56 protein-coding genes and 1 riboswitch (1 of these 57 cut by a window edge) are annotated in these 57,671 nt (G+C 36.5%); of the genes, 42 read left to right on the top strand and 14 right to left on the bottom strand.

Annotated elements, in window-relative coordinates; translation table 11 throughout:
• The first annotated feature begins 70 nt into the window (after window positions 1-70).
• Complete coding sequence (gene tyrS / locus B3D94_RS08020) at window positions 71-1,339, top strand: tyrosine--tRNA ligase (protein WP_069482353.1); 1,269 nt, start codon at window positions 71-73, stop codon at window positions 1,337-1,339.
• A gap of 51 nt (window positions 1,340-1,390) precedes the next feature.
• On the opposite strand, the gene B3D94_RS08025 is transcribed toward tyrS, so the two are convergent.
• Both B3D94_RS08025 and B3D94_RS08030 read right to left on the bottom strand, forming a co-directional pair.
• On the bottom strand, window positions 1,391-2,197 hold the full coding sequence (locus B3D94_RS08025; protein ID WP_069482352.1) for a cobalamin-binding protein: 807 nt from the start codon (window positions 2,195-2,197) through the stop codon (window positions 1,391-1,393).
• 144 nt (window positions 2,198-2,341) lie between these two features.
• Window positions 2,342-3,547 (bottom strand): iron-containing alcohol dehydrogenase, encoded by a 1,206-nt coding sequence (locus B3D94_RS08030; RefSeq protein ID WP_069482351.1) that lies wholly within the window; start codon window positions 3,545-3,547, stop codon window positions 2,342-2,344.
• Window positions 3,548-4,092: 545 nt separating this feature from the next.
• Here B3D94_RS08030 and B3D94_RS08035 point away from each other — a divergent pair.
• The 4 genes from B3D94_RS08035 to B3D94_RS08050 all read left to right on the top strand — a co-directional run bounded on the left by B3D94_RS08035 (window position 4,093) and on the right by B3D94_RS08050 (window position 7,782).
• On the top strand, window positions 4,093-4,641 hold the full coding sequence (locus B3D94_RS08035; protein WP_069482350.1) for a MarR family winged helix-turn-helix transcriptional regulator: 549 nt from the start codon (window positions 4,093-4,095) through the stop codon (window positions 4,639-4,641).
• A gap of 91 nt (window positions 4,642-4,732) precedes the next feature.
• Window positions 4,733-5,938, top strand: a complete 1,206-nt coding sequence (locus B3D94_RS08040; protein WP_291756408.1) for an MFS transporter — start codon at window positions 4,733-4,735, stop codon at window positions 5,936-5,938.
• 719 nt (window positions 5,939-6,657) lie between these two features.
• Entirely contained in the window at window positions 6,658-7,512 is an 855-nt protein-coding gene (locus tag B3D94_RS08045; RefSeq protein ID WP_069482348.1) for a malate synthase, read from the top strand.
• Between the two features lie 84 nt (window positions 7,513-7,596).
• The gene (locus B3D94_RS08050) at window positions 7,597-7,782 is read left to right on the top strand and encodes a hypothetical protein (RefSeq protein ID WP_069482347.1); all 186 of its coding nucleotides are present in this window, start codon (window positions 7,597-7,599) and stop codon (window positions 7,780-7,782) included.
• Window positions 7,783-8,080: 298 nt separating this feature from the next.
• On the opposite strand, the gene B3D94_RS08055 is transcribed toward B3D94_RS08050, so the two are convergent.
• The gene (locus tag B3D94_RS08055; RefSeq protein WP_069482346.1) at window positions 8,081-8,443 is read right to left on the bottom strand and encodes a tyrosine-type recombinase/integrase; all 363 of its coding nucleotides are present in this window, start codon (window positions 8,441-8,443) and stop codon (window positions 8,081-8,083) included.
• 177 nt (window positions 8,444-8,620) lie between these two features.
• Here B3D94_RS08055 and B3D94_RS08060 point away from each other — a divergent pair, with 177 nt between their 5' ends.
• Complete coding sequence (locus tag B3D94_RS08060; RefSeq protein WP_069482345.1) at window positions 8,621-8,956, top strand: DUF1827 family protein; 336 nt, start codon at window positions 8,621-8,623, stop codon at window positions 8,954-8,956.
• 13 nt (window positions 8,957-8,969) lie between these two features.
• On the top strand, window positions 8,970-9,278 hold the full coding sequence (locus B3D94_RS08065; protein ID WP_069482344.1) for a hypothetical protein: 309 nt from the start codon (window positions 8,970-8,972) through the stop codon (window positions 9,276-9,278).
• Between the two features lie 35 nt (window positions 9,279-9,313).
• On the opposite strand, the gene B3D94_RS08070 is transcribed toward B3D94_RS08065, so the two are convergent.
• The gene (locus B3D94_RS08070; protein WP_069482343.1) at window positions 9,314-9,940 is read right to left on the bottom strand and encodes a DUF4352 domain-containing protein; all 627 of its coding nucleotides are present in this window, start codon (window positions 9,938-9,940) and stop codon (window positions 9,314-9,316) included.
• 496 nt (window positions 9,941-10,436) lie between these two features.
• Window positions 10,437-11,039, bottom strand: coding sequence for a 30S ribosomal protein S4 (gene rpsD, locus B3D94_RS08075; RefSeq protein WP_008176787.1), 603 nt, complete (start codon window positions 11,037-11,039; stop codon window positions 10,437-10,439).
• Window positions 11,040-11,510: 471 nt separating this feature from the next.
• Between rpsD and B3D94_RS08080 the strand changes: the two genes are divergently transcribed.
• Window positions 11,511-13,394: a sensor domain-containing diguanylate cyclase gene (locus tag B3D94_RS08080; protein ID WP_069482342.1), complete on the top strand. Its 1,884-nt coding sequence runs from the start codon at window positions 11,511-11,513 to the stop codon at window positions 13,392-13,394.
• An 82-nt stretch (window positions 13,395-13,476) separates the two neighbouring features.
• Here the strand turns inward: B3D94_RS08080 and B3D94_RS08085 are convergent, their stop codons facing one another.
• Complete coding sequence (locus B3D94_RS08085; RefSeq protein ID WP_069482341.1) at window positions 13,477-13,956, bottom strand: GAF domain-containing protein; 480 nt, start codon at window positions 13,954-13,956, stop codon at window positions 13,477-13,479.
• Between the two features lie 24 nt (window positions 13,957-13,980).
• Window positions 13,981-14,775 carry a histidinol-phosphatase HisJ gene (hisJ, locus tag B3D94_RS08090; RefSeq protein ID WP_291756428.1) on the bottom strand — a complete coding sequence of 265 codons (795 nt, stop codon included), beginning with the start codon at window positions 14,773-14,775 and terminating at the stop codon, window positions 13,981-13,983.
• A gap of 162 nt (window positions 14,776-14,937) precedes the next feature.
• On the opposite strand from hisJ, the gene ezrA reads away from it, so the two are divergent.
• From ezrA to B3D94_RS08115, 5 genes are all read left to right on the top strand, one after another.
• Entirely contained in the window at window positions 14,938-16,641 is a 1,704-nt protein-coding gene (gene ezrA, locus B3D94_RS08095; RefSeq protein WP_291756430.1) for a septation ring formation regulator EzrA, read from the top strand.
• Window positions 16,642-16,724: 83 nt separating this feature from the next.
• Window positions 16,725-17,192 (top strand): GNAT family N-acetyltransferase, encoded by a 468-nt coding sequence (locus B3D94_RS08100; RefSeq protein WP_069482338.1) that lies wholly within the window; start codon window positions 16,725-16,727, stop codon window positions 17,190-17,192.
• A gap of 118 nt (window positions 17,193-17,310) precedes the next feature.
• On the top strand, window positions 17,311-18,465 hold the full coding sequence (locus B3D94_RS08105; RefSeq protein WP_069482337.1) for a cysteine desulfurase family protein: 1,155 nt from the start codon (window positions 17,311-17,313) through the stop codon (window positions 18,463-18,465).
• Window positions 18,465-19,679: a tRNA uracil 4-sulfurtransferase ThiI gene (gene thiI / locus B3D94_RS08110; RefSeq protein WP_291756435.1), complete on the top strand. Its 1,215-nt coding sequence runs from the start codon at window positions 18,465-18,467 to the stop codon at window positions 19,677-19,679. The genes B3D94_RS08105 and thiI overlap by 1 nt, the downstream gene beginning before the upstream one ends.
• Before the next feature lie 151 nt (window positions 19,680-19,830).
• The gene (locus B3D94_RS08115; RefSeq protein ID WP_008176803.1) at window positions 19,831-20,049 is read left to right on the top strand and encodes an alpha/beta-type small acid-soluble spore protein; all 219 of its coding nucleotides are present in this window, start codon (window positions 19,831-19,833) and stop codon (window positions 20,047-20,049) included.
• A 73-nt stretch (window positions 20,050-20,122) separates the two neighbouring features.
• Here B3D94_RS08115 and thiE read toward each other — a convergent pair whose 3' ends face one another.
• The 3 genes from thiE to thiM are packed head-to-tail and all read right to left on the bottom strand — an operon-like array spanning window position 20,123 to window position 22,333.
• Window positions 20,123-20,764: a thiamine phosphate synthase gene (gene thiE / locus B3D94_RS08120; protein WP_069482335.1), complete on the bottom strand. Its 642-nt coding sequence runs from the start codon at window positions 20,762-20,764 to the stop codon at window positions 20,123-20,125.
• The gene (gene thiD, locus B3D94_RS08125; RefSeq protein WP_069482334.1) at window positions 20,754-21,578 is read right to left on the bottom strand and encodes a bifunctional hydroxymethylpyrimidine kinase/phosphomethylpyrimidine kinase; all 825 of its coding nucleotides are present in this window, start codon (window positions 21,576-21,578) and stop codon (window positions 20,754-20,756) included. The genes thiE and thiD overlap by 11 nt, the downstream gene beginning before the upstream one ends.
• The gene (gene thiM, locus B3D94_RS08130; protein ID WP_291756441.1) at window positions 21,566-22,333 is read right to left on the bottom strand and encodes a hydroxyethylthiazole kinase; all 768 of its coding nucleotides are present in this window, start codon (window positions 22,331-22,333) and stop codon (window positions 21,566-21,568) included. The genes thiD and thiM overlap by 13 nt, the downstream gene beginning before the upstream one ends.
• 86 nt (window positions 22,334-22,419) lie before the next feature.
• Window positions 22,420-22,518: riboswitch (TPP riboswitch) on the bottom strand.
• A gap of 187 nt (window positions 22,519-22,705) precedes the next feature.
• On the opposite strand from thiM, the gene mbcS reads away from it, so the two are divergent.
• The 5 genes from mbcS (at window position 22,706) to B3D94_RS08155 (ending at window position 27,788) form a co-directional block, all read left to right on the top strand.
• Window positions 22,706-24,289: an acyl-CoA synthetase MbcS gene (mbcS, locus tag B3D94_RS08135; RefSeq protein ID WP_291756443.1), complete on the top strand. Its 1,584-nt coding sequence runs from the start codon at window positions 22,706-22,708 to the stop codon at window positions 24,287-24,289.
• Between the two features lie 184 nt (window positions 24,290-24,473).
• Entirely contained in the window at window positions 24,474-25,487 is a 1,014-nt protein-coding gene (sppA, locus tag B3D94_RS08140) for a signal peptide peptidase SppA (protein ID WP_291756445.1), read from the top strand.
• Window positions 25,488-25,499: 12 nt separating this feature from the next.
• Window positions 25,500-26,126: an RDD family protein gene (locus tag B3D94_RS08145; RefSeq protein ID WP_291756447.1), complete on the top strand. Its 627-nt coding sequence runs from the start codon at window positions 25,500-25,502 to the stop codon at window positions 26,124-26,126.
• 139 nt (window positions 26,127-26,265) lie between these two features.
• Window positions 26,266-26,769 (top strand): thiol peroxidase, encoded by a 504-nt coding sequence (gene tpx / locus B3D94_RS08150; RefSeq protein WP_069482329.1) that lies wholly within the window; start codon window positions 26,266-26,268, stop codon window positions 26,767-26,769.
• An 89-nt stretch (window positions 26,770-26,858) separates the two neighbouring features.
• Window positions 26,859-27,788, top strand: coding sequence for a class I SAM-dependent methyltransferase (locus B3D94_RS08155; protein ID WP_069482328.1), 930 nt, complete (start codon window positions 26,859-26,861; stop codon window positions 27,786-27,788).
• 58 nt (window positions 27,789-27,846) lie between these two features.
• Here the strand turns inward: B3D94_RS08155 and B3D94_RS08160 are convergent, their stop codons facing one another.
• Window positions 27,847-28,296: a universal stress protein gene (locus B3D94_RS08160; RefSeq protein WP_008176818.1), complete on the bottom strand. Its 450-nt coding sequence runs from the start codon at window positions 28,294-28,296 to the stop codon at window positions 27,847-27,849.
• 402 nt (window positions 28,297-28,698) lie between these two features.
• Between B3D94_RS08160 and ald the strand changes: the two genes are divergently transcribed.
• Window positions 28,699-29,814, top strand: coding sequence for an alanine dehydrogenase (ald, locus tag B3D94_RS08165; protein ID WP_008176820.1), 1,116 nt, complete (start codon window positions 28,699-28,701; stop codon window positions 29,812-29,814).
• A gap of 198 nt (window positions 29,815-30,012) precedes the next feature.
• Here ald and B3D94_RS08170 read toward each other — a convergent pair whose 3' ends face one another.
• Window positions 30,013-31,101 carry a M24 family metallopeptidase gene (locus B3D94_RS08170; protein ID WP_291756456.1) on the bottom strand — a complete coding sequence of 363 codons (1,089 nt, stop codon included), beginning with the start codon at window positions 31,099-31,101 and terminating at the stop codon, window positions 30,013-30,015.
• Window positions 31,102-31,333: 232 nt separating this feature from the next.
• Here B3D94_RS08170 and B3D94_RS08175 point away from each other — a divergent pair, with 232 nt between their 5' ends.
• Window positions 31,334-32,017, top strand: a complete 684-nt coding sequence (locus B3D94_RS08175) for a metal-dependent hydrolase (RefSeq protein ID WP_291756459.1) — start codon at window positions 31,334-31,336, stop codon at window positions 32,015-32,017.
• A 152-nt stretch (window positions 32,018-32,169) separates the two neighbouring features.
• A complete protein-coding gene (locus B3D94_RS08180) occupies window positions 32,170-33,477 on the top strand; it encodes a DRTGG domain-containing protein (protein WP_008176826.1) in 1,308 nt (435 codons plus the stop codon).
• Between the two features lie 52 nt (window positions 33,478-33,529).
• Here the strand turns inward: B3D94_RS08180 and B3D94_RS08185 are convergent, their stop codons facing one another.
• Window positions 33,530-33,835 (bottom strand): YtpI family protein, encoded by a 306-nt coding sequence (locus B3D94_RS08185; protein ID WP_069482323.1) that lies wholly within the window; start codon window positions 33,833-33,835, stop codon window positions 33,530-33,532.
• Between the two features lie 90 nt (window positions 33,836-33,925).
• Between B3D94_RS08185 and B3D94_RS08190 the strand changes: the two genes are divergently transcribed.
• From B3D94_RS08190 to B3D94_RS08225, 8 genes are all read left to right on the top strand, one after another.
• Window positions 33,926-34,870, top strand: coding sequence for a DHH family phosphoesterase (locus B3D94_RS08190; protein ID WP_083244729.1), 945 nt, complete (start codon window positions 33,926-33,928; stop codon window positions 34,868-34,870).
• A 21-nt stretch (window positions 34,871-34,891) separates the two neighbouring features.
• Window positions 34,892-37,975 carry a DNA polymerase III subunit alpha gene (gene dnaE / locus B3D94_RS08195; RefSeq protein ID WP_291756469.1) on the top strand — a complete coding sequence of 1,028 codons (3,084 nt, stop codon included), beginning with the start codon at window positions 34,892-34,894 and terminating at the stop codon, window positions 37,973-37,975.
• Window positions 37,976-38,108: 133 nt separating this feature from the next.
• Window positions 38,109-38,750 carry a FadR/GntR family transcriptional regulator gene (locus tag B3D94_RS08200; protein WP_193832853.1) on the top strand — a complete coding sequence of 214 codons (642 nt, stop codon included), beginning with the start codon at window positions 38,109-38,111 and terminating at the stop codon, window positions 38,748-38,750.
• 24 nt (window positions 38,751-38,774) lie between these two features.
• Complete coding sequence (gene accD / locus B3D94_RS08205) at window positions 38,775-39,632, top strand: acetyl-CoA carboxylase, carboxyltransferase subunit beta (RefSeq protein ID WP_291756472.1); 858 nt, start codon at window positions 38,775-38,777, stop codon at window positions 39,630-39,632.
• Window positions 39,625-40,581, top strand: coding sequence for an acetyl-CoA carboxylase carboxyltransferase subunit alpha (locus B3D94_RS08210; RefSeq protein WP_291756474.1), 957 nt, complete (start codon window positions 39,625-39,627; stop codon window positions 40,579-40,581). Before accD ends, B3D94_RS08210 begins: the two co-directional genes overlap by 8 nt.
• 311 nt (window positions 40,582-40,892) lie before the next feature.
• On the top strand, window positions 40,893-41,852 hold the full coding sequence (gene pfkA / locus B3D94_RS08215; RefSeq protein WP_008176840.1) for a 6-phosphofructokinase: 960 nt from the start codon (window positions 40,893-40,895) through the stop codon (window positions 41,850-41,852).
• Between the two features lie 26 nt (window positions 41,853-41,878).
• Window positions 41,879-43,639 (top strand): pyruvate kinase, encoded by a 1,761-nt coding sequence (gene pyk, locus B3D94_RS08220; RefSeq protein WP_291756477.1) that lies wholly within the window; start codon window positions 41,879-41,881, stop codon window positions 43,637-43,639.
• Between the two features lie 226 nt (window positions 43,640-43,865).
• Window positions 43,866-44,255 carry an FxsA family protein gene (locus tag B3D94_RS08225; RefSeq protein ID WP_193832850.1) on the top strand — a complete coding sequence of 130 codons (390 nt, stop codon included), beginning with the start codon at window positions 43,866-43,868 and terminating at the stop codon, window positions 44,253-44,255.
• Here B3D94_RS08225 and B3D94_RS08230 read toward each other — a convergent pair.
• A complete protein-coding gene (locus B3D94_RS08230; protein ID WP_069482315.1) occupies window positions 44,239-45,204 on the bottom strand; it encodes an AI-2E family transporter in 966 nt (321 codons plus the stop codon). The two genes, B3D94_RS08225 and B3D94_RS08230, sit on opposite strands and share 17 nt — an antisense overlap.
• A gap of 238 nt (window positions 45,205-45,442) precedes the next feature.
• Here B3D94_RS08230 and citZ point away from each other — a divergent pair, with 238 nt between their 5' ends.
• From citZ to polA, 13 genes are all read left to right on the top strand, one after another.
• Entirely contained in the window at window positions 45,443-46,558 is a 1,116-nt protein-coding gene (gene citZ / locus B3D94_RS08235; protein WP_025114482.1) for a citrate synthase, read from the top strand.
• A gap of 79 nt (window positions 46,559-46,637) precedes the next feature.
• Window positions 46,638-47,900 carry an NADP-dependent isocitrate dehydrogenase gene (gene icd, locus B3D94_RS08240; RefSeq protein WP_025114483.1) on the top strand — a complete coding sequence of 421 codons (1,263 nt, stop codon included), beginning with the start codon at window positions 46,638-46,640 and terminating at the stop codon, window positions 47,898-47,900.
• Between the two features lie 183 nt (window positions 47,901-48,083).
• Window positions 48,084-49,022 (top strand): malate dehydrogenase, encoded by a 939-nt coding sequence (gene mdh / locus B3D94_RS08245; RefSeq protein ID WP_069482314.1) that lies wholly within the window; start codon window positions 48,084-48,086, stop codon window positions 49,020-49,022.
• 279 nt (window positions 49,023-49,301) lie between these two features.
• Window positions 49,302-49,742, top strand: coding sequence for a MaoC/PaaZ C-terminal domain-containing protein (locus B3D94_RS08250; protein ID WP_069482313.1), 441 nt, complete (start codon window positions 49,302-49,304; stop codon window positions 49,740-49,742).
• Window positions 49,743-49,795: 53 nt separating this feature from the next.
• A complete protein-coding gene (locus tag B3D94_RS08255; RefSeq protein ID WP_012295616.1) occupies window positions 49,796-50,512 on the top strand; it encodes a response regulator transcription factor in 717 nt (238 codons plus the stop codon).
• A complete protein-coding gene (gene pnpS, locus B3D94_RS08260; RefSeq protein WP_069482312.1) occupies window positions 50,509-52,041 on the top strand; it encodes a two-component system histidine kinase PnpS in 1,533 nt (510 codons plus the stop codon). The genes B3D94_RS08255 and pnpS overlap by 4 nt, the downstream gene beginning before the upstream one ends.
• A 382-nt stretch (window positions 52,042-52,423) precedes the next feature.
• Window positions 52,424-52,792 carry a CidA/LrgA family holin-like protein gene (locus B3D94_RS08265; protein ID WP_036196478.1) on the top strand — a complete coding sequence of 123 codons (369 nt, stop codon included), beginning with the start codon at window positions 52,424-52,426 and terminating at the stop codon, window positions 52,790-52,792.
• Window positions 52,789-53,502, top strand: coding sequence for an LrgB family protein (locus tag B3D94_RS08270; protein ID WP_069482311.1), 714 nt, complete (start codon window positions 52,789-52,791; stop codon window positions 53,500-53,502). Before B3D94_RS08265 ends, B3D94_RS08270 begins: the two co-directional genes overlap by 4 nt.
• A 99-nt stretch (window positions 53,503-53,601) precedes the next feature.
• A complete protein-coding gene (gene hflK / locus B3D94_RS08275) occupies window positions 53,602-54,564 on the top strand; it encodes an FtsH protease activity modulator HflK (RefSeq protein ID WP_069482310.1) in 963 nt (320 codons plus the stop codon).
• Complete coding sequence (gene hflC / locus B3D94_RS08280) at window positions 54,564-55,574, top strand: protease modulator HflC (protein ID WP_069482309.1); 1,011 nt, start codon at window positions 54,564-54,566, stop codon at window positions 55,572-55,574. Before hflK ends, hflC begins: the two co-directional genes overlap by 1 nt.
• A gap of 185 nt (window positions 55,575-55,759) precedes the next feature.
• Entirely contained in the window at window positions 55,760-56,176 is a 417-nt protein-coding gene (locus B3D94_RS08285) for a DNA polymerase I (RefSeq protein ID WP_254664320.1), read from the top strand.
• Between the two features lie 343 nt (window positions 56,177-56,519).
• The gene (locus B3D94_RS08290; protein WP_269781048.1) at window positions 56,520-56,645 is read left to right on the top strand and encodes a hypothetical protein; all 126 of its coding nucleotides are present in this window, start codon (window positions 56,520-56,522) and stop codon (window positions 56,643-56,645) included.
• 53 nt (window positions 56,646-56,698) lie between these two features.
• Window positions 56,699-57,671: the 5' end (the start) of a DNA polymerase I gene (gene polA / locus B3D94_RS08295; protein WP_069482307.1), read on the top strand. Its footprint extends 1,655 nt past the window's final position; 973 of the gene's 2,628 nt are visible here — the first part of the coding sequence; its start codon is at window positions 56,699-56,701; its stop codon lies beyond the right edge, outside the window.

Below are 57,671 nucleotides of genomic sequence, written 5' to 3' on the forward strand. Positions count from 1 at the left end.
GTAGGGATTTTTTTTATCTCATGAATTTGTCCATACACGTAGCGAATTTCAATCAATAGGAGGAATCATCATGACAAACGAATTATTACAAGATTTAGAATGGCGTGGGCTGCTATATCAACAAACCGATGCTGATGGTATGGCAAAACTATTAGAAGATCAATCCGTCTCTTTATACTGTGGTGTTGATCCAACAGCAGATTCTATGCATATCGGGCATATTGTCCCGCTTTTAACATTACGTCGCTTCCAAAAAGCTGGTCACCGTCCAATTTTACTTGTAGGTGGAGCTACAGGCATGATCGGAGATCCTTCAGGTCGTTCAGAAGAGCGTCAATTACAAACTGTGGAGCAAATCGATAAAAATGTTCAAGGTATCCGCGGTCAACTAGAACGTATTTTTGACTTTGCTGAAGATGGTAATGGTGCTCAGCTTGTGAACAATCGTGACTGGATCGGCAATATAAATACGATTGAATTTTTACGTGATTACGGGAAATTAATTAATGTTAACTACATGTTGGCAAAAGATACAATTGCTTCTCGACTTGATACGGGGATATCTTTCACAGAGTTTGCTTATACATTAATTCAAGGGATTGATTACAATCATTTATACAACTACTACAATTGTCGTATTCAAGTAGGCGGTTCTGACCAATGGGGTAATATTACAACAGGTTTAGAGGTTATTCGTAAAACTCATGAAGAAGAAACTAAAGCCTTTGGCATTACGATTCCATTAGTAACGAAAGCTGATGGTACGAAATTTGGTAAAACAGCTGGTGGTGCTGTTTGGTTAGATGGTAAGAAAACATCTCCATATGAGTTCTACCAATTCTGGATCAATGCTGCTGATGCAGATGTGATCAAATACTTGAAAATATTCACATTCCTTACTCGTGAAGAGATTGAAGCATTAGCTGTTTCTGTAGAGGAAGAGCCACATTTACGTAAGGCTCAAAAAGCCCTTGCTGAGGAAATGACACGATTAATTCATGGTCAAGAAGCGTTAGAGCAAGCTATCCGTATTACGGCAGCTTTATTTTCAGGCGATTTAAAAGCACTTTCTGCTGAAGAAATGAAGGATGCCTTTAAAGATGTTCCTTCTATTGAAATGGCTAAGGAAGATAAAAATATTGTTGACCTTCTAGTGGAAGCTGGCATCTCATCATCGAAACGTCAGGCGCGTGAAGACGTTTCAAACGGTGCAATTAGTGTTAATGGAGAAAAAGTGACGGATTTAGAATATGTATTCAATGCGAAGGATCGTCTAGAGGATGCCTTTAGCATTGTTCGTCGCGGTAAGAAAAAATATCATATGGTGAAGTTTGTGTAATTGTTATGATTAAACAACATCCCCCGACAAAAAAGGGGGATGTTGTTTTTTTTATAATAAAAAACTTGGCAATTCTATCTGTTCATATTGTTGAGGGTGCAATATTTTAGCTAGCTTTATAGCCCCTTCAATAAGACGAGGAGAAGGGCGACAATAAAGCCATTCCTCCATCACATGGAACTGTTCCATTTTCACGGCATGTAGCTCACTAGCATGGGGGCGCTTTAATAAGTTGGTTGGCTGTATACGCTCAAAAGCTACACCTACCCAAGCCATCATGATGTAGTCTGGCTTTCGTTTAACAACATCTGCCCAGTCTGTTTGAACACTGGCTAGTTCGACATCCTGAAATAAATTGACTCCACCTGCAATAGCGCTAATTTCTGTCAGCCAATTTATTTTTCCTGGTGTAAAAATTGGGTTTGGCCACCATTCCCAATAAAGGGTTGGTTTCTTCATGAGGGAGTTTGCAACCGTACGCATTTTGTCAATCGATTGCAAATATTCTTCCGCGATTATTTTAGCACGTTCTTCTACATGACAAGCTCTCCCGAGTGAAAGGAGATCTTGAGCAATTTCCTCTAACGAGTTAGCATTAAAAACAATATGTGGGATATTTCTTCTTTGCAATTCCTCGATGTTTTTCTCCATTCCAGGCACACTTAAAGAAGCAAGAACAAGATCAGGCTGTAAATCCTCTAAATCGTTCATATTAATAGATAAATCTGGGCCAAGCTGTGGCAAATCTTTAACGCTTGATGGCCAATCAGAGAAATCATCCACTCCAACAAGCTGGTCTGTCAATCCTAAATAAGCTACAAGCTCCGTATTACTTGGACATATCGAGATTAAACGCATATTGTTATCTCCTATTCTTTTTAAGAAAAGTATAGCGAGAGTTTGCATTATAAACAATGTGTGTACCTCTTTTTTCATCTTTGTACATAGAAAAAAAGGTGGAGAAAACGCTTTGTTTATCTCCACCTTTTGTTTTTTTATTAATTATGAAAGAGCAACAGCTTCAAGCGATTCCTCTTTTTTCACGATAGGGCCCATTGCATTTGTAATAATTTGTTTAATATCCTCTAGTGTTGCCTTACGAGGATTTGTCTCAGCACATACATCTAACATCGCATTTTTTGCTAAAATTTCAATATCCTCATCTTTTGCACCTAGTTCGCGGAAGCCGCTAGGAATATTTAAATCTTTTGATAGCTTTTCAATCGCTGAAATAGCTTTTTCAGCAGCATCACGCTTACTTAATCCTTCCACATTTTCACCTAATAATTCAGCAATTCGAGCAAAACGCTCAGTACGTGCTGTTACGTTGTAGCGGCAAACATGTGGCAATAAAATAGCATTACATACGCCATGAGGAAGGTTATAGTAGCCACCTAACTGATGAGCAATTGCATGGACATAGCCAAGTGAAGCATTATTAAAGGCCATACCTGCTAAAAATTGTGCATATACCATTTGTTCACGTGCTTCTAAATCAGCTCCATTTGCATAGGCACGTGGTAGGAATTCGGGAACTAGTTGAAGTACCTTCTCAGCACAAGCATCCGTAATTGGTGTTGCATTTGTCGAAACAAATGATTCAATAGCATGTGTCAATGCATCAACACCAGTAGCTGCTGTTAGAGCAGGAGGTAAACCAATCATCAGTTCTGGATCGTTAATCGAAAGTAATGGAGTCACATGTTTATCAACAATGGCCATTTTCACTTTACGTGCTGTATCTGTAATAATGGTGAAACGAGTCATTTCACTAGCAGTACCAGCCGTTGTATTAATAGCAATTAATGGAACAAGTGGATTTTGTGATTTATCAACGCCTTCATAGTCGTGAATGCGTCCACCATTCGAAGCAATAAGTCCAATACCTTTTGCTGCATCATGAGCGCTCCCTCCTCCAAGAGAAACGATTGAATCACAGCCTTCAGCATGGTAAGCTGCAATACCATCTTCAATATTTTGATCTGTTGGATTTGGTTCTGCTTTAGGGAAAATTGCTACATCAATTCCAGCAGCTGTAATGATGTTTGCAATTTGTTCAGAGAGACCTAATTTGTGTAAGCCCTCATCTGTTACGATTAATGTCTTTTTCACTTCTAAATCATTTAAGTGTTTACCAACTTCTTGAATTGCTCCAGGTCCAAATAAGTTTGTTTTCGGCATAACAAATTGCTTTAGAACGTCTGACATACTTCCAACCCCTTTTTAAAAATTATTATTGCTTGAATGATGGTGAACCACCTTTCGGAATTCATCGTATTCTATTTTTTGTTAAAGTTCAACTCGTATTTTTATTAAAATTGTTCGTTTTATCCTTGTTATTATTTTACAAAAAAGTTAGCTTGTTAAAAGGTTCTTTAAAAATAAGTATTGTATAAGAATATTTATTACAATAAGGTTTGGAAAATGTTTTACTATAAAAATAAAATATATTTTTTGGGAAATGGTTCTATTTGAAGTGGTCTAAGAATAGTAAATAACTGATATTTAATTTTTAATATTAAGGTAGTGAATATATTATTTTGAAACTATGTAATTACTATTTTAAAGTACATAAAATTATCACAAAATGAGAGGGGATCATGATCGTTGATTATAATAATTGAGGCATTGTGTTTGCGCTAAAAAACTAGCTGCTATTTTAAAGAAATTTATGGGAATAAAAGAGCTTGCCTTCAATTAAATTTATAGTTAGAATGGTTGATAGTTAGATAATCTAATTAAAAGGTGATTCGATGACAAAACTTAAGAAAACGTACATGAATGAAGATGATTTACCAGCCTTAGGGATAGAGCCGTATCTGGAACTGATTCAGATGTCTTCATCAAATGAAACAAATCATGAAGATGCGAAATTGGGTTTAATGTTGTTATGGTTAAGTGATTATGTTTTAGATGTAACAGACAATGAGTTAGCTCCTTTTGGTATTACAGAAAGTAAATTAGACTTATTGCTATTACTGACATTACATGGAGAGAGACGTGCGACTCCGTCTGCTTTAGCCAAACGACTGGGAATTACGAGAGCATCTGCAACGTCAATGCTCGATTGGTTAGAAAAAAGAAATCTTGTTGTACGAAATCATAGTAAGGATGATCGGAGGAAGATCTATGTAAGTTTAACGGATGAAGGTCGTACTTTTATAGCTGAAGTTTTACCGACATATTGGTCGTCGTGTGCTTCTAATTTAATTGATTTGGAGCCTGATGAACGAAAAGTATTTGAGAAGCTAGTGAGTAAATTATTAACATCAATACAAAGAAAACTAAATGTGGAGCGTTAAACTGTAGCTATGTTGGTACAGTTTAATTTTCAATCATTTAATTAGATTATCTAACTATAAGTTAATCAAACTAAAAAGGGTGAATTATTTAATGAATATTGTAATTTCAGGTAATCGCGCAAATTATGCTTTAATGACAACTATTTTATCCTGGACAGGTATGGTAGTGATGTCGAGTCTCTATTTAACAATACCTCTGATTAGTTTATTCAGTGATTATTTTAATATCTCATTGGCTAAAGCAGGCTTTACATCAAGTGTTTTTTCACTTGGTTTTGCACTAGGTTGTTTTTTCTATGGTGCGATATCAGAAAAATATGGTCGTAAAAATGTCATTGTATTCGGGCTTTTTTCATTAAGCATGATAACGTTACTTCTAGGTTTAGTTAATGATTTTTCTTTTATTCTTTTATTGAGAGGATTACAAGGGCTTGCGGCAGCAACATTTTCACCAGTAGCACTTGCTTATACTCTTGAGATTTTTCCTAATGATCGAAAGGTTGGGGCAATTGGTTTTATCAGTACGGGATTTCTTGTAGCGGGTATAGTTGGGCAGGTGTTTAGTGGATATGTAAGTGACCATAGTCATTGGCACGTCATATTTTATGTGCTTGCTGCGGTGTATCTGATAACTGCTTTGTTGGTTGTGTGGATCTTACCGAAGGGAGTACTTCAGAACGAATCTAAAAATATATGGGCTCCTCTGAAGAGAATCGGTATAATTTTTACTAATAGAAATTTGATATTTAGTTATATCATTGCGTTTGTATTATTAATGTCATTTGTCAGTATGTACATTATTTTAGGTGCATATTTAACGAGTGATTCCTTCGGTATGAAAGGTCAGAACCTCATTTATATTCGTGCCTTTGGGATAGTAGGAATGGTGATGTCACCATTTGCTGGTAAATTAGCGAAGCGTTTTAATGTGTTATTTGTATTAAAAATGGCCTTATGTCTTTCGATTATCTCACTAACCATGATGAGCTTTGTTTCAACTATAGCTGGTTTAACGATCATTAGTATTTTATTTGTCGGTGGGATTGCACTGGCGGTTCCATCATTAGTAACACTTGTTAGTCAGTTAGGCTGGAATATGGGAGGGATTGCAGTCTCTATGTATACAGTCATTTTATTTGCTGGAACAAGTGTTGCACCTTTCATATCTGTTTATTTAATCCAAACTGGTAGCTTTACTGTAGCCTTCCTTCTTCTTGCTGCAACACTTAGTATTGGCTTAGTTTCTGCGCTAATGATTAAAAGTGGAAAAAATGTAGGTTCGAATTATTGTTCATAGGAATTAGGATCATTATGATTAAAGGGTGAAAAAATACCTGAAACCATGATGTATAAATCGAGGTTAACATATAAACATTTACAAATGGGAAGATCCACAGACAGTGCAGTCTAAAAATGGATGTAAACACGTAGGAGAGTATAGGGGGAATGATATTTACAAATAGAAATTTACAGTAGTGTAAACAGACAGACAACAAGTAAATGAGCGGCTATCTAATTTTGAGAAATGTGATAAGCTTGGTTTAAACAAATTCTAACCCTAATTTTTGCAATAGCCTTTTGCAAAATTGGGGTCTTTTTATATGGTACATAATTGTGGAGTCATTTCCTTAGACTATTCGTTTTCTTTTACAGGGAGGTGTTGATCACAAGATACGGGCATTTTCCAGAAGTTTCGGGACTTGTTGGAGGCCTTTATTTTAAAGTGATTCAGAGAATAATTTATAATTTTACCTTATGATAAAATGTATTGTCAATAATAAATTTGTGAAATTTTCAAAAAATGTTATAATAGTCTTATAATTATTTTTTGAAATCGTATTTCCGAAATCCGATGTCCTTTTTTACAGATTGAATTTGGATACTTTTTTAATATCTTTTTTAAGCTAAAGAAAAAATCAAAACAGTTATGTGAGCTTTTAAGGAAGTTAGTTGAATAATTATTAATTTATTATCTAATAGTAACCGAGTTTTTATTCCATAAGGAGGACTAGAATAATGAATCTAATCAATAAGAAAGTTACGCACAAGCGTTTTGGCGTAGGTAGTATCGTTAAGCATAATGATTCTAGTATTGAAATACATTTCGCATCTGAAAATAAAAAGTTTGTTTTCCCTGATGTATTTGGAACGCATCTAAAGCTACATGATAAAAGTGATGCTAAGTCACTTGAAGAGATTATACAAAAAAAGGAAAATGAACGAAAAGAGGAGGAATTGAAGAAGGAAGAGGAAAAAAATCTCCAACGAAAAAAACTGGCACTTCGCTTGGAACATGAAAAACTTATGAAAAACCATAAACTTCATCCCTCATCACAAATGGTTTTTTGGTGTGATACAGAAGAACAGAATACTTCTTTTTCAGAGTGGAAAGTTTTTTCGGGAGTATTAAAAAGTGGTAATAACAAAGGAAAACCAAACAAGCCGAGCCGCTTGCATCCAAATAGCGCTGTGTTATTAACAGCAGTAGATTCCAGCAAGCTTGAAAAAGACAGACGTATCTTAGGTGTCTATATGGTGAAAGAAGATTTTGTTGGTAAAATTTGTGAAGATGGATATATTCCTGCTCATTCAATATACAGAATTCAACTTACAGAACAGGAATCGGATCAGTTACTTTTCTGGAAATATTATTTAAATGAAAAATCTCCTGAAAAAATGACATGGAATACAGGTAAATACCGTTATTTTGAAAATTTATGGATGGCTCAAATTTTACTTGATATTATGTCGTTGAAAAGTGACCCAAATGAACGAGAGCAGGCACAACAATTTTTTCAACATTTTTGTAAAATGAATCAGATATCAGCTCAAGAATTACCAAAACCTAATGGTGCATTAATGCGTATTTAGAAGGAAAAACAATCGATTAAATGCAGTACCAAGAAACAAAATTTAACTATTTTAAAGTTGTACTTAAACAAAAGGATGGATGTAATGAAATATAATAAATCAATTATGCTAAAGCTTATCAATGAACATCGGGCGTTGCATGATGAATTAAAAAAGCTAAAATCTGAAATGGGTTTAGAGAAAAATTTTGCTGTAAAGGCTTTGTACCATTCATTTGTTGCAGAGGATGGGCCTTATATGAAAGAATACCAAGATTTAGAGCGATTATAATTAAAAAATGGTTGGAAAGATAAATTTGTAATCAAGCCATTTATTTTATAGTGAACCCTGAAAGTATGACTTTAACCGGAATGGAGAAATCCATTCTGGTTTTTCTTTTATCGATAAGCGACTGGACTGCAACCAAGGTTACAGGGTTTAAGAATCCGAAGAATTCTACCGTTAAAAAATTAACGAGAGAAGTAATCTACGATTCTATGAAACTAGTGGTATCAAGGCTTTAACCCACTTTTAAAACAAGGTGCCCCCAGTAATGCCCCCAAAGTGCCTCAAAATAAGCAAAAATGCCCTAAAATTTTACAGCTTTACTGAAGATTTCGACCACTTCTAATTTTGCTTCTTCGAGTACATGTGCATACGTTTCCCAAACTACTTTTGGTGTATTACCTAATCGATCAGCTACCACAGTGACATCGACTTTAGCCGAAAGTAATAATAGCGTAGCGTGAGTATGTCTAAACACATGGGGTGTAAATGGAGAAGTTATTCCTGTTCTTTCCTTCACTCGATGAAAAGCATAGTGCAAACTGTTATCGGCAAACGGTTCTTTGGTTTGATAAGAAATAAACACAAAATCATCTTCTTTTAATTTCTGTCCGTTATATAGGAAAAGTTGTTTACACCAGCTCTGATATTTTTTGAGCATTTGCATTATGAGATCACATCAAACAGCAACATTCATTTCAGTAAAATGCTTGGTCCAGATAATGATTTCGTATACCAATATGGCGACAATATTGTTGAACTGTCTAAATCAGTTCATTGCCTAACTACAAACGTTTGTTCTATTTTGAATGCAAACAATCGTTCTGTTAAAGGAGAGGTTAAAATGGCTTTGGTAAATTTTAAAAGTACATTATCAAATAAAAGAAATTTTCAAGAAATAACAAAGGGTAGGCCAGATTTAGTTGAAAAAATATCTAACGCTTTTTTTGATGATGTTATTGTAAGGATATACGAACATAAAGGTACGGTAATTATACATAGTGAAAGTGAAAAGTCAGGCCATGCAAGTGTTTCTAATCCCTATCGGGATATTCAAGAATGGGAAATTGAGTATGCAATTGACCATTTTTTAAAAGAAGAAAATGTAAACCGGTATTTGGATAGAAATAGTGGTGTTATGCATTTAAATTCAAAGGTAAATAATCAAATTAAGAAATAAGGGAGCATTTGTCATGCCAATACTAAACAATAGTTCTGTTCAAATATTATTCGGAAAAGGAGATATATGTGTTAGTGTTAGTTGTAGTAAGGAGAGAGATTCCGGAGCTATTCAATTTACTAAAATTGACCCAGAACCTGTTGGAACGAAATTAGAAGCTACTAAAATGTTAAATTTAAATGATGCTCCTGTTACACTTGGTTTTAATAAAGTCGAGAGTTTAGATGTAGTAATTGAACAATTATTAAAATTACGACATATAATGTCTGGTGAAGGTGAGTACGAATGGACTGCTAGTGGAAGAATTTTAGATAAAAACTAAATATGAACTAAAAAAAGTCACTCATTTGAGTGACTTTAATAATGTCTTAGATTAATCATACCTGTTTCAGTACCGAAAATACCTGTTTGTACTTGCAGTTGTAAATCAGTTGCTTCTGCTACTTCTGGAGCAAGGTCAAATACAACCTTACCTTTAATCTCCATGTCAGGGTTTACTTCTTGTAAGAAGAAGCTATTTTGAATGTTACCATCTTCACCTTGGTTTGCTGACATGCTAGCAACACTATCGGATTCATATGTTTTTTCACCACGTTTTAATTTGAAGAAACTAGCATCAATTGTTACAGCTTTATTTCCATTGTTTTTGTAAGTAACATCTAACACAACATATGTACCACTTGCTTTTGTAGGTAATACAGAGGGCCCTACTTGATCTGTTAAACTAACTCCATTTAGAGTAAACACTGCATCTCCAACTTCTAAAGGAGTATTAATTACAGCAATCTCTTCTTTTTCTTTAGCTTTTTCATCATCTTTTGTTGAATCTTTAGTTTCTGGCGCTTTTGCAGAAGTCTCAACTTTATCTTTAGAATCCTTCTCCTTTGTTGTATCATTGCCTCCTGCCATATTACCAATGGCGCCGATTACAATGATGGCAACAATTAAAATAAACCACCATTTTTTGTAGAAAGGTTTTTTCATGTAAAATAGTCTCCTTTGTATATGTTGATAGTACTATTAGATTATATCAATATTGGAATGCTTTGTCAGTAATAACTGAAATTATGTGTATTAAAAAATCACACATCTGGGTAATGATTTTTTCTGGAATGCCAAAAGTTGCTCTTTTCCAACTTGTTGTTGCAGAAATAATTTTCATTCCTTCCTAATAATATCTTGTTGGTAATACAATAAAATTATATCAATACTGGTAGGTGTTGTAAGTATTAAACAAGATTATTAAAAATCACTCATCTGTAAATAGTGAGTGATTTTTAATTTCGATGATTAAATTAAATACATCTACCCGATATTATTTAGAATTTTTCGTTGTCCCCAGGGCACCCCCAATTAAAATCAAAAATAATCATAGATTGTTGTAGGTGAAAATTAATTAAAATAAAGCAAAAACCCCGAAACAAAAGGGTTTACCTTGTTTCGGGGTTTTATAAAATCGTAGATTAACAAATAAAAAAAATTAACGAGAGTAGTACTCTACGATGAATGATTCGTTGATTTCAGCTGATAACTCAGAACGCTCTGGAAGGCGAGTGAATGTACCTTCTTTTTTGTCAGCGTCAAATGTTAAGTAGTCAGGTACGAAGTTGTTTACTTCGATTGCTTCACCTACAACAGCAAGGTTTTGAGATTTTTCACGAAGAGAAATCGTTTGACCTGGTTTAACACTGAATGATGGGATATCAACGCGTTTGCCATCTACTAAGATGTGACCGTGGTTAACTAATTGACGAGCTCCACGACGAGTACGAGCTAAACCTAAACGGTAAACTAAGTTGTCAAGGCGAGTTTCAAGAAGGATCATGAAGTTTTCACCGTGTACACCTTTCATTTTACCAGCGCGGTTAAACAATGTACGGAATTGACGTTCGTTCATGCCGTACATGTGACGAAGTTTTTGCTTCTCTTGAAGTTGTAAACCGTATTCTGATAATTTTTTACGTTGGTTTGGACCGTGTTGACCTGGTGCGTAAGGGCGTTTTTCGATTTCTTTACCTGTACCGCTTAGTGAGATACCAAGGCGACGTGATAATTTCCAAGATGGACCTGTATAACGAGACATATTGTTGTCTCCTCCTTTAAATTTGGTTTTTTTGTTGTAAAACAAAAACCAGTAGTACCCATTCTTACACGTATTTTATTTTCATGTATTTTCGCCTATGCAGCCGTTAGGTTACGCAATACACCATCTATTTTTAAAATAGTTGACTATCTAAGTAGTTGTACAGAAGAAAATAGAGGAATAAAATACAATATAAGCTTATACCACTGCTGCGTTTATTTTACACAACCTCCATTGTAACTGCTTAGGACATGTACGTCAATTATTAGTATTTAAAATTTTATAATAGGCGTATAGTAGAAAATTCCTCTCTGTACATTCCTAATGTGTCAGAAATAGTTAAAGATACGCTGTAAAATCTAAAATGTAAAAGTAAGGGAGAATTTACATAGTCAAAATGACACAAATTATGTATAATATATTATAAGTTAATAGTAATTGATTTGGACGTTATATAGAAAAGGTGATTTCATGACAGACCATTTACAAACGCTAAAATATATAAAATCTGATGTTTTGAGCTTTTGGGTGAGTTCTAATGAAGAACAAGCTAGTTTTAATGGGTATTTTTATTCATTAAAACAGTGTCTTAAGAAACACTTGGAAATTGATAATGCAGCTTTTCTTAGTTTTGAAGGTAATTCTTTAATACCTATTGAGGAGATGGCTTCATTAACAATTGAAACAAAGCTAAATGCTGTGTCATGGCTGATGATCGAAGCTAGTTTTTATCAACAAAAAGTAGTGAAAATTCCTTATATATTAAAGGCAAGACAGGCCTATTCAATGATGACAGATATGGTGCTTTTCCAAGCAGAGGGCAATAATCCCATTGGTGTATTACTTGTGGAGGCAACAGAGTCTTGGACAGACTTTATGACCTCAGATTACGGCGAAAAATGTATAGAAATACTTTCTCAAGTTCTTCAAATGATGAGAGATAATTTAGATGTAAAAATAAATGAAGACCAATATAGAAAACTATATAACATGACTGATTTATTTCATTCAACAATGGATATTGATTTAATTTTAGAAAATGTATTAAAAAATATAAGGGATAACTTCCCGGAATTTAATGTTGAGCTTATATTATCGAATGATCAAGACCGACACACGACCATCGATATTAAGCTTTTTGATTATTTATCCGAAAGACCTACAACTATTGAGGCTTTTGTATCAGGAGAGTTAACAACAGAACTTGCGAGTGATTTAAATTGCCGATTATTAAATGCACCTATTAAAGGAAGGCAGGCAATTTATGGAATTTTACAAGTAAGTGCTCCAACTACTTACCTTTTTTCAACGACTGAAAAAGATTTTGTACGGATGCTTGCACAGGCGTCAGGGAATGCACTAGAAAATGCAAAGTTATATCATCAGTCGCATCGCCTCGTCAGTGACTTACAACTTATCAATGAAACATCACATCGTTTAAATATGAGGATTGACATTCATGAAATGTTACTTTTCCTACAAAAGCAGTTACTAAAATCTTTTCAACCAATGGAAGTTTGCTTCGCATTTAAAAAAGATGACACCTTTGAAGTAACAGGGGCAAGTACTTCGTTATTTAGTTCTGAAGAGGGTCAAACATATATTAAGCATGTTGAACAACATTTTACTCAAACTAACGATCCGCTGTTTATAGCTGATTTTAGTCGATTAACCTCTAAACAAATTGATTATCGTTCCATAATGGCCATCCCCATTCTAATGGAAGAAAAGATCAATGGCTTTAGTATTGTATTACATAAAGAGCCGTATTTCTTTTCGTTTGATAGCTTTAAATTAATGCAGTCATTAATCCACCACTCATCTTTAGCAATTGCAAACTCTATTTTACGAACACAGCTTCAGGAAATGGTCGATTTGGATCATTTAACGAAACTGTATGCACGTAGTTACCTAGATCATTTTGTAGAAAAGTCGCTTGAATATGATCAATCAGGTATGTTTTTACTTATTGATATTGATAATTTTAAACGTATTAATGACACGTATGGTCACCAAGTAGGTGATAAAATTCTTATGCAGATTGCCGTTCAGTTGAGGGAAACAATAGGTAGTCGAGGGATTTGTGCAAGATGGGGCGGCGAAGAGATGTCTGTATATGTACCTAATATAAGTGAAAAAGAAGCTTTAGAATTAGCAGCAGCCATCGTTGAAGTAATTCCAAGTGCCACGGACCCTCAAGTAACGATTTCAGCAGGTCTCATTACATGGAATGATCAAGACCGACCTGCATTCCAATCTGTTTTCTTGCATGCCGATACTGCTCTATATGAAGCAAAAAATAGTGGTAAAAATCGTTTTTGCATCCATGATGGATCTTTTCAAACAAACCAATAAGATGGATGAAGTTAATGTAAATGGTACTATAAAATAAATTGCCCTGAAATGACCATGCATTTCAGGGCAATTTTTTAGCACCTTATAAATGAAGCAGTAATGTTTGAACAAATTGTTCTAAACCATCTTGATCATCCTTAGAGAAGCGATTCACTGTAGGACTATCGATATCAAGTACACCAATAATCTCGCCTTGCTTCATTAATGGTATGACAATTTCAGATTGGGAAGCTGCATCGCAAGCGATATGTCCAGGGAAATCGTGAACATCTTTGACGACAATCGTTTCTTTTGTTGCCACTGCTGTTCCGCAAACTCCACGGCCAATCGGAATTCTAACACAGGCAGGCAGACCTTGAAATGGACCAAGTACAAGCTCATCTTCTTGTAAAAGATAGAAGCCGACCCAGTTAATATTTGTTAAAAATTGATTTAGAATGGCAGAAGCATTGCTTAAATTTGCAATCTGATCTGTTTCACCCGTTAGTAGTGCGTCTAATTGCTTAGATAGTGTAAGATATTGGTCAGCAATAGATCCTTCATAATTAATTTGTGTAAACATATAAGCACCTCGTTTAAAAGTTATTTAGATTGGTAATATAACATTATAATGTTGATGTAAATCTACCACACAGTGGGCATCTGAACCAAATACATAAGGTAATTCAATAGCATGACAATAATTGATAAAGGCAAATGGTGGATAGGGCTCCTGACAAAATTGCTTACTTAAACCGGCACTATTTACATCTAATTCATAGCCATCTTGCTTCATAATGTCTAAAACTTGGTGAATTCGAGTGTCATCATTTATTTTCTCATGATGTGCTAGCTGAAATTTATGAATAAGTGTTGGGTGCCCAATCCGTTTTGGTTTATAGGGACCAAGGTCTGCCTTTATAGATTGTAGGACTGTATCATAATATAAATGATATACCTGTTCAACAGAGCCAACTTTCTTAGAGAAATTGATAAAGCATTCAGGAGAGAAGTCGATACATTCAAAGATGTCCTGCCACTGTAAAAAATGGACTGACAAGATGGCATCATCTAAAAAATGTCCATATGTATCAAGAAAATGACGAGTTTCTTGTTCAAAACCTTTGATATAATCAACTTCTAACCCGATACGAATGCGAATATCATTGGCATATTGTTTTTGCAGGCATTGTAATTCTTCAATGTATGGCATGAGATACTCGGGTTTCATCCCACTATCTTGCTGTGGGGTAGGATCAATAAAACTGTCTGGTAATGGGGCGTGTTCTGTAAACGTTATATCTGTGAAATTATGAGAAATTGCTTTTTCAATATATTGAATGAACGTGTCCGAACTGCCATGTGGACAATAAGGACTATGTATATGCCCATCACGTTTCAAAATGTACCACTCCTTTAGATCTATAGACCGCTATTTTAATATTTTACAATAGCAAAAATACAGTTTTCTGAAAATCACTTAAATTTTAGTACAAAAGGCGAAAACATAGTATATAATAAATACAACTAGCCAATTCGTTTATTGTAGAATAGGAGGCTTACGATGGAGTATATCATCATTCCGATTATCCTACTATTAATTTTAGCCATAGTAGGATTTATGATGCGAAGAAAACATGTTGCAATTATTGCAAAACTTGAAAATGAAAAATTACAAATACAACATAAACCTATAAATGAAGAAATTTCAAAAGTAAAATCTTTGAACATGAACGGTGAAACGGAAGAAATGTTTGAACGATGGCGCAATATTTGGGATGAAGTCATCGATGTACATATGACTAAAATCGATTCACTTTTATTTGATGCAGAAGATCAAATTAATCGACTTCGTTTTAAAAAAGCGACATTAATTGAACGTGAAATCGAAGACTATATTGAAAAATGTGACCAAGATAAAGATAAAATTTTAGAGGAATTAAATGAATTAATTGGCAGCGAAGAAAAAAATAGAATTGAAATTGAACAGTTAAAGGAATATTACCGTTCTGCGAGAAAAACATTGCTAGCACACCAGCATTCCTTTGGTGTAGCATTACCTGCACTGGAGAAAAAGCTAGAGGAATTTGTTGAGAAATTTGAAAAATTTGATGTTCTGACGAATGAAGGTAATTACTTGCAAGCAAGAGAAATTGTGATTAGCTTAAATCAAGAGTCACAGCAGACATTCGAATATATTAATGATGTCCCAACAATTTTGACGGAATTACAAGTTAAGCTCCCAGGAGCAGTTCAGGAATTGCGTAATGGTCAACGTGAAATGGAAGACCAATCCTACTATCTGCAGCATTTAGAATTAGCAGAGGCATTAAACAATTATGAAAAAGAATTTGCTTCGTTAAAAAATGACCTAGCAGAGCTAAATTTAATGGTTGTTAAACCTCGCGTAACTGAAATAAATGAAGAAATTGATCATTTTTATGATTTACTGGAAAAAGAGGTTATTGCCAAAAATTATGTGGATCAAAATTGTGAGCGTTTATTAAGCTCAATCACAAATGTTATAACGTCTACAAAATCAGTGAGTGATGAGGCAAACTATGTACAACAAAGCTATCACTTAAACGAAAAGGATGCTGAAATTCCAAAAGCAGCTTTAAAGCAATTGGAAGCACTGCAACGTCGTTATGATTTATTAGCAATGCGTGTCAAAGAAGAAAAGTCTGCGTATTCAAGCTTGCAAGAAGAATTAATAGAAATAAGTGAAGAGCTTGAACGAATTCATGAAGAGCAAGGTCATCTGTCTAATACAATGAAGAAACTTCGTATTGATGAAAACAAGGCTCGTGCTCAAGTCGAAAACTTAAAGAAAATATTACAAGATACAGATCGTCTCCTAAATAAGGCGAATATTCCAGGAGTCCCGGAGGAGATGGACGCACGACTTGATGAAGCGGCAGAGCATATATACGTAGTTATGCAAAGTCTACAGGAAGTTCCGCTAAATATGGGAACGGTTCATAATAATTTAAATGCTGCGACACTTTGTGTAGAGGATGTTAAAGCAAAAGCTCATGAATTAATAGAGAATGTCATGCTCATTGAACGCATTATTCAGTATGGTAATCGCCATCGTGCATCCAATCCAACATTAAATACACGTTTAAAAGAGGCAGAGGAAGCATTCCATCAATTCCGTTATTCCAAAGCATTAGAGGAAGCAGGGACAGCAGTGGAAGAAATGGAGCCAGGTGCATTAAAACGCATTCAAGAAATGGTAGCAGAACAGTCTATGACAAAAAATTAAAACTACATTTGTGCTGTCTAAAAAGTATAGCAATTACTTTTTAGACAGCTTTCTTTTTAAATTTTGAAAAAGGTGTGATACGGGTGGAACTATTAATTCGAAATATGAATGAAACGTATGCTCAGGAAATTATATGTTGGCAATACGAAGAGCCCTATGATTTTTATAATAATGAATTATCCGAGGAATCCTTGCGAGAATTTCTTGACAATCCATACTTTTCCATTATTAATGAGCATGAGGAATTAATCGGTTTTTATTGCACGGGGTCAGCTGCCCAAGTGCCAAAAGGACATGATTTTAACGCTTATTCAAAAGAGTATATAGATATTGGTATTGGCATGAAGCCAACGCTAACGGGAAAAGGTTTTGGTACAAAATTCTTTTCATTTATCATCAAGAATATCCATCAAGAATACTCTATGCCACTCCGTTTAACAGTCGCCCAATTCAATAAGAGAGCTATATGCCTTTATGAAAAATTAGGATTTGTGAAAGAGCTCGAATTTAGTACACCAACGGAATTTATTACGATGTTAAAAAAATTGTAAGTGCGATCCTTTCTAATGATTAAAATATGAATTATCGTTAAAGTTAGTGGTCAATCTCCACAGATTGCGTTATGATAAAAACCGTTACATCAACGTTTTGAAAGTGTGTGAAAATATAATGAACGATACAATTTATTTAGATAATAGTGCCACAACAAAGCCATTAAAAGAAGTTCTACAGGCGTTTATGGTTGTGAATGAGCAGTATTATGCCAATCCTGCATCTATCCATGCGATGGGTGTTGAAGCAAATGATTTATTAATGCGTGCACGTGAGCAAGTAGCAGATATTTTGCAAACAGAAGCAAAAAATGTGCTATTTACTTCAGGTGGTACGGAATCGAATAATGCGGCGATTTTTGGAATAGCACGTAGCAATACACATATAGGAAAACATATTTTAACGTCTGAAATAGAACATCCTTCTGTTTTAGAGACTGTTAAACAGCTTTCAAAAGAGGGCTTTGACGTGGAATATTTAAATGTTGATCAGCATGGTATTATTTCGTTGGATGAACTTCGTGCAAAAATACGTAAAGATACAATTTTAGTAAGTATGATGCATGTAAACAATGAAATGGGTGCTATTCAACCGATAGAGGGAGCTGCTAAATTAATCCATGAAATGAGTCGGGCAGCCTTGCATGTGGATGCTGTACAAAGCTTTGGAAAATTAGCTGTATCCTTTAAGGGTGAAGAGGGACCGGATTGTATTTCAATCTCAGGACATAAAATTCATGGCTTTAAAGGCTCTGGTGTATTAGCATTTCGTAAAGCGATAAGATGGCAGCCATATGCACTTGGAGGTGGCCAAGAATTTGGATTGCGTAGTGGGACTGTAGCTGTTCCACAAGCTGTCGCTTTATCTAAGGCAGCTCGTATTGCGGTTGAAACCATGAATGACCATGCAAAAAATTATCGTCAATGGCATGATGAAATACTTGCGCAGCTACACGAATATGGAGAAGCTATTCATATTTTATCGACTCCGCAGGGAGCGTCACATATTTTATCTTTCAGTGTTCGCGATTTAAAAGGAGAAGTCATCATTAATGCGATGCAAAAACGAGGCGTTATTGTATCAACATCAAGTGCTTGTTCTTCGAAGCAAACTAAAACAAGTCATGTTGTCGAAGCATTGCATCTAGATGAGCATTATAAAAAAGGTGTCATCCGTATTAGTTTTGGTGCACATAACACAACCGAAGATATTGAAAAGTTTAAACAAGTATTAGCAGAAGTAATGCTAGAGCTTAAAGGAGAAATAAAGTAATGATTTGGAAAGAAATTTTAATTAGATACGGCGAACTTTCTACAAAAGGTCGCAACAAGATGGATTTTATCCGTCGTTTACGTGAAAATATCCGTCATGCTTTTGCGGATTTAGGACATCTCCATATTCGTACAGAGCGTGATCGAATGTTTATTGCGATAGAGGATGAAGCACAAATGCAAACACTAGTCACAGGTTTGCCTAAAATTTTTGGTATTCAATCATTTAGTCCTGTTGCAGCATGTGAAAAAGATATGGAAAGTATGAAAAAACTTGCGATTACGATAATGGAGACATTTAAAGAAAAGCCATATACGTTTAAAGTGGAAGTGAAACGTACCGATAAAACCTTCCCATTAGAATCACACGCGATTCAACGGGAGATTGGTGGATATGTTTTACCTCAATTTAATAATTTATCTGTTAAAGTGAAGCAACCTGATATTGAGTTACGTGTAGAAGTCCGCCATGATGCAACCTATATGATGGCACAAGTCATTCCAGGTGCAGGAGGAATGCCAGTAGGATCAAACGGGAAGTCATTGTTAATGCTTTCAGGTGGTATTGATAGTCCAGTTGCAGGTTATTTAATGATGAAACGCGGAGTCCGTTTAGAAGCCATTCACTTTTTTAGTCCGCCCTATACAAGCCAAAATTCATTGGAAAAAGTAAAAGTGCTTGCAAATGAGTTAACTAAATTTGGAGCTAATATACGATTGCATGTTATTCCTTTTACTGAAATACAAGTTCTGATTAAAGAAAAAGTACCTTCTAATGTATCAATGACAACAACTCGTCGTATGATGTTGAAGGTTGCTGATCAAGTGCGAGAGGAAATAGGTGCTCTTGCGATTGTCACAGGAGAGAGTCTTGGACAAGTAGCAAGTCAAACACTTGAAAGCTTAACGGCAATAAATGCAGTAACGAATACACCTATTTTACGACCATTAATTTCATCAGATAAATTAGAAATCATCGAATTAGCTGAACAAATCGACACATATGAAACATCTATTCAGCCTTTTGAGGACTGCTGTACAATCTTTACGCCTGCTAGTCCTAAAACAAAGCCTAAGCTCGAAAAGGTTGAGCATTACGAAAGTTTTTCTGATTTTGATGAACTTATAGCACGCGCGGTCAAAAATCGTGAGGTCTATATTTTCCCTAAGAAAGAAGAAGAGAAAAAGCAAGATAAGTTTGCTGATCTTTTATAAATCAGAATTTCAAAAACCGTCTCAAATAGCTTATTTGAGACGGTTTTTTTGTATAGTTAGCCATATGCCAATAGAGGTACATATTACCTTTATTTTTTTTGTATTAAAAATCTAATAACGCACATTCTATATTCACAAGGAGGTGAGAAACATGGCTTCAAACAACAACCGCAGTTCAAACCAGCTTGCAGTACCTGGTGTACAACAAGCACTTGATCAAATGAAATACGAAATTGCACAAGAATTTGGTGTTCAATTAGGGGCTGACGCTTCAGCTCGTGCTAACGGTTCCGTTGGTGGTGAAATCACTAAACGTCTTGTACAAATGGCAGAATCTCAATTAAAAGGTATGCCAAACAACAACAACTAATAAATGCTAACTAAGCATTTATAAACTCAAAACCAGTGACCGTAAAAGGCACTGGTTTTAGTTTGTTTATCAATCATTTTTTTATGCGAGATAAAGACTTAAACATGGATACTGTTTGTTCAATATCCTTACTGCCACATATAGCAGAAATAACAGCAACTCCGTCAGCACCAGCTTGCAAAACACTATCAGCATTAGTCCAATTTATTCCACCTATGGCCACAATGGGCAAGTTAGGTTGTAATTTGGAAGCTTGCTGTAAAAAATATGTGCCACATGGTGGTTGTGCATCACTTTTAGATGTTGTGGCAAAAATAGGTCCAATTCCTACATAGTCCACATGATGGTCAATAGCCGTTTGTAGTTCTTCCTGTGAATGTACAGAAACGCCAAGGAGCCGGTTTGCCATTTTTTTACGTGCAATGGCAATCTGTTCATCATCTTGGCCAATATGAACACCATCTGCACCAAGTCGAACTGCAAGGTCTACATCATCGTTGATAATAAACGGCACATGGTAATGTTGACATCGTTTTTGGCATTGACGGGCAAATTGCTCATAAGCTAGTCCTGTTAATGCAAAAGGACCCTTTTCACGTAATTGAAACATAGTAATGCCAGCCCGCAGCGCTTGTTCGAGTACAGCTAAAGGTTCCTGTTGAGAAACATTGCCTGTACCCATAATAAAATAAAGCTGTAAATCTTCACGTTTCAAGTAGTTTCACCTCGCAGGCACCTTTATGTAGCTGATAAGCAAAATGATTTGTGGGGCCATGACCATTACCAATGGCTAAATCATGCATAATGGCTAATTGTATAAATTTTTTAGCTTCGATAATAGCTTTTTCAATAGTCAACCCTTGACCAAGAAAAGCAGTGAGAGCTGCTGAAAATGTACAACCTGTACCATGTGTGTTTTTCGTTGGAATACGAGGAGACTGCATGGAAAAGGATTTGTCATTTTTTATAAATACATAATCAATTGCATCTAACGAATTGGGTAGATGCCCACCTTTAATGATGACACATTGAACACCTAGTTGGAAAAAGCATTGAGCAATTTTCTCCATATCCGAGAATTGATTTATTTTTCTTCCTGTAAGTGCCTCTGCTTCCGGTATATTTGGTGTCACAATTGTAGCAAGAGGTAGTAAAGACATGCGCATGGCCTCGATAGCTTCTTGTTGTAATAAGCTTTCTCCACCTTTTGCAATCATAACTGGATCAACAATCAGTGGGATTTTTAAATCGTCAATGATGTGTGCGATACTTTGGATAATTTCCGAGGAATAAAGCATCCCTGTTTTAATCGCAGCAATCGAAAAATCTTCTATTAATGCATGAAATTGTTTTTCAACAAAGTCAACTTCAATTGGGAAAACCCCTGTTACACCAAGTGTATTTTGAGCAGTTAAAGCTGTAATAACTGAGGTGCCAAAAACCCCTAATTCCTGGAATGTTTTTAAATCAGCCTGAATGCCAGCGCCACCGCCACTATCTGAGCCTGCAATTGTCGTTACAATATGCATGAAGCCTCACCCTCCTTTGAAAGACGATGTAAGGCATTAAGCAAAGCAATTTGAATATCCCCGATATCCTCTGTAAATGCGGATGCTAACTCAGCTGCTTTTTTGTAGTATGTGAGTGTTTCCGCTAATTGGCTATACGGATCTTCTCCTGCAGAGTAGGCTGCTCCACATATAGCACTAAGTAAACAGCCTGTACCAGTTACTTCAGTCATTTGTGAATTTCCACCAGTAATCCATTGGCTCTGCACACCGTCTGTCATAAAATCATGTTTGCCTGTAACAATGACCATACAGTTGTAGCGTTGAGCCAATAAAGTAGCCTCTTTCTCTATGGCAATAAATCCCTCACCACTATCAACACCTTTTTGTTGCCATTCCAAATTGGCTAATGCCGCAAGCTCTCCTTTGTTACAGCGTATGACTGCAAATTGTATCGCTGTAAGTAATAGGTGTACGGTTTCCTTGCGATAAACTGTGGCACCTGCGCCAACCGGATCTAATATAACAGGAATGCCAAGGGAATTTGCTTTTTTTCCTGCTAACAGCATCGACTCTTTTGTTCGATCATTTAGTGTACCAATATTGATTAAAAGAGCGTCTGCAATGGCGACCATTTCCTCAACCTCATGGCTATCATCAGCCATGACAGGAGAGGCACCTAATGCCAATAGGCCATTTGCTTGGAAATTAGCTACGACATAATTAGTTATACAGTGAATAAGCGGTTGCTGTTGACGAATTGTTTGAAAAATCATTTTTGTCCTCCTTTATGGGTGGACGTAAGCATGCAAAAAAGGCCCTTTTTGTGTAAAAACGCACGAAAAAGAGCCTTTCATCTGAAAAAACGATGTTCATTGCTCCCTACGTCAGTATTAACTAACAGGTTCAAAGGGTCAGGTTTTACCTTCTCAACTCTTTATGAGTCCCCCTGCAATCTTACTTTTAGTTGACCAAAATGTACCATACTTTTCATATGTATTCAATAGCGAGTTTTCCTATCGACAAAACGTGACTGATGCCATATAGCTAAGCATGATAGTTGTCATGACTTTACTTAAATCAAGTGTAAACCATTGAAAATACTAAGAAAGGAGTATAATGTGTCTTAACAAAAGGGGGTAATTGCTATGAATAGACAAGAATTAGTAGCACCAGAATGGTATAACATAACAGATGAATTTGAAAAATATGCAAAAGATTTAACTAAAAATGCATTGATTATTTATGATGAGCATTCTGATGTACAATTTATCACCTATGCACATTTACTTGAAAGAGCAAATCAGGCGGCACATGTATTTACAAAAAATGGATTAATTAAAGGTGATGTCATTTTAGTAATGGTACCACGCTCAGTAGAAGCATACATTGTCTATATTGCTGCATTAAAAGCGGGTTTAACGATCATTCCAAGCTCTGAAATGCTAAGAACTAAAGATATTGAGTATCGAATTCATCATGCGGATGCTAAAGCAGTTGTAGCCTTTGAGCCTTATATTGAGCAATTTAATCAAGTAGGAAATTTGCAAGATATACAGCAATTTGTTATCGGAAATGCACATGAGCCATGGCAGCCGTTATTAGACAAAATGCGAAAGCAACCAACAACTTACATAAGTTCTACACCAACAAAAAGTACAGACCATGCCTTTTTAGCTTATACAAGTGGCACAACAGGAAATCCGAAAGCTGCAGTGCATACACATAGTTGGGGCTATGCACATTTACGGACAACAGCCCCACATTGGCTAGGTGTAGAAGAAAGTGATATTGTATGGGCAACAGCAGCACCAGGATGGCAAAAATGGATTTGGAGTCCGTTTCTCGCGATTTTAGGCAGCGGTGCCACTGCATTTGTTTATAAAGGAAAGTTTGATGCAGCAACGTATTTAGCGTTGCTTGAAAAATTTAAAATGAATGTCTTATGTTGCACACCGACTGAATATCGCTATATGGCAGCGCTTGGAAATTTACAGGAGTATGATATCAGCACAATTCGACAAGCTGTTTCAGCAGGTGAGCCGTTGAACAGTGAAGTCATTAAAAAATTCTGGGACACTTTCCATCTACAAGTTCGAGATGGTTATGGTCAAACTGAGAATACACTTCTTGTAGGGACTATGGTAGGTATGGAGGCAAGAATTGGTTCGATGGGCAAACCTACGCCAGGCAATACCGTTGAAATTATAGACGATTTTGGTGAGCCAGTTGCTATAGGAGAAGTTGGTGATATTGCTGTTCATCGAGAAACACCTGCACTTTTTAAAAAATATTTAAATGATCCTGAACGTACAAATTTACAATTCCGTGGTGATTGGTATATAACTGGGGATCGAGCTTATAAAGATGCGGACGGCTACTTTTGGTTTGAAGGCCGTGGAGATGATGTTATTATTTCCTCAGGTTATACAATTGGACCTTTTGAAGTAGAGGATGCGTTGATGAAGCATCCGACTGTGAAAGAGGTTGCTGTCATTGCAAGCCCCGATAAGGTTCGCGGGAACATCGTTAAAGCATTTATTATCCTTCATAATGGTGTCAATGGTAATCAAGAGCTTATTCAAATCCTTCAAAATCATGTGAAATCATTAACGGCACCTTATAAATATCCACGTGCTATTGAATTTGTTACAGAGTTACCCAAAACTGCATCTGGTAAAATTAGACGTGTCGAATTAAGACAACAAGAATTAAAATACCTTGTACATTAATCATTTCCTAGGAAATAATGTCGAAAATCAAAGTTCATGCAAAGAAATGAACTTTGATTTTTTTTTTATTTTTAGGTAAGGTATTATGAGGAAATAAATAGAATAAAACTTTTTGCATATTATTGCAAAAAAATGAAACAAACGAGCAAGTCATACGTATTACGTGATAAGGAGGCGGAAAGACATGAATGTTAAAAGGTGGGTTGCTTTGATAGTGGCAGGTGTTCTTTTACTATTTTCATTAGGGATTAATACCATTTTTGCACTATTTAAAGCAGATTTCCTAGGTAATTTTGACAGTTTAATGGCAGGAAATAACCTAGATGTATATGAAAATGTAATTGAAGGAGATAATTTTGATAAAAGGATTGCCTATTTAAAGGTAGATGGAACAATCCAAGATATTGGATCAAGTTCACTATGGCAACCTGTTGCATATGATCATCAATTTTTCTTAGAACAATTGGATAATATTTTGTACGATGATACGATTCAAGGAATTGTTTTAAGTGTTAACTCTCCGGGTGGAGGGGTAAAAGAATCTGCTGAAATTTATAAAAAGCTATTGAAGATTAAAGAAGAACGACAAATTCCGATTTATGTATCGATGGATTCGATGGCAGCATCTGGTGGTTATTATATTTCAGCTCCAGCAGATAAAATATTTGCCCATCGTGATACGATAACAGGCTCGATTGGTGTAATCATGCAATCTATTAATTATCAAGCATTGGCTGAAAAAGTAGGTGTCAAATTCGAAACGTTTAAATCTGGCGAGCATAAGGATATGCTAAGTCCAATGCGTGATGTGACACCAGAGGAACGTGCGATGATGCAGGATATGATCAATGAAACATACGAAGAATTTGTGGATATCGTTGAACAAGGCCGTAAGATGTCAGAAGCTGATGTGAAGAAAGTGGCGGATGGTCGTATCCTAGGCGGTACAAAAGCACTTGAAGCAGGTTTAGTTGATGAAATTGGCGACGAAGAAGCTGCCATTGCAGCTTTACGCGCAGATTTTGGACTAGAAGATGCTGTATTGTTTGAATATGCCTATGATATGGGCGGATGGCAATCTGTTGTCGGAATGAAAATTGGCTCTATGTTTGGTCCTTCTGCGGAGGAAAAAATGCTAATGAAAATTATGACGGATTACAATGCACCTAAAATGATGTATTTATACGGGGAATACTAAGGAGGGAGTTCAATGACAAACAATGAAGTTGTTATGCAAGGTTCACCCTCAATGGAAAATGACTTTTTTAACAATGGCACGGAAGATTCAACAAGGCAAAAAAACTACACATTAAAAACGGCAGGCTTTTGGATTCGATTGTGGGCATTTCTATTGGATGGATTTATTGTATCTGCTGTAGTTGGAATACTCATTAATCCTATCTTTTATTTAATGGATTGGTCCTTATCAGAATCAGTTTGGTATGCCCCAATCTCCATTATTTCGGCGATTCTTTATTACTGTTATTTTGTCCTTATGACAAAATTTTTTGGTCAAACGCTAGGGAAGATGGTATTTGGGTTACGTGTTATTTCATTAAAGCATGATAACCTTACTTGGTCGGATGTGTTATTCCGTGAATGGATTGGGCGTATTATTAATAATATTGTGATGCCTCTATATATTTTGGTAGTTATTTTGCCAGACAATCAAGGGTTGCATGATTATTTCGCCGATACAACAGTGGTCCATGAGAAAGTCTATATTGAAAAGAATTTGGCACCACTTTTTATAGAGAAAAAGGAAGAGCATATAGCTTCTATTGAACAAGAGGGAAAACCTGAGCTAGAAAAACTTGAAGAAAAAAATGAACAATAAACTAGAGACTGTCTCAAACGAAGAGACAGTCTTTTCTATTGATAGCTTACACACTTCGAATAAAGTAAGCTATCTTAGTTGCAATTAATTCCCTTCATTTAGTAATATTATGTACATATGAAGATTAGGAGGCGTTTATATGGCACAAGTAACATTTAAAAATGGTCCAGTGACACTAGTGGGTAATGAAGTAAAGGTGGGCGATTCAGCACCAGATTTTACAGTATTAGCGAATGACCTTTCACCTGTAACATTAAAAGATTCAGAGGGGAAAATTCGTTTATTTAGTGTTGTACCATCATTAGATACTGGTGTATGTGATGCGCAAACACGTCGTTTCAATGAAGAAGCAGCTAACTTAGGTGATAATGTAGTGATTTATACAGTATCTGTAGATCTTCCATTCGCTCAAAAACGTTGGTGTGGGGCAGCAGGTATTGATGCTGTTCAAACGGTTTCTGATCACCGCGACCTTTCATTTGGTGAGGCTTATGGCGTGTACATTCAAGAATTACGTCTTCTGACACGTGCTGTATTTGTTGTGGATGCAAACAATAAAGTAACATATGTTGAGTATGTATCTGAGGCAACAGACCATCCAAACTATGAAGCGGCTATTGAAGCTGTTAAAGCACTAGCATAATGGCCTGCTTTTAGGCTAAGATAATACTAGACAAAGGGGCTGTGACGAGTGTTTGTCACGGCTCTTTTCTGCTTGAAAGGAAGTTATCTATGGAAAACATCGAGAAATTATTTGGTATGCTAAATGAGCATGCTGAAAAAATCGAAAAAGAACACAATACAACTTTGTTAGAGGGGTTACTAGATGGGCTAGAGGCATGGCTTGATGGCGAAGTGGATTTCTCACAAAAAGATGCGACAAAAGAGGATATTCGCAAGGCTATTCAAATTGCCATTCTAAAAGGAATGCGTAAAAGTTCTCAACCAAACCATCAAATGACACCTGATACGTTAGGGTTACTAGTGGGCTATTTTGTTGAGCAAATCTTTGCTGAACGTCTTGAGCATGACAAAATTTCGATTATGGATCCAGCAGTAGGTACGGGAAATTTACTACTAACAGTTATGAATTTATTAGATGGTAAAGTGGAGGCTACAGGTGTAGAGGTAGATGAGCTACTTATACGTTTGGCTGCAGCTACAGCTGATTTAACAGAGCAACCGATTTCGTTATATCGTCAGGATGCCTTACAAGATTTATTGGCAAATCCTGTTGATGCAGTAGTATGTGATTTACCTGTTGGCTATTATCCAAATGAAGAAATTGCCCTTGAGTATGAATTGTGCGCGCCTGAGGGAATGAGCTATGCCCACCATTTATTTATTGAGCAATCTATGAATTATACAAAGGAAGGTGGCTATTTATTTTTCCTTGCGCCATCACATCTTTTTGATTCAGAGCAGTCTAAGCAACTTCATAAGTACATTCAAAAGCATGCTTGGATTCAAGCGATTATTCAACTACCTGAATCCATGTTTGCCAATAAATCATTAGAAAAGAGCATTGTCATTTTGCAAAAACAATCGAAGGAATGTAAATCTCCTAAAGAAGTGCTTTTAGCAAAAGTACCTAATATGCAAAACAAACAGGCACTTGCTTTATTCTTTGAAAAAGTGAAAATGTGGAAAGAGGGCAAGTAATTGCTCATAGAATTCAAAAAGGTATCCTACAGTAGGATACCTTTTTATGTATTGCTGATTAGTTTTCAGGTGTGCGGATTACAAGAACGTCACAATTAGCTGAACGTACAATTGCTTCTGATACTGAACCAATTAGGAAACGTTCTACTGCATTTAGACCTGTTGCACCACAAATGATTAGATCTGCGTCTACAATTTTAGAAAGCTCTTTAGTAATAATATTTTTTGGAGAACCATATTCGATGATTAGGTTAACGTTTGCGATACCTTCATCTTCAGCTTGCTTTTTGTAACCATTTAATAGTTCTTCAGAGAATGCTTGAGCACGTTCTGCAATGGAACGGTCGTATGCTTCAATCGCAGCGAATGAACGTGTATCAATAACATTCACTAAATTTAATACAGAACCCTCATTACGCTTCGCCACGTCAATTGATTTACGAAAAGCGTATTCAGCTTCCTTAGAACCGTCTACTGCAACCACAATGCTTTTATAATGATTAGCCATTTGAAAAACCTCCCTGATTTGTATATGTTGATTATACCAAATGATTTTCTAAAGGAAATACTTTCCGGAAGAAAAATTATGAAAAAGTGAAGGCATTTCATGAAGAAAATATATTTACTTAGTTCCCACTATTAGCAACGTGTAAACGTAATTTTGATTTTCGTAATAGAAGGTTATATATTGCTGTAATTTTCCTTTTTGTTTTATAAATATAATAATTTATTATCTAAAATCACCGTTTAAATATTTTGTATTTTGGAAATGTTAGAAATTTTATTTGTATTTATTTTAATTAAAGCTTTTTTTTTATTTGTTTGGTAATATGGAATTGCAAGGGGTGCATCAATAATTAATTACATAAATGATGCTGATTTTTTACGTAATGGAAGGGGATAGGAAACTATGAAAATTGGTATTCCAAAGGAAATTAAAAACAATGAAAATCGTGTAGCAATGACACCAGCAGGAGTTGTTACTTTAACACATGCAGGTCATGAGGTGTACATTGAAACTGGAGCAGGCTTAGGATCAAGCTTTACGGATGCTGATTATATTGCAGCTGGGGCTCATATTGTGCAAACTGCTAAAGAAGCTTGGTCACAAGAGATGATTATGAAGGTGAAAGAGCCTGTAGCTTCTGAATATGATTACTTCTATGAAGGTCAAATCTTATTCACTTACTTACACTTAGCGCCAGAAGTTGAATTGACTCAGGCACTTTTAAATAAAAAAGTTGTAGGGATTGCCTACGAAACAGTTCAATTAGCAAATGGTTCACTACCATTATTAACACCGATGAGTGAAGTAGCAGGTAAAATGGCTACACAAATTGGTGCACAGTTCTTAGAGAGAAATCATGCTGGTAAAGGTATTTTACTTGGCGGTGTATCAGGTGTACAACGCGGTAAAGTAACAGTCATCGGTGGTGGTATCGCGGGAACTAACGCTGCGAAAATCGCTGTTGGTATGGGAGCAGATGTAACAGTTATCGATTTAAGCCCTGAGCGCTTACGCCAATTAGAAGATATGTTTGGCCGTGATGTTCAAACATTGATTTCTAATCCTTATAATATTGCAGAATCTGTAAAAACTTCCGATTTAGTAATTGGCGCTGTGTTAATTCCAGGCGCAAAAGCACCGAAACTTGTGTCAGAAGAAATGATTCAATCAATGCAAGCAGGCTCTGTAGTAGTGGATATAGCTATTGACCAAGGCGGTATTTTTGCTTCTTCAGATCGTGTCACAACACATGATGATCCAACATACGTAAAACACGGCGTTGTACATTATGCAGTTGCGAATATGCCTGGAGCAGTACCACGTACATCAACAATTGCTTTAACAAATAATACAATTCCTTATGCACTTCAAATTGCGAATAAAGGCTATAAACAAGCTTGTCTAGACAATGTTGCACTGAAAAAAGGTGTCAATACATTAGATGGACAACTAGTATATAAAGCTGTTGCGGATTCACAAGGACTTCCATATGTAAATGTGGATGAGCTTATTCAATAATTTCATGTAAAAATGAAAAATCCTTCGAGAATTCACTCTCGAAGGATTTTGTTATTTTTCTTCCAAACATTTCTCTAGTAAAGATCAACGACGCTTATTTTAGTTCAATGGAAAAGAAAAAAGACTATAGACAAACTCTCAAAGTTTTTGAGTTTGTCTACAGTCTGAAGGAGGGCATTCGGATGCTTCCTTTTTATATTATAGAATGATTAAATCTTTCGGGAATTTTGTTAATACTTCCACACCATCTTTTGTTACAACAACATCATCCTCGATACGTACACCTGTTACATCTGATTTATAAATTCCAGGCTCAATCGTAAAGACCATGCCCTCTTCCATTGTCATGTCATTTGTTCCTGTAACAGATGGGAATTCATGTACAGAAATACCAAGACCATGTCCAAGACGATGTGTGAAATATTCTCCAAACCCTGCTTCTGTAATCGTATCGCGTGCGATTTTATCTAAGTCCATAGCACGGACACCAGGCTTCACAGCTGAAACGGCATTTTGATTAGCTGCTAACACAGCATGATAAATTTCTTTTTGTGCTTCACTTGGCTCACCAAATGCAACCGTACGTGTAATATCAGAGCAATAGCCATCGTAAATGACACCAAGGTCAAATAGTACCATATCCCCTTTTTCTATTTTACGTGCACCTGGATGACCATGAGGAGAGGCCGTTTTAGGTCCACTCAAGACCATTGTTTCAAAGGACATTTTACAGCCTTTATCTTGAATAGCACTTTCAATGGCTGTTAAAATTTCCATTTCTGTTTTACCTTCAGCAATTTCCTTGCAACCGATTTCAATAGCATAATCAGCTAACTCCGCAGCCTTGCGTAATTTGTCTAATTCACTTTCATCTTTAATTACGCGCATTGCATTAATTTTTTCGTCTAGACGTACAAAATTTGCTTGTGGGAAGGATTGCTGTAGGGCCTCTAAGCGTTCCACAATTAGCTGTGCCTTTTCAATGGCAAACGTAGTTGGTTGAATTTCACGAGATGTAATGGCTTGTGCAAGGATTTCCATCGAATTGTCAGTGTCTTGGTGGCCAATAACTTCATAAGACCAACCAGCCGCTTTTGCATCTGGAATTTCCATTTGCGGACAAATTAGAAAAGGTTCAGCATCTTTAAAAATCATGACACCTAGTAATCTCTCATGTGGATTACTTTTAAAGTTTGAAACGTAAAAAACATTGTCAGGTGTAGTGATAAATGCTGCATCAATGTGATGTTGCTGCAAATAACTTTGGATTTCTTCAACCTTTGACATAAATATGTCCTCCTTTTTAGTACATGGGTAATTTTAATGAGGAACTTTCGACTTTCTAAAGAAAATGGCTGTTCCTCTTAATCACTGAATAATTGTGATCTAACAAAGTATAAAATTGTTAGAAAGTGATACGATTATTCTCTGTACAAGCATATCAAAAAAAGGGAAAAAGCGCATGGGTAGCGAATTAAATTGGAGGGGTTTTCATTAATAAATCGAGGAGGACATTAAGATGGAAATAAGCTATCATGGACATTCTATTGTCAAAATACAAACAAATGGGAAAACAATTTTAATTGATCCTTTTATTAACGGTAATGGACAAACAGATTTAAAGGTTACTGAGGAAGCACCAGATATTATTTTATTAACACACGGTCATAATGATCATGTTGGAGACACCATAGAACTAGCGAAGAAAAAAGATGCGCTAGTCATTGCTCCAAATGAATTAGCCAATTGGATTTCCTGGCAAGGAGTAAAAACACATCCAATGCATATTGGAGGGGCTAAGGAATTCGATTTTGGGAAAGTGAAGTTTACACAAGCATTCCATGGCTCTTCTTATGTAACAGATACAAATGAAATTATTTATATGGGTATGCCAGCCGGGATATTACTGTTTGTTGAAGGGTTAACGATTTATCATGCAGGCGATACAGCTCTATTTGGTGATATGAAATTAATTGGTGAACGACACCCAATAGATATAGCATTCCTACCAATCGGTGATAATTTTACAATGGGTCCTGAAGACGCTGCATGTGCAGTTTCATTCTTAAAGCCTAAGATTGTCGTGCCAATTCATTACAATACATTCCCGCCTATCGAGCAAGATCCTCAGGTTTTTGCTGATTTAGTACAAAACTCAGAGGTTCAAATTTTAAAAGCTGGTGAGAAAGTAAACTGTTTCTAATCGTTGATAATGCTGTACTATATGAATTGACACCACGCTGGTAGTTGAAATGGTGGGGGTTTTTAAACAATTTGATCACTTTATATTAAATATTTTTATAAAAAATATGGTACACTAAGAGCAGAATTGAAGCTTAGGAAATAGGTGATATTTTGTCTACAAAACATGAGAAAATTTTACAATACATCGAGTCACTACCAGTGGGCGATAAAATTTCAGTACGTCAAATCGCGAAGGAAATGCAAGTGAGTGAAGGGACTGCATATCGTGCTATAAAAGAAGCAGAAAACCGTCGCTTAGTAAGTTCAATTGAACGTGTTGGAACAATTCGTATTGAAAAGAAAAAGAAAGAAAATATTGAACGCTTAACTTTTGCAGAAATTGTTAATATCGTAGATGGTCAAGTTTTAGGTGGAAAATCAGGTCTACATAAAACGTTAACGAAATTTGTCATAGGGGCCATGCAATTAGAAGACATGATGCGCTACACAGATGCAGGTAGCTTATTGATTGTAGGGAATCGTATTAAGGCCCATGAAAATGCCCTTCGAGCAGGTGCTGCTGTTTTAATTACTGGTGGTTTTGATACGACGGATGCCAATAAACAACTTGCTGATTCGTTGGATTTACCAATAATTTCAACTAGCTATGATACGTTTACTGTAGCAACGATGATTAACCGAGCCATTTATGATCAGCTCATCAAAAAGGATATTTTATTTATTGAAGATATTTATGTTCCTATGACTGACACAGCAGCGTTAAAAAATGATGAAACCATCCGTCATTTCCAAAAGTTAAATGAACGCACAACACACGGTGCATTTCCAGTTGTCACTCATCAAAATAAACTTGTCGGAATGATTACTGTAAAAGATGTTATTGGTCGAGAGGAAAATGAGCTAGTTGAAAAGGTTATGACGAAGAATCCAATTGCTGGCTCTATGAAAATGAGTGTTGCTTCAGCCGGGCATCGTATGATTTGGGAAGGAATTGACCTATTACCAATCGTAAATGATGACAACATTTTACAAGGAGTCATTAGTCGTCAGGACGTGCTTAAAGCACTACAGCTAGCTCAAAGACAGCCCCAGCATGGTGAAACTATAGATGATTTAGTGAAAAATGAGATGAAGGTACTTGGTGATGAGGAGCTCGTCGTGGAATTTAAAGTTACACCTCAAATGACGAATCAATACGGGGCGATTTCTTACGGTGCTTTCACAACTCTATTAGCTGAAGTGGGTTCATTTGCATTAAAGCGTCGAAAACGTGGAGATGCAGTAGCCGAGAATATGACCATCTACTTTATTAAACCAGTACAAATGGAAAGTACACTTACAGTCAAGCCACGAATTTTAGACATGAGTCGTAAGTTTGTGAAAATGGATTTTGAAGTGTATAATCAACAAATACTTGTTGGTAAAGCAATGATGATGTTCCAGCTGTTAGAACGTTAAGGATTGAAAGGGATGGCCTAGCGCAATTGCTTGGTCATCCCTTTGTTACATATTATCGATTAATGCGAAATTCTTCCTCAACAAATTGACCATAATGACGCGCTTTTTTCGTATTTTCTACTACGACAAAGATGCCTAGCACGACAAGAATTGCTACAATTATAAATGTATATAAGCTAGGGAATAAATAGGCTTGATTGAATCCGAAAAACAGTAGGAATGAACCGAAGCCGATATTCGCCTTACTTTTATACCAATTTTTAGCGATTGGTAATGAAGAACGGAACTGTTTTGTTTTAAAATAGAAATAAAAGACAAAAGATATAATTATCGCAAATACAAATAATAAATTGAGCATAGTAAACCTCCTAGCATAACTAGACATTATTGTAACGATAATTGTAGAAAAATGCTAACGGTTCTTACTATCATTTTGGAGGAATTTATTGTGAAAAGACAAATCATCGACACAATTGCTGCCTATGAAACAATCATTATTCATCGTCATGTACGACCGGATCCAGATGCATATGGCTCACAACTTGGATTAAAAGAATTGATTTTAGCAAATTATCCGGAGAAAAAGGTTTTTGCTGTAGGTGACCATGATGCTTCCTTAACATTTATGGCACAGCCTGATCAAGTAGCCGATGCCGTTTACGAACATGCTTTAGTAATTGTGACTGACACAGCCAATACAGAACGTGTTGACGATCAACGCTATACAAAGGGAAAAATGATGATTAAAATTGATCATCATCCAAATGATGATGCCTATGGTGATCTTTTATGGGTTGATACGACAGCAAGTTCTTGCAGTGAAATGATTTACGAGCTGTATGAGGAAGGTAAGGAAGTAGCTAACTGGCAACTGTCAGATACTGCTGCACGATTATTATTTGCAGGAATTGTAGGGGATACAGGTAGATTCCAATTCCCAAGTACTACTGCTAAAACATTTAAAGTAGCTGCAGACCTGATTACATATGATTTTGATCGAAATCAAATTTTTGATGGTATGTATGAAATGGAGCAAAAACTGCTCAATTTACAAGGTTATATTTATCAGAACTTTAAAATGGATGAGTATGGAGCAGCCCATGTAAAGCTAACAAAAGAATTATTAGCAGAACATGATATTGTACCATCAGAGGCATCGTTGCTAGTAGGCTGCCTAGGAAGTGTTAAAGGAATTTGTTCGTGGGTTGTATTTATTGAAGAAGAAGATCAAATTCGTGTGCGTTTACGTTCGAAGGGTCCAATTATTAATACATTAGCAAAAGAGTTTAATGGTGGTGGACATCCGCTGGCTTCTGGAGCTACGGCTTATTCATGGAAAGAGGCAGATGACGTCATCATAAGATTACAAGAGATTTGTAAAGCGTATCATTAAAAAGAAAAGGAAGGGATTCATTTGACACATGTATACGCAAAGATGCATACGAGCGCGGATTTATTGAAAAGCACAATTCGGCTTGAGCAATTGATTCCTTTTTTACAAGAACAAAAGACACAGGCCTGTGCAATCGTAAATACGAAATTGTACGGGCTTTTGCCTTTTTGTAAAGCCATGCAGCAAGTAAATATACATGCTGTCATTGGGCTTTCAGTAAAGGTGCAATGGCATGACAAAACGTTTCCTCTTGTGCTGTATGCACAGTCTCAGGAGGGCTACCAGCATTTATTGAAAATTAGTAGTGCGGTTTCCATTAGGGAAGATGAAGTGCTACCTTGGAAATGGCTAGAGGGCTATGCAGCAGGATGCTTGGCATTGCTTTCTTCAGATGATATAGGTGATTTAGAAGATTGTCATGCATTAGTTTCTGCCTTAGCCCATCTCTTTACGCATCATTTTTATATGGGAATTACCAGACCTGGAGGGGTAACGCAAGCTAATGAGAAAGAACTTGTAGAGTGGTGTGAAGGACAGGCGATTCCACTTGTAGCCGTTCAAAGCTGTTATTTTTTACGTCCTGATGATCATTTTGCATACGAAGTAGCAAGAGCTATCGATACGGGAGACAAGCTTGGCGATACGATGCTAACAGCTAATTTACAAGGTTATTATGCACCTACAGCACTAGAGTGGCAAAGTTGGTTTGTTGATCGACCAGAATGGCTAGAGTCTTGTGGACAAATGCTTGCCAGCTGTCACGCTATCATCCCAGAAATGTCTGTACAAATGCCTAAATTTCCTGTGCCAGTTGGTGAGACATCTGAAAGCTTACTTGTTAAAGAAGCATTTGCTGGATTAGAGGAGCGGTTCAACCAGATGGATATTCCAAATGGTTACCGAGAACGATTACAATATGAGCTTGAAATAATATGTTCAATGGGCTTCGCTGATTATTTTTTAGTAGTAGCTGATTTTATGCGCTTTGCGAAAGACAATCGAATTTTGACTGGACCTGGTCGTGGTTCTTCCGCTGGGTCACTGGTTGCCTATAGTTTAGCTATTACGCAAGTAGACCCCCTTGCCTATGGTTTATTATTTGAACGATTTTTAAATCCTGAACGGATATCTTTACCTGATATAGATATTGATTTTGTCGATAGTAAACGACATCAAGTGATCCAATACGTTGCACAAAAGTATGGTAAAGCCAATGTGGCGCAAATCATTACATTCGGTACATTGTCTGCCAAAGCAGTTGCTCGAGATGTCGCGAGAGTTTTTGGTTTTGGTGCAGAGACGTTGGAAAAAATTTCTAAAATGATACCGAATAAACCAGGCATTACATTACAAATGGCTATAGATGAATCATATGATTTACAGAGCTGGCTCTCTGAGGATGACCAACATCAGCGTTGGTTTGAAGTGGCGCTAAAATTAGAGGGTTTGCCGAGAAATTCCTCTACCCATGCGGCAGGCGTTGTTATTGCACCCTCTCCATTAGTAAATACAGTCCCCATAGAGGATGGACATGAAGGCATCTATTGCACACAATGGCCGATGGGGGATATAGAGGCATGTGGTCTCGTCAAAATGGATTTTTTAGGTTTACGTAATCTTACTATTTTAGAGCAAATGCGTTGGTCCATTTATAAAGCTGGTGGACCATGGATTGATTTTGAACGAATTCCTATGCATGATGAAAAGACTTTTCATTTATTGCAAAAGGGTGATACATCAGGTATTTTCCAATTAGAATCAGAAGGAATGAAACAAGCATTACGTGACATTCATCCATCACACTTTTTAGATATTGTAGCCGTAAATGCACTTTATCGTCCAGGTCCAATGGAATTTATACCTGTCTATGCTAGACGAAAAGCCGGCAAAGAAATGGTTGTTATGCCTCACCCTGTGCTAGAGCCCATTTTACAAGAGACTTTTGGTGTAATTGTCTATCAAGAGCAGATTATCAAGATTGCCTCTGTGCTTGCAGGATTCTCAATGGGACAAGCAGATTTACTTCGCCGTGCAGTTAGTAAAAAAAATCGCCAAGTGCTAGAGGAGCAACAGGTTGCCTTTGTGCAAGGGGCATTAAAACAAGGCTATGAACAACATGTGGCGACAGAGGTGTACGAATTAATTGTCCGCTTTGCCGATTACGGATTTCCTAAAAGTCATGCTGTAGCCTATAGTGTTATTTCCTATCAAATGGCATATTTAAAAGCTCATTTCCCTCAAAGCTTTTACGCCGCATTATTATCTAATGCAACGGGAAATATAGATAAAATTCAACAGCTAGTGCAAGAGGCCAAGGACAAACGTATCCCATTTTATCCACCTTCATTAAAGGACAGTACAAAGTATTTTACTGTTGAGCAAGAGGGAATACGTTATAGCTTATCAGGAATTAAAGGCGTCCCTCATACTTTTATTGAGAATATCAATACTTTGCGCCAAACGAACCCCCAGGCATTGCATAACCTTTTTGATTTAGCTGTAGCATTAAGTGCACAGCATTTTAAACCGAAAATAATAGAATCATTAATTTATGCAGGAGCCCTAGATTATATAGAGAAAGACCGTGCGATACTAATCATGACAATTGATGCTGCTTTAAAACACGCTGAACTTCTACGACCAACTGAGGATATTGATATAACAACTGCTACAGAATTTAGCTTTGGAAAGCCCAAATATATGCAGGTGGATGATATGCCACAAAAAGAAAAATTGATACATGAGAAGGAAAGTTTAGGTTTTTACATTTCTGCCCATCCTGTTACGCAAGAAAGACCATATTGGGCTGATGTGAATAGTACATGTCGTGAGTTAAAGCAGATGCGAGATGGTACGTATGTGAAGATGATTGGTGTCATTGATGAAGTAAAAAAAATTCGTACCAAAAAAGGAGAGCAGATGGCCTTTGTTCAATTACAGGATGAGCATGGAACTGTTTCTGTTACGTTATTTCCACAAGTTTTCCAATTCGTTCAAGACTTGTTAATAGAAGATGAAATTCTGTTTATAGAAGGAACTTTAGAAAGACGTTTTGGAAAGCCACAAATTAAAGTAAAACATGCGCAAACGAGGAAAAAGATATAAAATGAAACGAGAATTTAGAAACTGCATTAAATTTTATGCAGTTTTTTCTTTACTTTTGAACAGTAATTTTGTAAGCTAGAGTCAACGTTAAAAAGTGGTCTGACCACTTTTTTTGATAAGGGGAGTTAGTCGTATGGATAAAAAAACCGAACAAAAAAAAGTGTTTTTAGAAATCGTCCAACAACTACGTCAACTTATAAAAATGGAAAAAATTCAAGCAGGTGAAAAGATTCCCTCAGAACGAGTCTTATCTGAGCGTCTAGGTGTCGGGCGATCCTCTGTCAGAGAGGCATTGCGAAGTCTAGAATTGCTAGGTCTTATTGAAACGAGACATGGTGGTGGTACTTTTCTTGCTTCCACACATAAGCATCAGCTTGTAGAAATCCTGTCGATGTTTATATTAGAAGATGAAAAATCAAAAAAAGATGTCGAATATACGCGGCAAATTCATGAAAAGGAAGCTATTCGCGTAATAAGTTGTACAGAGATTCTTCGCACACTACCTGTGTGGGATAGTTTTTTTGTGAAACTAGAATTAGAAGGTATGATTAATTGTCGTGATATATTGAGAGAACTTTTAATCACAACAGGTAATCGTTTATCATTAAAAATCTGGTTTCAATTGGCAGCTTATGATGGCGACCGTTTAAATCGAAACTCAACAGAAGATGAAAAAATAATCATTCAAACCATGTTGAAATCGATGCAGCTAGGGTACGAAAAAGAAGCACTAAAAGCTTATGAGCAGTGGATGAGTACTGTACAAAGCACTTAGACAACAACAAAGGGGGAGTCAAACATGGCAATACGTAGCTTATTTAGTGGTAATCGAAAAAAGAAAGAGGATGGACAGGAAAATTCATTTCCAGAAGGATTAATGACAAAATGTCCTGAATGCCGCCATATTCAATTAACGAAAGAACTAGAAAAAAATCATAAAGTATGTACAAAATGTAGTCATCATTTCAAAATGACTGCACAAGAACGTGTGAACTACTTCTTGGATGAAGGTTCATTCGTTTCTATGGATGATCATTTACAAACAAGCAATCCATTGAATTTCCCAGCATACGTGGAGAAAATTTCAGCTGACCAAGAAAAAACAGGCTTGAATGAAGCTGTACTAACAGGCGTTGGCGCATTAGATGGAGAAGAAATTGTTGTTGCTATTATGGATTCTCACTTCCGTATGGGGTCTATGGGTTCAGTTGTGGGTGAAAAAATTACTCGTGCAGTAGAGAAAGCAACTGAATTAGGTGTGCCATTTATTATCTTTACGGCTAGTGGTGGTGCGCGTATGCAAGAAGGTGTACTGTCTTTAATGCAAATGGCAAAAACAAGTGTTGCCTTAAAGCGTCATAGCGATCAAGGTTTATTGTTTATTTCCATTTTAACGCATCCTACAACTGGTGGGGTTTCAGCAAGCTTTGCCTCTGTTGGTGATATAAATATTGCAGAACCACAAGCATTAATTGGCTTTGCTGGTCGTCGTGTTATTGAAGAAACTGTAAGAGAAAAACTACCGAATGATTTCCAAACAGCAGAATTTTTATTAGAGCATGGCCAACTTGATGCCATTTTCCCTCGCAAAGATTTACGTAAACAAGTTTCATTACTTGTAAAAATGCATACGAAAGGCGGCGTGCAACATGTCTAAAAATTTAGCGTTTGAAGAACCAGTTATCCAATTACGAGAAAAAATTGATGAATTAAAAACAATAGCTACTGAAGCAGATGTAGATATGACAGGTGAAATAGAGAAATTAGAAACACGGTTATCACAATTAGAGCAATCTATTTATGCGAATATGAAGCCGTGGGATCGTGTGCAAGTTGCAAGACATCCAGAAAGACCTACCACTTTACAATATATTGAAGCGATATGTGAGAATTTCATTGAATTGCATGGAGATCGTACTTTTGGTGATGATGCTGCGATCCTTGGTGGGATTGGTATTTTTGAAGGGCAACCTGTAACAATAATCGGACACCAACGTGGAAAATCTACAAAAGAAAATATACGACGTAATTTTGGTATGCCGCACCCAGAAGGTTATCGTAAAGCCCTACGTTTGATGAAGCAAGCAGAAAAATTTAATCGACCAATAATTTGTTTTATTGATACAAAAGGTGCTTATCCAGGTAAAGCTGCTGAAGAACGTGGGCAAAGTGAAGCAATTGCTAGAAACCTTGTTGAAATGGCAGGCTTAACAGTCCCAGTCATCAGTATTGTGATTGGAGAAGGAGGAAGTGGTGGTGCGCTAGCATTAGGTGTTGCAAACCGTGTCTTTATGCTAGAAAACTCAACATATTCCGTTATTTCTCCAGAAGGAGCGGCGTCAATTTTATGGCGTGATGGTAGCCTAGCTAAGCAGGCAGCTGAAGCAATGCGTATAACGGCACCGGATTTAAAAGAGCTTGGTGTTATAGATGGTATCATCCCTGAGATTATTGGTGGTGCGCATCGTAATGTAGCAAAACAGGCACTTTATATTAAAGAATGCATCAGCACTACACTTGATGCATTAAATTCTCTAAATGGAGAACAATTAATTGACGATCGTTATGAGAAGTTCAAAAAAATCGGACAATATACAGAAGTATAAAACCATTTTTGGAAGTCTATCTTCTGATAGCGTCAAAAAAATGGGGATATGAATTTGCTCGTTAAGAGACAAAATTTGTTACTTAACATATTAAAAAGCTATAAAAATTAAAGAAGCTAGGTACGCAATCTGAACGTCAGACTTCTTGAAAAAATGTTAGATTTAGGATGTTTTTGGATGGAAAGAGTGTGTGAAAGCGCATTCTTTTCATTTTTTATGTAAAAGTTATGTTTTTGTATCCCCAGAACCCTTACATAGTTTGTTTTTTCATGTTAATGTGAATAATAATAGTAACTGCAGGAGGTTCGACAATGAAAAAAATTGCTGTATTAACTAGTGGTGGAGATGCGCCTGGAATGAACGCAGCTATTCGAGCGGTTGTTCGTAAGGCAGCATTCCATGGAATTGATGTTGTCGGAATTAAACATGGTTATGAGGGCTTAGTAAAAGGTTATTTAGAAGAACTTGATCTAGGTTCAGTTGGTGGTATTATTCAGCGTGGTGGTACCCATTTAAATTCTGCCAGATGTCCAGAATTTAAAGAAGATGCCGTGCAACTACAAGGCATTGAAAATTTACGAGCTGCCGGCATTGAAGGACTTGTTGTCATTGGTGGTGATGGTTCTTATAGAGGGGCTATGGATTTAGTGAAAAAAGGCTTCCCTGCTGTAGGTGTCCCAGGAACTATCGATAATGATGTTCCTGGGACAGAATATACGATAGGCTTTGATACGGCACTCAATACAGTAGTAGAATCCATTGATAAAATCCGTGACACAGCTACTTCTCATGAAAATTCTTTCATAGTTGAGGTTATGGGTCGTGACGCAGGGGATATTGCTTTATGGGCAGGACTTGCTGCCGGTGCTGAAACAGTCTTAATTCCAGAAGAGGATTATGATTTAGATGATATTGTGGCACGCTTAGATCGTGGTGCAGCACGTGGGAAGAAGCATAGTATCATTATTGTTGCAGAAGGCGTTATGTCTGGAAATGAACTAGCTAAGTTGATAAAAGAAAAGACTGGAAAAGAAACACGAGTTTCTGTGTTAGGTCATATTCAGCGTGGTGGTTCACCAACTGCACGTGATCGCGTATTGGCAAGTCAGTTTGGCGCACATGCAGTGGAGTTACTAATGGAAGGCAAGTATGGCCGAGCGGTAGGTATTCGCAATCATCAAGTTATCGATTATGATATGCCGGAGGCTTTTGAAAAAAATCATGAGGCAGATGTAAGTCTATACACACTTATGAAAGAACTATCAATATAATTTTGTTATAAACGGAGTGGGCAAAAATGAGAAAAACAAAAATCGTATGTACAATTGGACCTGCAAGTGAGTCACCTGAAACATTAGAAAAATTAATTGAAGCAGGTATGAATGTAGCCCGCTTGAATTTTTCACATGGCTCTCATGAAGAGCATGCGGGACGAATTCATTTAATTCGTGAAGTGGCACAAAAGTTAAATAAACCAGTAGGGATTTTATTAGACACAAAAGGTCCTGAAATTCGTACGCATAACATGAAAAATGGTGAGCTTCATTTATCAGCTGGTCAAGTGATTGATATTTCAATGACTGAAGTGGAAGGTACGGAGACAAGCTTTTCTGTTACTTATGAGCAATTAGTAGAAGATGTTGAGCAAAACTCAATTATTTTACTTGATGATGGTCTTATCCAATTACGTGTATTAGCTACAGATGTTGAAAAAGGTTTAATTCATACGATTGTAGAAAATGCTGGCGTATTGAAAAATAAAAAAGGTGTCAACGTACCAGGTGTTTCTGTACAACTTCCAGGTATTACAGAAAAGGATGCACAAGATATTTTATTTGGTATTGAACAAGGTGTTGATTTCATTGCAGCCTCGTTCGTTCGTCGAGCAAAAGATGTGCTTGAAATTCGTGAGTTGCTTGAGCAAAATAGCGGTGGGCATATCCAAATCATCCCGAAAATTGAAAACCAAGAAGGTGTCGATAATATCGATGAGATTATCCTTGTGTCCGATGGATTGATGGTAGCACGTGGAGATCTAGGTGTTGAAATTCCAGCAGAAGAAGTACCACTTGTACAAAAGAAATTAATTCTAAAATGTAATCAAGTAGGGAAACCAGTTATTACGGCTACTCAAATGTTGGATTCTATGCAACGTAACCCACGTCCAACACGTGCAGAAGCAAGTGATGTAGCGAACGCCATCATCGATGGTACAGATGCAATCATGTTATCAGGAGAAACTGCTGCGGGTCTATATCCAGTGGAGTCAGTACAAACAATGAATAAAATTGCTCAACGTACTGAAGATTCATTAGATTATAAATCGATTGTTTCTACACGTAGTCGTGAAAAAGAAGCCAATATGACGGAAGCTATTTCACAAGCAGTTGCTTACACATCTATTAATTTAGGTGTTAAAGCCGTATTAGCACCAACAGAAAGTGGTAATACAGCTAGAATGATTGCAAAATATCGACCAGGTGTACCAATTGTTGCAGTAACAGGCTCAACAAATACGGCTCAAACATTAACTTTAGTGTGGGGTGTGCACCCAATTGTTTGCCAACGTGTTACAACAACAGATGAGATTTTAGAATTAGCTGTAGATGAAAGCTTGAAACACGGTTTCGTCACACATGGTGATGCTGTTGTAATTACAGCAGGTGTGCCAGTTGGTGAAGCGGGTACAACAAACCTAATGAAAGTACACATTATTGGCGATTTACTTGCTCGTGGTCAAGGGATTGGCAAGGCATCCGTTGTAGGTAAAACGGTTATTGCTAAAAATGCAGCTGAAGCACTTGCTTATGATACAGAAGGATGCATCCTTGTAACAGTTGGTTCAGACCGTGAAATGATGCCAGCAATAGAAAATTGCATTGGGCTAATTGCTGAAGAAGGTGGACTAACTAGTCATGCTGCAGTAGTTGGACTAAGTCTTGGTATTCCAGTAATTGTTGGCGTAAAAGAAGCAACAACGTTATTACGCCATGGTCAAGAAATTACGATGGACGCTGAAACAGGCGTTATCTATAAAGGACATGCTAGCGTTCTTTAAATATAAACAAAAAGCTCTAGTGCGATTTGTTGTACTAGAGCTTTTTAATAAGGGTTGTACAAATTAACTATATTTCGTGCTATATGGAAAGCTACTTTTTATATCACCATCAAGAAAGATAAGTGATTTGGTATTATTTGATGGGAGGCATTCATTTTTTTATGAAACTAAATGGGCTATAATAACGTATAAAAGGTATACCTTTTCAAGTAGGAAGGAGAAAAATATGCGAAAAATTTTTCTTGGTTTCATTGTCTACGCAATAGCCGAATTGGCGTTATTAATAGTTATAGGACAAAACATTGGTGTTTTAAGTACATTATTACTCATTATTGCCACTAGTGTACTTGGGGTTTATGTAATGAAAAATAAAGGTATGAATTCTGTCCAAAATGTAAAAAATACATTAGCACGTGGAGAGGCTCCGGGATCTGCATTGGTTGATACATTATTAACTTTTAGTGGTGGGCTACTTTTAGCATTACCAGGATTTATTACAGATCTTATCGGCTTACTATTGCTTCTGCCTTTTTCACGAAAAATGTTCCAACCCGTTGTCTATTATTGGATGCGTAAAAAAATGAAAAAAGGTCAATTTATTATCGTTCAAAGATAGAGTTTTCTTTTAGCTTAACCGCTAAAAATAAAAAGATTGGGCTAAGTAATATTCCATAAAAACCAAATAGTAGAATAGAGGCGGCGCTGATGAAAAATGTATGGAATGTACGTAATTGAAGCGTGTTGGACCAAAGCATTGAGTCAGCTAGCTGCCTTGTTAATTGTACAAATAAATACAACAGTAAAATAGCTACACATAAAAATGTATTTCCATTGAAATAAAAATAAATACTCATCGGCACAAGAAATACACCGATACCGAAAAATGGCAGGACATCTGCGAAGGCTACAATAAAAGCTTTAATAATAGCTTGTTCAAATTGAAGGATCATAAAGCCTCCACAAAGAATAAGTAAGGTTATTGTAAATAATTGAAATTCCACAAATAAAAAATAATGAAAAAGTTGCATGATTTTCGCAAAATGTGATTGCCACTCATGACGATATTTCTTTGGCACATATTGAAAAAACCAATAGCGTGATTTACGTGTTTCAAGGAGAGCGAAATAATAGGCGATCAAGAATATGAAAACCTCAATGACATGTTTCATTAATAATTGGAAAAGATCAGCTGTATATATGATGATCGAATCAAAAATAGAAAGTGATTTCTCCTTTAAAACTTGTATAAACATCGATTCATATTCACTAAAAAGTGGGAAGTTTTGTAATGTATTACGAATCTCTGGAAAGATGACAATCACACTGTTAATGGATATGACGACAAGCAAAAAAATACAAGTTAAAATCAATACCTCCACAATTATTGCTGCTATCCAATAGGCGATCCTGCAATACTTATGCAAGAAATTTATGACAGGGTACGTCGAAAATGACAAAAAAATCGCAAGTGATACTGGCAATACAAACCAAAGTATGACTAAATAAAAAATAAAAAGTAAAATACTTGTGGTTCTTTCGTATGAAAAATACTTTAAATTCCTCATTTTAACAAATTCACCTCAAATCATAATGTCAAAAAATACAATAAAAACTCTTTAGGACAAATATATAGTCGTTCGGACGTCTTTTTCTTTATTTAGAGGATTTTCATTCACAAAGCTGTCAAAAATGATTATAATAGCAATGTAAGCGATTTACTTAATGGTTCATATGAGCAAAATCCGTAAATGCAAGAAAAAAACGCATTTACAACAAAATATAAATATGAGGGAGCGATAATTTATGTCAGCAACTAAAGGATTAGAAGGTATCGTAGCAGCGGAATCTAAAATCAGTTCAATTATCGATGACACACTTACATATGTTGGTTACAACATTGATGATTTAGCACAAAATGCGTCATTTGAAGAGGTAATTTACTTGTTATGGCATACTCGTTTACCAAAAGCGGACGAGCTAGCTGAGTTAAAACAACAATTGGCAGACAATATGTCAATTCCGCAAGCGATTGTCGACCAATTCAAAACATACCCACTTTCAACTGTACATCCAATGGCTGCACTACGTACTGCAGTATCTCTACTTGGTGTATTCGATGAAGAAGCGGATGTTATGGATCCAGAAGCAAACTACCGTAAAGCAATTCGTCTTCAAGCTAAAATTGCTACAGTAGTAACTGCTTTTGCACGTGTTCGTAAAGGTTTAGAACCAGTTTCACCAAAACCTGAACTAGGATATGCGGCAAACTTCTTATACATGCTTAAAGGCGAAGAGCCAGCAGATATTGAAATTGAAGCATTCGACAAAGCATTAGTATTACATGCTGACCATGAGTTAAATGCATCTACATTCACTGCACGTGTATGTGTAGCTACATTATCAGATGTTTATTCTGGTGTAACTGCGGCAATCGGCGCTTTAAAAGGGCCACTTCATGGTGGAGCAAATGAGCAAGTTATGAAGATGTTAACTGAAATCGGCTCTCTTGAAAATGTGGAATCTTACATTCAAAATAAATTAGACAACAAAGAAAAAATCATGGGCTTCGGTCACCGCGTATATCGCAAAGGCGACCCTCGTGCACCACATTTACGCGTAATGTCTAAAAAATTAACTGAACTAACTGGTAAACCAGAGCTTTATGAAATGTCAGTTAAAATCCATGACATGATCGTTGAACAAAAGAAATTACCAGCTAACGTAGATTTCTTCTCTGCGTCAGTGTATGATTCTTTAGGTATTGATCATGACCTGTTCACACCAATTTTCGCAGTATCACGTACTTCAGGTTGGGTGGCACACATCCTTGAGCAATATGCAAATAACCGCCTAATCCGTCCACGTGCTGAATATGTTGGACCAGGCATGCAAAAATATGTTCCAATCAGCGAGCGCTAATTTGGAAAATATGCTAGAATGTTTGGGACTGTGTTATCACTAACACAGTCCTATGATTATGAATTTAGGAGGCAACAGAATGTCAAACAAAATTGTAGTTGAAAATGGCGTACTTAATGTACCAAATAATCCAGTAATTCCTTTCATCGAAGGTGATGGAATTGGTCCAGATATCTGGGCAGCAGCATCACGCGTAATCGACGCAGCAGTAGAAAAAGCTTATAACGGTGAAAAGAAAATTGAATGGTTAGAAGTTTTAGCTGGTGAAAAAGCATTTAACCAAACTGGTGAATGGTTACCACAAGAAACTTTAGACAAAATTAATGAATACTTAATTGCAATCAAAGGTCCTCTTACTACACCAATCGGTGGTGGTATCCGCTCTCTTAACGTAGCATTACGTCAACAACTTGACTTATATGTATGCTTACGCCCAGTACGTCACTTTGATGGAGTGCCTTCTCCAGTTAAACGCCCAGAAGACGTTGATATGGTTATCTTCCGTGAGAACACAGAAGACATCTACGCTGGTATTGAATTCGAATCTGGTTCAGAACAAGCTCAAAAAATCATCAACTTCCTACAATCTGAATTTGGTGTAAATCAAATCCGCTTCCCAGAAACTTCTGGTATCGGTGTTAAACCTGTATCTAAAGAAGGTACTGAGCGTTTAGTACGTTCTGCTATCGAATACGCAATTAAACATAAACGCCCATCTGTTACTTTAGTTCATAAAGGTAACATCATGAAATTCACTGAAGGTGGATTCAAAAAATGGGGTTATGAATTAGCAGAAAAAGAATTTGCTGATCAAACTTTCACTTGGAACCAATACGATGCTATCAAAGCTGAACAAGGTGAAGAAGCAGCAAACAAAGCTCAATCTGATGCTTTAGCAGCTGGCAAAATCTTAGTGAAAGATTCTATCGCTGATATCTTCTTACAACAAATCTTAACTCGTCCAACTGAGTTCGATGTAGTAGCTACAATGAACTTAAATGGTGACTATATTTCTGATGCACTTGCTGCACAAGTTGGTGGTATCGGTATCGCTCCAGGAGCTAACATTAACTATGTTACTGGACATGCGATCTTCGAAGCTACTCACGGTACAGCTCCAAAATATGCTGGTTTAGATAAAGTAAACCCATCTTCAGTATTACTTTCAGGTGTATTAATGCTTGAACACTTAGGATGGCAAGAAGCTGCTGACATGATCACTAAATCTGTTGAGAATACAATTTCTTCTAAAGTTGTAACTTATGACTTCGCTCGTTTAATGGACGGCGCTACAGAAGTGAAATGTTCAGAATTCGCTAATGAGTTAATCAAAAACTTATAATTTTCTATTCTGATATAGAAATTTTCACGTAAAAGTATACTTTTAAATGCGGATATAATTAGGGTAAAAGTGAATTTTCGTTAAATAAAATATTTACGATGAACTTGTTTAATCGAGGGAGTGAGATGTATTTCTCCTCCCTCTTTTAAAATATATAAACCCATTTTAAAGGAGCGTATTCAAATGTCTCTTAAACGTAAAAAATTATCAGTAATCGGTGGAGGATTTACAGGTGCTACCGCAGCTTTTTTAGCAGCTCAGAAAGAACTTGGTGACGTTGTATTAGTGGATATCCCACAAGCAGAAAATCCTACAAAGGGAAAAGCTCTAGATATGTGGGAAGCAGCGCCAATACAAGGCTTTGATGCTTATGTAAAAGGTACAACAAATTATGCGGATACAGCTAATTCTGACGTAGTCATTATTACAGCTGGGGTAGCCCGTAAACCAGGTATGAGTCGTGATGATCTTGTACAAATCAACCAAGGCGTCATGAAAACAGTGTCCAAAGAGATTGCTGCACATTCACCAAATGCCACAATTATCGTCCTTACCAATCCAGTTGATGCCATGACCTACACAGTTTATAAGGAAACTGGTTTCCCAAAAAATCGTGTTATCGGTCAATCTGGTGTTCTTGATACGGCGCGTTTCTGTGCATTTGTCGCAGAAGAGTTGAATGTCTCAGTAAAAGACATTACTGGTTTTGTATTAGGTGGTCATGGAGATACGATGGTGCCTTTAACACGTTATTCATTTGCAGGTGGTATTCCATTAGAAACATTAATCTCTGCTGAACGTCTAGAAGCAATCGTAGATCGCACACGTAATGGTGGTGCTGAAATCGTTAACTTACTTGGTAACGGCTCAGCGTATTATGCACCTGCTGCTGCATTGATTGAAATGGCGGAAGCAATTATCAAAGATCAGAAGCGTATTCTACCATCTATTGCTTATTTAGAAGGTGAATATGGCTATAGCGATTTATATCTGGGTGTTCCTACATTACTTGGCGAAAATGGTATAGAAAAAATCTTTGAGCTTGAGTTAACAGACAAAGAAAAAGCAGCTTTAGACCAATCGGCAGATGCAGTACGCAACGTGATGAAAATTTTAGTATAGATTAATGATGTCCGACTTAAGGCGTTTTAGGCCAGAATCTTTAGGACAGCATGTCGATTTCTCTCTATTTCAGCTATCGAAAAAATATATAAGCAATGCTCTATATTTGAAGATATCGGTATATGAGTATTTGCTGAATTAAGAAAACGAGTAGGTAACTCCTGCTCGTTTTTTTATGCATAAGTATTGGGAGGCTTAAGGTACTCGGCTTTTCGTTGTACTTTTGGCATAAAATTGATACTATGAATGTAGTATGATAGAAAAGGGGTTGGCGTATCTTTGCTTCAAAAAAATAGTAAACTTGGTCTGACAATCGATGAAATTACAGTTGGCGAAAAGATCCATATAACTGAAAAGATTGAGGATAGAGATCTGTTGTTGTATTTAGGGCTCACGAACGATAGTAATCCGCTTTATATTCAACATGATTATGCGGCGATGACACCTTTTGAAAAACCGATTGTCCCGACCATCATGTTAAATGGTATTATTACATCAGCTGTATCAAAGTATATTCCAGGACCAGGTGCACGAATTATTGAGCAACATTTAAAATATTTAGGGCCTCTCTATCATTATGAATTGTTTGATACGCTTTTAGAGGTAACAGCAGTCAATAAATACGAAAATACGGTTACTGTGTCTGTACACTCTTATAATGAGCAAAAGCAGCTTGTGATTGAAGGTATGTTGTTGGTGACACCACCACTTGCATTATAGACGTCTTGAGATTTGAAATGGGGGTTTCAAATCACTAACGGAGGCATTATATTATGACAAAAACGATATTAGTTATTGAAGATGAATTTTCAATCGCAACATTATTGAAATATAATTTAGAACAGGCTGGCTATTTAGTGGAAACAGCTGCAGATGGACAAGAAGGTCTGGAAAAAGCAATTGACATACAGCCTAATTTAATCCTGTTAGATTTGATGCTACCTAAACTAGATGGTATGGAAGTATGCAAACAAATACGTCAACAGCGTATGAATACGCCGATCATAATGTTAACAGCAAAAGATGACGAATTTGATAAAGTGCTTGGTCTAGAATTAGGCGCAGATGATTATATGACTAAACCCTTTAGTCCACGGGAAGTGCTAGCACGCGTTAAGGCTGTTTTAAGACGTTTTACACAAAATGTAGTATCAGATGAGAAAGATGAACCTCAAGAGAAAATGTTTGAGTTTGGACAATTGCGTGTATTTCCGGAACGCTTTGAAGTCTTTTTACAAGATGAGGCACTGGAGTTTACGCCAAAGGAATTTGAATTACTTATTTACTTACTTGAAAATAAAAATCGTGTATTAACACGTGATCAGCTATTAAGTGCTGTATGGAAATATGATTTTGCTGGCGATACTCGAATTGTGGATGTTCATATTAGCCACCTTCGCGATAAAATTGAAGAAAATAGCCGTAAGCCAATGTTTATTAAAACAATTAGAGGGCTTGGCTATAAATTTGAGGAGCCGAAAACGTCATGAAATCAATGAGCAACCGCTTATTTTTGACATTCATGCTTTTACTTGGAACGATATTAGCTGTCCTAATGATTGTTATAGGTCAGCTTTTTCCTGTTTATATTAAGCAATACAATGAGGATGCAAATACTCATAAACAAGCATCAATGACTCAAGTAATAGATGAACGCGAACTCCAGCTTTCACAGGAAGATCAAGAAGCATTATTTGCATCACAGAGCTTGGATCTAGAGGATTCTTTGACCTTTGTGCGGGCTAGACTCTATATCATATTGGCCATTCTTTTTACTATTACATTGATTTTAATTGGGATTGTCAGTCGCTATATGATTCGGAATTTTACAGCACCAATCGATAATGTTACGGAAACGGCTCTTGAACTTGCAAAGGGAAACTATCGTGCACGTGCACAGGAAAATGAATATGAACGCATGATTCCGTTAAGTCATTCTATTAATATTTTGGCTCGTAATTTACAGGATATTACGACGGTCCGTGAAGTAGAGGAAGAGAGGCTGAAAACGTTAATCGAAAATATGGGTAGCTCTCTCATGATGATTGGGCGTGAGGGCAATATTTCAATCGTGAACCGCGTATTTTTAGAACGTTTTGGGATGCAGATTGATGAAGTTCAGGGGAAGGTATTCAGGACAATTGGCTTACCAAAATCATTAGAACAGTTTATCGATCACGTATTTCTTACAGAGATGCCTTATCGACAGCAAATTAAAATGGAGATAAAGCAGGAGCTTTATAATAAAGAAGTATATGGAGCACCTGTTATTGGGGACCATGGACGATGGTTAGGCGTTGTCATTGTTATGCATGATATAACGGAGCTTGTCCGTTTAGAGCAAATTCGCAAAGATTTTGTTGCCAATGTATCCCATGAATTGCGAACACCTATTACCTCTATTAAAGGCTTTTCTGAAACCTTATTGGATGGAGCCTATAAAGACGAAAAAATGTTAATATCTTTTTTAGAAATTATTTATAAAGAAAGTAATCGTCTTCAAATGCTCATTCAGGATTTGTTAGAGCTTTCTAAAATTGAACAGCATGGCTTCACGGTCAACATTATGCCAATGGGCTTGCAGGATGTGCTGATTCGTGGAGCAGAGCTAACAGCGCCACGATTAGATGAAAAAAATATGAGCTTCCAAGTGGATATTGACCGTGATGTACAAGTAATGGGAGATGCCAATCGTATTATTCAGATTGTGACGAATTTAATTACCAATGCCATCACCTATTCTCCAGAAAATACAACGGTGTCTATTCGTTTAAAGGAAAATGAAACACATGGCATTATTGAAATTGAAGATCAAGGAATCGGAATTGAAAAGCATGAAATAGCCCGAGTCTTTGAGCGCTTTTATCGCGTTGATCGTGCTCGAAGCCGAAATTCAGGTGGAACAGGCTTAGGCTTAGCCATTGTAAAGCATCTTGTAGAGGCCCATCATGGACGTATTCAAGTAGAAAGTGAAGTAGGCGTAGGGACAACAATGATTGTGATGATTCCGAAAAATTAACAAATCCTTTACATGAGCAAAATGTTACATTCATATTTGGGAACTATACTTGTAACTAGAAACCCCCTTATATGATTGTTAAGACTATAACCTAAAAAATCGCGCTCACCACTTAATATGGTGATGACAGATTTTTTAATAACTGCATTATTTTTCACTATAGAAGAATCTATTGTCTAATTATTAGGCACTAGATTCTTTTTCTGTTTTACAGAGAGGGTAAATAGGTGTAAAGTATAGTAGCATAAAAGTTTAACATCAATCCATAGTAGATTGTTTGTCAAATTAAAGCTTGAACAGTCAGTGAAATCATAACTTCTTTTCATTTGAATCGTGTTTTTCTGACAGTTGAAGCAGAGAAAAAAATGAGAGAAGGATGACCATGAAAATCGTCAAAAGTATCGTGCAAATCGGCTTTCTTTATTTCCTATTATTGATTGGGAATAGTATTGCACGCCTACTTCACTTGCCGATTCCAGGGAGCATAATAGGACTCGTTCTATTATTTTTACTTTTACAGTTTCATATTATTAAGCTTGAATGGATTGAGCTAGGGGCAGCATTATTACTAAGTGAACTCTTACTTTTCTTCATTCCATCTGCCATTGGTGTCATCGATTATGATGCATTATTCGGTGTACAAGGCATGAAGGTTGTTTTGGTCATTGTTGGAAGCGCGATTATTGTGATGTTTGTAACGGGCTATACAGCACAATGGCTAGAGCGCCGAAAGAAGGGTGATACAGTATGAGTTTATGGATAGCTGGTATTAGCTTACTTGGGACAATTATTCTTTTTTATATTTGTAAAATAATTTATAAGAAATATAAAAAAGAATGGCTGACACCTATGCTGGTGACACCGATCGTCATTATTATTTTATTATTACTAACAGGTATACCGTATACAACTTATAATGCGGGAGCTAGTGTTTTAACGAATTTACTAGGACCAGCAACGGTTGCTTTTGCGGTTCCTATCTATAAAAATGTCAATTTATTAAAAAAACATGCATTTGAAATCTTTATAAGTATTGCGGTTGGTTCAACAGTTGCCATTATTTCATCTTTCATAATGGCCTTAGTAGTAGGGTTAAACAATGAGCTTGTGCATAGTTTAGTGCCACGTTCAGTGACAACACCTATTGCAATGGACATTTCAAATATGATTGGAGGCTCTCCTACTTTAACAGCTGTCTTTGTTATGACGACAGGCATTTTAGGAAGCCTATTAGCACCTATCGTTATTAAAATATGTCGATTCCACAACCCCTCGTCTAGAGGCTTAATGTTAGGAATGGGCGCGCATGGGGCAGGTACATCTAGAGCTTTTGAATTTGGCGAACTAGAGGGTACATTTGCCAGCTTAGCAATGATTGTTGCTGCTTTAATTAGCATTGTATTAACCACAACCATTTTCCCAGTCTTCGAACATCTAGTTATTAATATCCTGTTACCATAAAAGGTAGCAGGATTTTTTGATGCTAAATTCACTATATTTTGAAACTTTTTATAAAACTCTTCCGTAAACAGTAGTAATCAATAAAAGGGAGGAACAGACATGAGTGTGAAAAGGACACTAATGATGGTTGGACTTGGGATTTTTGGAGTTATTGCACTTATTACCGTATTTACATCTTGGTACACAGTAGATGAATCAGAACAAGCGGTTGTCATTACATTTGGCCGTGCCGATGAAATGGTTACAAACCCAGGACTTCATTTTAAATTACCTTGGCCAGTTCAATCAGTTGAAATTTTATCGAAAGAAACGTTCAGTTTACAGTTTGGCTATAAGCAAAATAAGGCAGGAGATTTAGAAGCCTATGATGCTGAGACAAAGATGATTACAGGAGATGAATATATTGTACTAACTGATCTTGTTGTACAATGGAAAATTACCGACCCTCGTAAATTTTTATTTAACGCACAAAGCCCCGAAGAAATTTTACATAGCGCCACATCAAGCGCCATTCGTTCAATTATTGGTAGCTCTACCATTGATGCAGCATTAACAGATGGAAAAGCTGAAATTGAAGCAAAAACACGTGATTTACTAGTCTCCTTAATCGAAAAATATGATATTGGTATTGGCGTATTAGGCGTGAAGTTACAAGACGTTGAATTACCGAACAAGGAAGTGCGTGCTGCCTTCACAGCAGTAACGGATGCACGTGAAACAAAGAATACAAAAACTAATGAGGCACAAAAATATATGAATCAGCGTAAAAGTGAAGCTGAGGGTGAAAAAGATGCAATTATTTCCAAGGCTCAAGGTGCAAAAACAGCACGTATCGAGCAAGCTCAAGGTGATGTAGCTGTCTTTAATAAGATGTATGAGCAATATAAAGGGAATCAACAAATTACACGAGAACGATTAATTTTAGAAACACTTGAAAACGTCTTACCGAAGGCGCAAATATACATTATGAATGATGATGGCAGCACGATGAAGTACTTACCAATACAGCCATTACAGCCGCAGCAGGCACAAACAGATAAAAAAGAAGGGAGCAGTAATTAATGGACCAAAAAAATAAGGACCTTGACAAATTCCTCAATTTTTTATCAGGAAAAAGCAAAAAAGCGGCTCCAACAGACAATAACTCGGGAGACAATGTTGTGAAAATGGAGAAAAAAGGCCCGCTCAACCCTAAAAAATATCTGTCTATTGCCATTACATTAACAATTGTTTTTGCAGCAGCCATCATTATTTTTGCGAATGTTTATATTGTAAAGGAATCTGAATACGCGGTGGTTCGCCAGTTTGGAGAGGTAGTGAAATTTGAACGGGATCCAGGCTTAAAAATGAAAATACCTTTTATTCAAAGTGTTACACGATTACCAAAAAATCAGATGACCTACAATATTTCAGAAGAAGAAATTAATACAAAGGATAAAAAACGAATTATCATCGATAACTATGCTGTGTGGCGTATTACGGATCCAAAAGCTTTAATATCGAATGCTGGTACACTTAGTAAGGCAGAGACTCGAATGGAGGAGTTTATTTACTCCGTCATAAGAACAGAGCTTGGCCAACTAAGATACGATGAAATTATTAATGATGAAAATTCATCACGAGGAAGCATCAACGATCGTGTAACAGAGCGAGTTAATGAATTGTTACAAAATGACAAGTATGGTGTAGAAGTAGTGGACGTACGTATTCGTCGTACAGATTTACCTGCTGAAAATGAACAGTCTGTATTTACCCGTATGATTTCAGAGCGTGAATCAACGGCTCAATTATATCTTTCAGAAGGGGATGCAGATAAACGACGTATTGAAGCCCAAACGGATCAACAGGTGCAGGAAATGTTAGCTACAGCGAATAAGCAGGCTTCCATTATTCAAGCTGAGGGAGAAGCAGAGGCTGCGAAAATATACAATAAATCATTCTCTCAAGATCCTGAATTTTACTCTTTATACCGTACGCTAGAATCCTATAAGAAAACAGTTGGAGAGGATACGGTCATTATTTTGCCAGCATCATCACCATATGCGAAAATTTTATCTGGTTATATAAAATAATTGATAAAAAAGTCGTCTCTCCTATTAGGAAGGCGACTTTTTTGTTACTATGAAAATTATAAATATCCCTACAATTGAAATGTTATATTGTGAAAATAATAGAAACTTACAAATTTCTATTCCCCAACCGCCTAAAATTTGATAGAATGATAATGTTTAAAAAAGAACTGTTGGGGGTAATAGCTGTGAAATTACGAATTAGCACATGGCTCCAAAATGTAGGAATTGCTTGTAGTATAGCATCGTTATTGACTCTTTTCTTCCGCCTGTCTGATTTTGCGTGGATGACAAAGAGTGTTTATCATATACCTGTATTTTTTGTAAGTATCTTTTTAGTGAGTATTATTATTGCAAATGATGTAAGAAATCTGTTTAAAAAGTTGTTTTGGTATGAAAAACGAAAGATTAAGCGTCCTATTTGGCAAGTCGGTATTGGCTTCATTTTCTTTTTAGCACAAATTAGTGTTGTGATGGTATTTAGTAAAGAGTTAACACAGCCACAACTGGGTGGAATGCCATTATTTTTAGTATTTGGCTTTATGAATGCGTTTATCTTAACAATCATATATGAAGAAATTTTTCACCGAACAGCCAATCAATAATATCTATGATAGAACTTTCATTCACTGGAGTTTTCTCCGCGAATGGGAGTTTTTTTATTGTTTTTATGCACTGAATACGAAGAATCATCTACCATGTTAAATTGAGGTCAAACAAGGTACCATTACATTGAATGAAGCAATATTATTTTTATCCAGCTATTGATTTTCACAATAAAAGATTCAGATTCGCTTCGAATATTGATATTTATTAAAAAAGCCCTTTGCGATTGGCTTTTCGCTATAGGTTGAAATGCCGGAGTGATGGATAGCATGTTTAAAGTGACGGATAGCGAGCCAAAAGTGATGGATAAAGCATGAAGTCGCAGATAGCGAGCTAAAAGTGATGGATAAAACTACGAAAGTGGCGGATAGCAATCCAAATGTAGTAGATAAAACCAGAAATGTGACGGATAGCGAATCAAAAGTAGCGGATAATCTTGGGGATGACCCGTCTGCTTTTTTTACTTGAAATGTATTGTTATGATAAAGTAGAAGTAGAAGACAACGCAGGAGGATAATATTATGACAAAGGAAAAATTACTATTATTGGACGGTAATAGTTTAGCATATCGCGCGTTTTTTGCGTTGCCATTGTTGACGAATGATAGTGGTATTCATACTAATGCTGTATACGGCTTTACAACAATGCTACAAAGAATATTAGAGGAAGAGCAACCAACACAAATTTTAGTGGCTTTTGATGCTGGAAAAACAACATTCCGCCATGAAACCTTTACAGAATATAAAGGTGGACGACAAAAAACGCCACCAGAATTATCGGAGCAATTCCCTTATATACGCAAGCTAATTGATGCTTATGGAATTAAGCAATATGAACAAGACCTATATGAAGCGGATGATATTATCGGGACGCTGGCAAAAGAGGCTTCATCACAGGATATGGATGTTATCATCGTATCTGGAGACCGTGATTTAACGCAGCTTGCGACAGAGCAAGTAACGGTTTATATTACGAAAAAAGGGATTACGGAAATTGAGAGAAACACTCCAGCCTTTATTGCAGAAAAGTACGGTTTAACGCCCCTACAAATTATTGATATGAAAGGCTTAATGGGTGATTCTTCAGATAATATTCCTGGTGTGCCAGGTGTTGGTGAAAAGACTGCTGTCAAATTATTAAAAGAGCATGGCTCCGTTGAGGCACTTTACGAGGCGATGGATACATTGAAAGCTTCTAAAATGAAAGAAAAGCTGGTAGCCAATGAAGAGCAGGCCAAGATGAGTAAGAAGCTGGCAACGATTTTTACAGACGCCCCAATTACCATTTCACTAACTGATCTAGCGTACCATGGACCGAATGAAGAAGAATTAATCAATGTGTGGCGTGAGCTCGGCTTTAAATCACTGCTCGAGAAAAGTGATTTTACTGTGCAAGAGCAAGAGCAAGCACCTTTTGATTTTGAACAAGTTCAAGAAGTACAACAAGAAGACTTACAAGATGTGATGGCTGTGCATGTTGAGCTAGAGAATGAAC

Source organism: Lysinibacillus sp. UBA5990 (assembly GCF_002429815.1).
Taxonomy (GTDB): Bacteria; Bacillota; Bacilli; order Bacillales_A; family Planococcaceae; genus Lysinibacillus; species Lysinibacillus fusiformis.

Bases quoted from the DNA above. Each gene is read 5' to 3' on its own strand.
- pnpS (WP_069482312.1), top strand. From the start codon at position 50,509: ATGAAATCAATGAGCAACCGCTTATTTTTGACATTCATGCTTTTACTT.
- B3D94_RS08255 (WP_012295616.1), top strand. From the start codon at position 49,796: ATGACAAAAACGATATTAGTTATTGAAGATGAATTTTCAATCGCAACA.
- B3D94_RS08155 (WP_069482328.1), top strand. From the start codon at position 26,859: ATGGAAAACATCGAGAAATTATTTGGTATGCTAAATGAGCATGCTGAA.
- pyk (WP_291756477.1), top strand. From the start codon at position 41,879: ATGAGAAAAACAAAAATCGTATGTACAATTGGACCTGCAAGTGAGTCA.
- pfkA (WP_008176840.1), top strand. From the start codon at position 40,893: ATGAAAAAAATTGCTGTATTAACTAGTGGTGGAGATGCGCCTGGAATG.
- B3D94_RS08070 (WP_069482343.1), bottom strand. From the start codon at position 9,940: ATGAAAAAACCTTTCTACAAAAAATGGTGGTTTATTTTAATTGTTGCC.
- B3D94_RS08210 (WP_291756474.1), top strand. From the start codon at position 39,625: ATGTCTAAAAATTTAGCGTTTGAAGAACCAGTTATCCAATTACGAGAA.
- B3D94_RS08230 (WP_069482315.1), bottom strand. From the start codon at position 45,204: ATGAGGAATTTAAAGTATTTTTCATACGAAAGAACCACAAGTATTTTA.
- B3D94_RS08270 (WP_069482311.1), top strand. From the start codon at position 52,789: ATGAGTTTATGGATAGCTGGTATTAGCTTACTTGGGACAATTATTCTT.
- tyrS (WP_069482353.1), top strand. From the start codon at position 71: ATGACAAACGAATTATTACAAGATTTAGAATGGCGTGGGCTGCTATAT.
- B3D94_RS08040 (WP_291756408.1), top strand. From the start codon at position 4,733: ATGAATATTGTAATTTCAGGTAATCGCGCAAATTATGCTTTAATGACA.
- B3D94_RS08225 (WP_193832850.1), top strand. From the start codon at position 43,866: ATGCGAAAAATTTTTCTTGGTTTCATTGTCTACGCAATAGCCGAATTG.
- ezrA (WP_291756430.1), top strand. From the start codon at position 14,938: ATGGAGTATATCATCATTCCGATTATCCTACTATTAATTTTAGCCATA.
- rpsD (WP_008176787.1), bottom strand. From the start codon at position 11,039: ATGTCTCGTTATACAGGTCCATCTTGGAAATTATCACGTCGCCTTGGT.
- B3D94_RS08055 (WP_069482346.1), bottom strand. From the start codon at position 8,443: ATGCAAATGCTCAAAAAATATCAGAGCTGGTGTAAACAACTTTTCCTA.
- tpx (WP_069482329.1), top strand. From the start codon at position 26,266: ATGGCACAAGTAACATTTAAAAATGGTCCAGTGACACTAGTGGGTAAT.
- mbcS (WP_291756443.1), top strand. From the start codon at position 22,706: ATGAATAGACAAGAATTAGTAGCACCAGAATGGTATAACATAACAGAT.
- B3D94_RS08050 (WP_069482347.1), top strand. From the start codon at position 7,597: ATGAAATATAATAAATCAATTATGCTAAAGCTTATCAATGAACATCGG.
- B3D94_RS08200 (WP_193832853.1), top strand. From the start codon at position 38,109: ATGGATAAAAAAACCGAACAAAAAAAAGTGTTTTTAGAAATCGTCCAA.
- B3D94_RS08025 (WP_069482352.1), bottom strand. From the start codon at position 2,197: ATGCGTTTAATCTCGATATGTCCAAGTAATACGGAGCTTGTAGCTTAT.
- sppA (WP_291756445.1), top strand. From the start codon at position 24,474: ATGAATGTTAAAAGGTGGGTTGCTTTGATAGTGGCAGGTGTTCTTTTA.
- B3D94_RS08035 (WP_069482350.1), top strand. From the start codon at position 4,093: ATGACAAAACTTAAGAAAACGTACATGAATGAAGATGATTTACCAGCC.
- B3D94_RS08085 (WP_069482341.1), bottom strand. From the start codon at position 13,956: ATGTTTACACAAATTAATTATGAAGGATCTATTGCTGACCAATATCTT.
- icd (WP_025114483.1), top strand. From the start codon at position 46,638: ATGTCAAACAAAATTGTAGTTGAAAATGGCGTACTTAATGTACCAAAT.
- B3D94_RS08045 (WP_069482348.1), top strand. From the start codon at position 6,658: ATGAATCTAATCAATAAGAAAGTTACGCACAAGCGTTTTGGCGTAGGT.
- B3D94_RS08105 (WP_069482337.1), top strand. From the start codon at position 17,311: ATGAACGATACAATTTATTTAGATAATAGTGCCACAACAAAGCCATTA.
- accD (WP_291756472.1), top strand. From the start codon at position 38,775: ATGGCAATACGTAGCTTATTTAGTGGTAATCGAAAAAAGAAAGAGGAT.
- B3D94_RS08265 (WP_036196478.1), top strand. From the start codon at position 52,424: ATGAAAATCGTCAAAAGTATCGTGCAAATCGGCTTTCTTTATTTCCTA.
- ald (WP_008176820.1), top strand. From the start codon at position 28,699: ATGAAAATTGGTATTCCAAAGGAAATTAAAAACAATGAAAATCGTGTA.
- thiD (WP_069482334.1), bottom strand. From the start codon at position 21,578: ATGCATATTGTAACGACAATTGCAGGCTCAGATAGTGGCGGTGGCGCT.
- thiI (WP_291756435.1), top strand. From the start codon at position 18,465: ATGATTTGGAAAGAAATTTTAATTAGATACGGCGAACTTTCTACAAAA.
- mdh (WP_069482314.1), top strand. From the start codon at position 48,084: ATGTCTCTTAAACGTAAAAAATTATCAGTAATCGGTGGAGGATTTACA.
- hflK (WP_069482310.1), top strand. From the start codon at position 53,602: ATGAGTGTGAAAAGGACACTAATGATGGTTGGACTTGGGATTTTTGGA.
- B3D94_RS08175 (WP_291756459.1), top strand. From the start codon at position 31,334: ATGGAAATAAGCTATCATGGACATTCTATTGTCAAAATACAAACAAAT.
- B3D94_RS08160 (WP_008176818.1), bottom strand. From the start codon at position 28,296: ATGGCTAATCATTATAAAAGCATTGTGGTTGCAGTAGACGGTTCTAAG.
- B3D94_RS08290 (WP_269781048.1), top strand. From the start codon at position 56,520: ATGGATAAAACTACGAAAGTGGCGGATAGCAATCCAAATGTAGTAGAT.
- B3D94_RS08115 (WP_008176803.1), top strand. From the start codon at position 19,831: ATGGCTTCAAACAACAACCGCAGTTCAAACCAGCTTGCAGTACCTGGT.
- B3D94_RS08170 (WP_291756456.1), bottom strand. From the start codon at position 31,101: ATGTCAAAGGTTGAAGAAATCCAAAGTTATTTGCAGCAACATCACATT.
- B3D94_RS08185 (WP_069482323.1), bottom strand. From the start codon at position 33,835: ATGCTCAATTTATTATTTGTATTTGCGATAATTATATCTTTTGTCTTT.
- B3D94_RS08080 (WP_069482342.1), top strand. From the start codon at position 11,511: ATGACAGACCATTTACAAACGCTAAAATATATAAAATCTGATGTTTTG.
- B3D94_RS08030 (WP_069482351.1), bottom strand. From the start codon at position 3,547: ATGTCAGACGTTCTAAAGCAATTTGTTATGCCGAAAACAAACTTATTT.
- B3D94_RS08060 (WP_069482345.1), top strand. From the start codon at position 8,621: ATGGCTTTGGTAAATTTTAAAAGTACATTATCAAATAAAAGAAATTTT.
- thiM (WP_291756441.1), bottom strand. From the start codon at position 22,333: ATGATTTTTCAAACAATTCGTCAACAGCAACCGCTTATTCACTGTATA.
- citZ (WP_025114482.1), top strand. From the start codon at position 45,443: ATGTCAGCAACTAAAGGATTAGAAGGTATCGTAGCAGCGGAATCTAAA.
- B3D94_RS08065 (WP_069482344.1), top strand. From the start codon at position 8,970: ATGCCAATACTAAACAATAGTTCTGTTCAAATATTATTCGGAAAAGGA.
- hflC (WP_069482309.1), top strand. From the start codon at position 54,564: ATGGACCAAAAAAATAAGGACCTTGACAAATTCCTCAATTTTTTATCA.
- B3D94_RS08145 (WP_291756447.1), top strand. From the start codon at position 25,500: ATGACAAACAATGAAGTTGTTATGCAAGGTTCACCCTCAATGGAAAAT.